Raw genomic sequence first — 55749 nt, 5'->3', positions numbered from 1 at the left:
CCGGCTGCCGGTGGACAACCCGGCCACCCATCTGGAGCTGACGATGGTGCACGAGGCCATGGTTCTGGAGTACGCCGGCCCCAAGTTGGCCCTGGTCGAGTGGGCGAGCGGCATGCGGCTGACGGTGCTGCTGGCGCTGTTGGCGAACCTGTTCTTCCCGTGGGGCATCGCCGGTGCGCACCCGAGCCTGATCGATGTGGTGGTGGGCGCCGGCGCGATCGCGATCAAGGTGGCGCTGCTCGCGGCCGCCTTGGCCGGCGTCGAGGTGTTCATCGCCAAGCTACGACTGTTCCGGGTGCCCGAACTGCTGGCCGGATCATTTCTGCTGGCGTTGCTGGCAGTGACGGCGGCGAACTTCTTCGGCGGAGCCGGCGGATGAGCTACCACAACATGCTGGACCTGGCCGCCGGCGGAGTGCTGTTGGCCGCGGTGCTGGCCGTCTGGCGCCGGGACCTGTCGGTGACCGTGCAGCGACTGCTCGTCGCCCAGGGCGCCGCGCTGGCCGCGATCCCGCTGATTCGCGGGGTGCACGACCATGACCGGGCACTGATCGCGGTGGCGGTCGCGGTGCTGGCGGTGCGCGCCGTCGCGCTGCCGTGGTTGCTGGCTCGCGCGCTCGGCGCCGAACGGCGGGAACGCCGCGAGGCCACTCCCCTGGTCGGCACCGCCGCGTCACTGCTGGTGGTCACCGCCCTGGTGGTCGTGGCGTTCATGATCGCCCAGCCCATCATCGACCTGCAGCGCAGTTCGGCGACCACCGCCGCCGCGGCCGCCATCGCCACCGTGCTGATCGCGCTGTTCATGATGGCGACTCGCCGCCATGCCATCTCGCAGGCGGCCGGACTGTTGATGCTGGACAACGGGATCGCCGCCACCGCGTTCCTGCTGACGGCCGGCGTCCCGCTGATCGTCGAACTCGGCGCGTCCCTGGACGTGCTGTTCGTGTTGATCGTGCTGGGCGTACTGACCGGACGTCTGCGCAACACCTTCGGCGGCGTGGATCTGGACCTGTTACGGGAGCTGCGCGACTGATGACACCGCTGATGCTGCTTCCGCTGCTGACTCCCGTGCTGGCGTCACTGTTCTCGCTCGTCGTGGGCTGGCGCCGGCTCAGCGCCGTGGCGACCCTGGGATCGGCACTGACGATTCTGGGATGTGGTGTGACGCTGGGGTTCCGGGTGGGCGATCGGGCGCACCTGGCACTCGACGGCCTGCTGCGCGCCGACGCACTGTCGGTGACCATGCTGATCGTGATCGGCGTCGTCGGCAGCCTGGCCACCTGGGCGAGCATCGGCTACGTCGACGCCGAGTTGGCCCACGGCGTGACCGATCGGCGTGGGGCACGCATGTACGGCGTCCTCACCCCGGCGTTTCTCGCCGCGATGGTTCTCGCGGTGTCGGCCAACAACATCGGTGTGGTGTGGGTGGCCGTCGAGGCCACCACAGTGGTGACCGCGTTTCTGGTCGGCCATCATCGAAGTCGTGCCGCACTGGAAGCCACCTGGAAATACGTCATGGTGTGTTCGGTGGGGATCACCATCGCGTTCCTGGGCACCGTGCTGCTGCACTTCGCCGCACTGCACGCCGGCGCCGGTGCCGAGAATGCGCTGCACCTCGATGTGCTGCTGGCCCACGCGGCTGCGCTGGACCCGGCGGTCACCCGGCTGGCCGGTGCGCTGCTGCTGATCGGCTACGGCGCCAAAATGGGTCTGGCACCGTTTCACACCTGGCTCGCCGATGCGCACAGCCAGGCACCGGCACCGGTCTCGGCGTTGATGAGCGGGGTGCTGCTCTCGGTCGCGTTCTCGGTGCTGATCCGCATCAAGCCCATCATCGACGCCGCGACGGGTCCCGCCTTCCTGCGGGCCGCGCTGCTGGCCACCGGCCTGGCGACGCTGCTCATCGCCGCGCTGCTGCTGACCGTCACAGGCGATCTCAAACGGCTGCTCGCCTATTCGTCGATGGAGACGATGGGCCTGATGGCCGTCGCCGCGGCCGCCGGCACCCGGCTGGCGATCGCGGCGCTGCTGCTGCACGTGTTGGCGCACGGCGTCGGCAAGACGGTGCTGTTCCTGGCCGGCGGCCAGCTGCAGGCCGCCCACGGCACGACTGCGATCAGCGAGATCACCGGGGTGCTCGGCAGGTCACGACTGGTCGGGGGCGCATTCGCGGTCGGAATGGTGGTGCTGCTGGGCCTGCCACCGTTTGCGATGTTCGCCAGCGAGCTGGCCATCGCGACCTCGCTGGCCGACGCCCGGCTGGCGTGGGCGCTGGCGGTGGCGCTGGTGGCGCTGCTGGTGGCGTTCGCCGCGCTGATGGCGAAGTCCGGCCGCATCCTGCTGGGCACACCGAGCACCGACGGCCCGGCGATCCTGGTGCCGGCCACCGTCGCGGCCGCACTCGTGACCGGGGTGCTGGTGTCCGTCGCACTCGGTGTGACGGCCGGACCGCTGACAAGCCTGTTCAGCACCGCAGCAACCCAACTCGGGGGGCTCTGATGGGCCCGGTCAAGCGCTGTGGGGTCTCCGGTGCCGAGCTGCCCGACGCGGCCGCCGCCCTGCTCGCCGACGGTTTCCGGCTCGCGCTGGTGGCCGCCCACGACGACGACGACACCTTGCGGGTGGTGTATCTGTTCCTGGCGGGCCGGCCGGACCGCCGCACCGAACTGACCCTGACCATTCCGGCGCAGCGGCCGTCGATTCCCTCGCTGGCGCGGTTGTCGTTTCAGGCCGGCCGCTTCGAGCGCGAGATGCAGGACCTGTACGGGATCACCCCGGTGGGTCATCCGCAACCGCGCCGGCTGGTCCGGCACGCGCACTGGCCGCAGGATTGGCACCCGATGCGCAACGACGCCGGGCCGCCACCGGACTTCGTTGCGACGGGCCGTTTTCCGTTCCTCAACGTCGAGGGGGCCGGTGTCTATGAGATTCCGGTCGGACCGGTGCACGCCGGCCTGATCGAGCCGGGCCACTTCCGGTTCTCGGTGGTCGGTGAATCGGTGTTGCGGCTCAAGGCGCGGCTGTGGTTCGTGCACCGTGGAATCGAGCGACTGTTTGCCGGCCGGCCCGCCGGCGGCGCGGTCGAACTGGCCGAGCGGATCAGCGGTGACACCTCCGCCGGCCACGCGTTGGCGCACAGCCTCGCCGTCGAAGAGGCCCTCGGCGTAGAACTGCCCGATCCGGCACACCGGCTGCGCGCCTTGCTGGTCGAGCTCGAACGGCTCTACAACCATGTCGCCGACCTGGGCGCGCTGGCCAACGACGTCAGCTTCGGGCTGGCCAACTCCCACGCTCAGCGCGTCCGTGAACAGCTGTTGCGCATCAATGCGCAAACGACCGGAGATCGACTGCTGCGTAAGGCTATCCGGCCGGGAGGCGTGGTGTTGCAAGCGCTGCCCGACCCGGATCGACTGCAGGCGCTGGCCGACGACGTCGCTGAGATCGCCGAGCTGACGCTGGGCAACTCGGTGATCTATGACCGGTTCGCCGGCACCTCGGTGCTGGACCGCGCGGATGCGGAGGCGATCGGAACCCTGGGGTATGTGGCGCGGGCCAGCGGGCTGGTCACCGATGCCCGCCTTGATCACCCGACCACCGACTTGCCGGTGACGGAGGTGACGGCGACAGCCGGCGACGTGCTGGCCCGTTACACCGTCCGCCGAGACGAGTTCGCCGCCTCGGTGGCGTTGTGCCGCAACCTCATCGACGGCCACCACGGGCCGATCGACGTCCGGGCACAGGTCCGCGGGCCGACGGGCGCCGCCAGCGGGGTCGGGATCGTCGAGGGGTGGCGTGGCAGCATCGTGCACCGGGTGGAGACCGGCGCCGATGGAGCCATCACCCGCGCCAAGATCGTCGACCCGTCCTGGTTCAACTGGCCCGCGCTGCCGCTCGCCATGACCGACACCATCGTCCCGGACTTCCCGCTGACGAACAAGAGCTTCAACCTGTCCTACGCGGGAAACGACTTATAGCGCCTCACCGTAACCACCCCGTATGTCAAGATCTTTGATATGGGTGACGTGAACGACGCTCCGCTGGGTTATCTGCTCTACCGCGTCAGCTCGGCGCTGCGCCCACAGGTGTCCGCGGTGCTCGGACCGTTGGGGCTGACATTGCCCGAATTCGTCTGCATGCGAGTGCTTTCCCAGCACCCGGGATTGTCCAGTGCCGAGTTGGCCCGGTACACCAGCGTCACACCGCAAGCCATGAACACCGTGCTGCACCGGCTGCAGAACCGGGGCGCGGTGAGCCGGCCACAATCGGTGCCGTCCGGGCGGGCGCTGCCGGCGACGCTGACCGACCCCGGCCGGGAGTTGCTGACCCGCGCCGAGGACGCGGTGCGCGTCGCCGACGGCCGGGTGCTGGCCGCGCTGAGCGCGGCCGAACAACAACAGTTCCGGCAGATGCTGGAACGGATCGGTGCGGAGTGAGGCTCAGCGCGGGCCGGTGATGGTCGGCCAGGGCTTCGCCGCCTCCAGCTCGTAGGCCAATTCCAGCAGCCGGGCGTCCTGGCCGAGGTGGGCGCTGAACATCATGCCCACCGGCAGTCCGGCCGCGGATTCGGCCAGCGGCAACGAGATCGCCGGATCACCGGTGACGTTCTGCAATGGGGTGAACGCCACCCAGTCCATCAGCCGTTCGATGACCTGCTCGTAGCCGGCGGTGGGGTCCAGGTGGCCGACCGGTGGCGTGTCATGGGCCAGCGTCGGGGTGAGAGCGACGTCGTAGTCGCGGAACATCCGCTCGGTATGGCGGCGCACGCCCGCCAACCGGGCGATCACCAGCGGCAGCTTGTGCAGCCGCCGGGTGGCGTGGCGATCCAGCCCCAGCGTCAAGCTGTCCAGCCGGCTGCGGTCGAAGCTCGGCCCGAACATCCGCCGCCCGCCCCGTACCAACGCGGTGGCCAACAACGCCCAGTAGAGCAGGAAGTCGTCGGCGAAGCGCGCCGGCACCGGCGGTCGGTCCAGGTAGTCGACGTGATGGCCGAGTTCCTCGAGCAATGCGGCGGTCTTGAGGGTCAGCTCACGCATCTCGGTGGAGATCTCGCGCGCGATCGACTGGGTGACCACCGCGATCCGGAGCCGCTGCGCGCCCGGGCCCCGGACGTCACCGACCGGCGGAAGCTTGCCGTTGCGCCAGATCCGTTCGGCTTCGGCGTAGAACGCCGCGGTGTCGCGCACCGAGCGGGTGACCACCCCGTTGTAGACGATGCGCACCGGCATGGCACGCATATCCTTGTCCAGTGGCAGCCGGCCCCGTGACGGTTTGAGGCCGACCAGCCCGTTGCACGCCGCCGGGATCCGGATGGAGCCGCCGCCGTCGTTGGCGTGCGAGATCGGCACCACCCCGGCCGCGACGAACGCCGCCGAGCCCGACGACGACGCCCCCGCGGTGTGATCGGTATTCCACGGGTTGCGGACCGCGCCCAGCCGCGGGTGCTCGGCGGCCGCGCTGAACCCGAACTCGCTGAGCTGGGTCTTGCCCAGCGCGACGAGCCCGGTGTTCAGGTACAGCCGGGCGAAGTCCCCGTCGGCGGCCGCGGCGCGCGGCTGCCACGCGTCGGTGCCCTGCATGGTCGGCATCCCGGCGACGTCGACGTTGTCCTTGACGAATGTCGGAACGCCACCGAAGTAGCCCGGCCGCGGTGCCGCCGCCTCGGCCCGAGCGCGGTCGAAGGCGCGATAGGCCAGCCCGTTCAGCTGCGGGTTGACCGCCTCGGCGCGCGCGATCGCAGCTTCGACGAGCTCGGCGGGCGACACGTCGCCCGACCGGATCCGCTCGACCAGGCCGACCGCGTCGGAGTCGCCGAGTGCGTCGTCACCGAAGGCGTGCACATATCGCATGTCGGTGACATTAGCCGACGACGGCCGAGCTTCATCCCGGGTAGTCAAGCCCGAACGAGAATCGCCGCCGCTGCCCGTGGGCGCCGCGGCGGCGATTCGCTCGAACGAAGGGATCTAGGCCTGGCCGACCTCGAAGCGCGCGAAGCGGGTCACGGTCACACCGGCCTCGTCGAGCAGCGCCTTGACCGTCTTCTTCGAGTCCGACACCGACGACTGCTCCAGCAGCACGACGTCCTTGAAGAAGCCGGTGACCCGGCCCTCGACGATCTTGGGCAGGGCAGCCTCGGGCTTGCCCTCCTCCTTGGCGGTCTCCTCGGCGATGCGCCGCTCGTTGGCCACCAAGTCGGCGGGCACGTCGTCCCGGGTCAGGTACTTGGCCTTGAGCGCGGCTACCTGCAGCGCCACCGCGTGGGCCGCCGCAGCGCCCTCCGACCCGGTCCCCGGCTCGTACTCGACCAGGACACCCACCGCCGGCGGCAGGTCGGAGGCCCGCTTGTGCAGGTAGGTCTCCACGGTGCCGTCGAAGTAGGCGACCCGGCGCAGCTCCAGCTTCTCGCCGATCTTGGCCGACAGCGCCTCGACGGCCTCCCCGACCGTGCGGTCCCCGATCTTGGCGTTCTTGAGCTCCTCGACGTCGGAGGTCTTGGCCGCCGCGGCGGCGGTGACGACCTCGTCGGCGAGTGCCTTGAACTCGTCGTTCTTGGCGACGAAGTCCGTCTCGGAGTTCAGCTCGATCAACGCACCGCCCTTGGCGGCGACCAGCCCTTCGGCGGTGGCACGCTCGGCGCGCTTGCCGACGTCCTTGGCGCCCTTGATCCGCAGCAACTCGACGGACTTGTCGAAGTCGCCGTCACTCTCGGCCAGCGCGTTCTTGCAGTCCATCATGCCTGCGCCGGTGAGGTCCCGAAGCCGCTTGACGTCGGCAGCGGTGTAGTTCGCCACTGTGGTGTGCCTTTCCTACGATGCGTCGGTGGTGGTGTCGGTAGCGGCCGGCGCCTCGGGGGCCGAGGTGGCGGCCGTAGTCGTCGCCGAGGCCAGCAGCTCCTGCTCCCACTCGGCCAGCGGCTCGACCGCATCGGCTTCCGCCTTGCCCTCGCCGTTGCCCTGGCCGGCGCGGGCCTGCAGGCCCTCGGCCACCGCGGACGCGATCACCTTGGTCAGCAGCGCCGCCGAGCGGATCGCGTCGTCATTGCCCGGGATCGGGTAGTCGACCAGGTCGGGGTCGCAGTTGGTGTCGAGGATCGCGATGACCGGGATGCCCAGCTTGCGCGCCTCGCCGACGGCGATGTGCTCCTTGTTGGTGTCGACGACCCAGACGGCCGACGGCACCTTGGCCATGTCGCGGATACCGCCGAGGCTGCGCTCCAGCTTGTTCTTCTCGCGGGTCAGCATCAAGATTTCCTTCTTGGTGCGTCCCTCGAAGCCGCCGGTCTGCTCCATGGCCTCGAGTTCCTTGAGGCGCTGCAGCCGCTTGTGCACGGTGGAGAAGTTGGTGAGCATCCCGCCCAGCCAGCGCTGGTTGACATACGGCATGCCGACCCGGGTGGCCTCGGCCGCGACCGACTCCTGCGCCTGCTTCTTGGTGCCGACGAACATGATGGACCCGCCGTGGGCGACGGTCTCCTTGACGAACTCGTACGCCTTGTCGATGAACGTCAGCGTCTGCTGCAGGTCGATGATGTAGATGCCGTTGCGGTCGGTGAAGATGAACCGCTTCATCTTGGGGTTCCAGCGACGGGTCTGATGCCCGAAGTGGGTGCCGCTGTCGAGCAGCTGCTTCATGGTTACAACAGCCATGGTTGGCCATATCCTTTTTGTCGGTTGCCGCCCGGCGTCGGGTGAGGCCGGGCCCTGGTGCCTGCTGAGATGCCGAACCCCTCTCGGGGACCGTCGGCATCTGCGTTGTGCTGCAGACACGCGAAGTCAGCCCGCATACGCGAACTGCGCAAATGAGTTTACACGCTCCGAACAGGTGCTTTGTCCACAGCGGTGACTGGCCGGTTTCGGGTCCGCCGGGGTGAACTGGCCGGGTGCGGTTCACGGCGTTGCTCCTGGTCGCAAGCCTGCTGGCGGCCGCCCCGGCGCACGCCGAAGAGTTCCGGCTGGACTGGCCGCTGCGCCCGCGCCCGGCGGTGGTGCGCGGATTCGATGCGCCGCGCCCGGATTGGCAGCGCGGGCATCGGGGGGTGGATCTGGCCGGTGTCGCGGGCCAGCAGGTGTATGCGGCGGGAGTGGCGACGGTGGTGTTCGCCGCGCCGGCCGGCGGCGCGCCGGTGGTCTCGCTGGCCCATCCGGGCGGGTTGCGCACCAGTTATCAGCCGGTGCGGGCCCTGGTGCGCCCGGGTCAGCGGGTGACGGCCGCGACGGTGATCGGTGTCCTGGAGCCCGGGCATCCGGACTGTGGTGCCGCGGCATGCCTGCACTGGGGGGCGATGTGGGGCCCGGCTTCGCGCGCCGATTACGTCGATCCGCTGGGGCTGCTGGCTTCGACGCCGATCCGGCTCAAACCGGTCGGTTAGGCCCGGGGGTGGGCCAGATCGTGCACCGCGCGCAGTCGGGCGACCGTGACGTGGGTGTAGAGCTGCGTGGTGGCCAGGCTGGAGTGGCCGAGCAGTTCCTGCACGATGCGCAGGTCCGCGCCGCCCTCCAACAGATGGGTGGCCGCGGTGTGGCGCAGCCCGTGCGGCCCCATGTCGGGGGCGCCGCCGACCGCGGCGACGGTCTGGTGCACCACGGTGCGGGCCTGCCGCGGGTCCAGCCGACCACCGCGGGCGCCGAGCAGCAGGGCCGGGCCGGATTCCGCCGTCGCGAGCAGTGGGCGGCCCCGGGCCAGCCAGGCCTGCAACGCCTCGGCGGCGGGCTCGCCGAACGGCACCGTCCGCTGTTTGTTGCCCTTGCCGAGCACCCGCAGCAGCCGGCGTGAGACGTCCGCGTCGTCGACGTCGAGCCCACACAGTTCGCTGACCCGCACCGCGGTGGCGTAAAGCATCTCGGCGATCAGCCGGTCCCGCAATGCAATCGGATCATTTTGCTCTGCACCGGATTTCGCGGCGAGCATGATGTCGTGCGCCTGGTCTTCGCGCAGTACCGCGGGCAGTATGCGGTGCGACTTCGGCAGCTGCAGGCGCGCACCGGGATCCGATGCCAGCAGGCCGCGCCGGGCCGCCCAGGCGGTGAAGGTCTTGACCGTCGAGGTGCGCCGTGCCAGCGTGCTGCGCGCCGCACCGGCGCCGGCCTGTTCGGCCAGCCAACTGCGCAACAGCGGCAGGCTCAGACCGCCGATGCCGCTGTGGCCGCGCTCGGCGAGGAACGCGAACAGCGACCGCAGGTCACCCAGATAGGCCCGGCGGGTGTGTTCGGACCGCCCCCGCTCCAGCGCCAGATGCTCGTCGAACTCCTCGAGAATCGCGTCCACACGACTTACGGTCGCAGAGGCCGGTCATCGGCTCAGGTGACGCGCCGCAGCGTATCCGGGGTGAGATCAAGCCGTGATGGATAGCCGTCGACCGCCATGATCAGGTCGGCTTCGGCCAGCAGCGAACGCAGGACGTGCACGATCCCGTCGACGCCGCCCAGCGCCAGCCCGTAGGCGTAGGGCCGGCCGATTCCCACCGCGGTCGCGCCCAACGCCAACGCCTTGATGATGTCGGCGCCGGTACGGACGCCCGAGTCGAACAGCACCGGCAGCCCGTCGGCGGCCGCCACCACATCAGGCAGGCAGTCCAGCGCCGGCAGCCCGCCGTTGGCCTGGCGCCCACCGTGGGTGGAGCAGTAGATGCCGTCGACGCCGCCGTCTTTGGCGCGCCGTGCGTCGTCGGGGTGACAGATCCCCTTGACGATCAGCGGCAGGTCGGTCAACGACCGCAGCCACGGCAGGTCGTCCCAGGTCAGCGGGTTGCCAAAGGTCTGCACCCAGGACAGCACGGCGGCCTGCGGGTTCTCCTCGGGCGGCTGGGCCAGCCCGGCCCGGAACACCGGGTCGGAGAAATAGTTGGACAGGCAGTGCCCGCGCAGCTGGGGGAAGTTCGAGGTCGCCAGGTCGCGGGGACGCCAGCCCGGGACCCAGGTGTCCAGCGTGACGACGATCGCCCGGTAGCCGGCCGCCTCGGCACGGTGCACCAGGCTGGCGGCCAGGTCCCGGTTCTTGGGTGTGTAGAGCTGGAAGAACCCCGGTGTGTCGCCGAATTCGGCGGCGACGTCCTCCAGGGGGTCGGCAGTGAGGGTGGAGACCATCAGCGGGATGCCGGTGGCCGCCGCGGCCCGGGCGCTCGCCAGGTCGCCGTGGCCGTCTTGGGCGCAGATGCCGATGACGCCGATCGGCGCCATGAAGATCGGTGCGGGCAGGCGCAACCCGAACAGTTCGATCGACAAATCGCGTTCGGTGGCGCCGACGAACATCCGTGGAATGAGCCCCCAGCCGTCGAAAGCCGCGACATTGGCCCGCTGGGTGCGCTCGTCGCCGGCCCCGCCGGCCACATAGGACCACACCGACGGGGAAAGCGCGGCAGCGGCTTTGGCCTCCAACTCGGTGTAGGTCATCGGCAGCGCGGGCACCACCCCGGCCAGGCCCTGCAGGTAGATCTCGAACTGGTAGTCGCCGAACGCCATGCCGCTAGTCTGCCGCAGTCTCGGCCGCTTCTTTGCGGGCGAGTTCTTTCTTCCATTGCCGGAAGGTCTCTTCGGTGCGGCCACGCCGCCAGTAGCCCGAGATCGACGCCCACTTGGCCGACACACCGCGCTCTTTCCGGATGTAGGGCCGCAGGTTGTGCATGACGGCCTGGGCCTCGCCGTGGATGAACACCTGAACCTGGCCCGGCAGCCACAGCGTGGTGGTGACCGCCTCGACCAGCGGGGCATTGTCGCCGGCCCGGTCCTGCCCGACCAGATCGGCGCGGCCGCCGCGGTGCAGCCAGTTCAGCTGCACCCCTGACGGCGCGGCGAGTGCCATCTCATCCTCCGGTCCGGCGACCTCGATGAAGGCCTTGCCCACGGCGCCGGCCGGGAGTGCCTCCAGGGCCGCCGAGATCGCCGGCAGCGCGCTCTCGTCACCGGCCAACAGGTGCCAGTCGGCTGAAGGGTCGGGCGCATAGGCGCCGTTGGGCCCCATCAGGTAGACCGGCTGGCCGGGCTGGGCGGCGGTGGCCCACGGACCGACGACGCCGTGGTCGCCATGCACCGAGACATCGATGATGATCTCGCGGGCGACCGGATCGGCGCGCCGCACCGTCAGGGTGCGGATCGCCGGGCGGTCCTGGTCCGGCAGTGCGTCGAAGCTGTCCAGGGTCAACGGCTGCGGTAGTGCCGCGACGTCGAGGTCGTGGCGTACAAAGACGACCTTGACGTAGGAGTCGGTGAATTCGCTCGGGCGGAAGGTGTCATATCCGGCACCGCCCAAGACCACCCGTGTCATGTGCTCAGAGAGCTCTTCGGTGCGGACCACCGCGAAGGTGTGAACCGGTCGTCCTGCCACGTTGCCCTCCCGTCTCGGCTGCCTTGGCCGACTATACGAGCTACCGCTTCGGGCGGACTATCGCCCAGCTGCCGTCACGCCGCTCCACCAGGCCGGCCACCTCCAACATCGCCAACGGCCCGAACACCTGGGCCGGCGCCAGCCCGGAGGCGACCGCGACCTGATCGACGGTGGCGGCCCCGCGGCCCGGTAAGGCCTCGTAGACCTGATGTTCGGCGACGCTGAGCCCGTCCAGCGGGCCGGCCGGTCGTGGCGGGTCGGCCGCCAGCTCCCCGACCCGGCCGGCCAGTTCGATCACCTCGTCGGCGCGGGTGACCACTTCGGCGCCCCCGCGCAGCAACCGGTGACAGCCGGCCGAGGCCGCACTCGTGACCGGCCCCGGGACCGCGGCCACCGGCCGGCCCAGCAGCCGCGCCCATGCCGCGGTGTTCGCCGCGCCGCTGCGCAGTCCCGCCTCCACCACCACCGTCGCCCCGGCCAGGACCGCCACCAGCCGGTTGCGGGTCAGAAACCGGTGGCGGGCCGGTCGCACACCCGGCGGGTATTCGGTGACCAGCAGCCCGTGCCCACCGATGCGGTGCAGCAGCGCGGAATGCCCTGCCGGATAACAGATGTCGATACCACCGGCCAGCACCGCCACCGTGGTGCCCTCGGCGGCGAGGGTGGCGCGGTGAGCAGCGCCGTCGATGCCGTAGGCGCCGCCGGACACCACGGCCACGTCGCGTTCGGCCAGCCCGGCGGCCAGGTCCGCGGCCACCAGCTCGCCGTAGCCGGTCGCCGCCCGCGTCCCGACGATCGCGGTCGCGCGTTCGGCGGTCTCGTCAAGGCGTGCCGGGCCTACCGCCCACAGCGCCAGCGGTGCACGGCAGTCCGGTTTCTTCGCGGCCGCGGCGCCGTCGAAGGCGGCGAACGCGAGCAGCGGCCATTCCTCGTCATCGGGGGTGATCAGCCGCCCGCCGCGGCGATACAGCAACTCCAGGTCCTCGGCCGCGGAGTCGATGTGTCGTCTGGCCTCGGTGTGTTCGGCCAGTTTCGGTTCGACGGCGCCGCGCCGGATCCGCTCCGCCGCCTCCACCGGACCGACCCGCGCGACCAATGCGGCCAGATCCGGGCGCGGCGGTTCGGCGACTCGGGACAGGTAGGCCCAGGCACGCACGGTGGCGTCGGCGGCGTTCATCGGTGCGCTCCGGGCTGCCGAAAGCTCAGTGCCGCCGCGACCTCGTCCCGGCCGGGTGAGCTGCAGCCCGCCAGGTCGCTCAGCGTCCAGGCCACCCGTTGGGTTCGGATCGCCCCGCGGATCGACAACAGGCCGCGGTCCAGTGCGGTGCGCAACGGTGCCATCGCCGCAGCACTGAGTCGGAACTTCCGGCGCAGCAACGCGCCGCTGACCTCGGCGTTGGTGCGAAAGCCGTACGGGCCCCAGCGCTGTGTCGCTGCGGCACGGGCGTCGGCGACCCGGGCGCGCACCGCGGCCGTCGATTCGCCGTCGACGGCCGAGAACGCGCCGGCCCGCACCGGATGCATCTGCACCCGCAGATCCACCCGGTCCAGCAGCGGTCCGGACAGCCGGCCGAGGTAGCGCCGCTTCTCCATCGACTTGCAGGTGCAGTCGCGCGGGTCGGCCGGCGCGCACGGGCAGGGGTTGGCTGCCATCACCAGTTGAAAGCGGGCCGGGTAGCAGGCCACGCCGTCGCGTCGGGCCAACCGGATCTCGCCGTCTTCCAACGGTGTTCGCAACGCTTCCAGGGCGCTGACCCGGATCTCGGCGCACTCGTCGAGGAAGAGCACCCCGCGGTGGGCGCGGCTCACCGCGCCGGGCCGGGCCATTCCGGAGCCGCCCCCGACCAGCGCCGCCACGCTGGAGCTGTGGTGCGGTGCGATGAACGGCGGTCTGGTGATCAACGGTGCGCTGCCCGACAACAGGCCGGCGACCGAGTGGATCGCGGTGACCTCCAGCGACTCACTTTCGGTCAAGGGCGGCAGCAACCCCGGGAGCCGTTGGGCCAGCATGGTTTTTCCGATTCCAGGCGGGCCGGTGAGTAGCAGGTGGTGCGAGCCGGCCGCGGCCACCTCGACAGCGAACCGGGCTTGGGCCTGGCCGACCACCTCGGCCAGGTCCGCAGCCGGGAGGATCTCCGGCGCCGCCGTGGTGACCCGTTCCCGCAGCCGTGCCGAACCGTCCAGCCAGTCGTGCAGCTGTCGCAGCGTCGCCACGCCGTAGACCTCGATGCCGTCCACCAGACTGGCTTCGGCGAGGTTGTCCACCGGCACCACGGCGCACGCCCAGCCGTCGTTCTTGGCGGCCAGCACCGCCGGCAGTACCCCGTGCACCGGCCGCACCCGGCCGTCCAGCGCCAGCTCGCCGAGCAGCACCGTCTTCTCCAGCCGCGGCCAGCGGGTGTCGCGATTGGCCGAGAGCACCGCTGCGGCCAGTGCGATGTCGTACACCGAGCCCATCTTCGGCAGCGTCGCCGGTGACAGCGCCAGCGTCAATCGCGCTGCCGGCCAACGCTGCTCACTGTTGGTGATCGCCGCCCGCACCCGATCCCGCGACTCCTGCACGGCGGCATCGGGAAGGCCCACCAGATGCACTCCGGGCAGGCCCGAGGTGATGTCGGCCTCGATCTCCACGATCAGGCCGTCGAGACCGCGCACCGCGACCGAGAACGCCCGACCCAACGCCATCACCCCACCCCCTGCAGGTGAGTGATCTCCGGGGTGCGGCACCGCCCGATCCGCACACCGATCACGTCCAGGCGGACGTCGTCCCAGTGAGATTGCTGGCCGGCCAGCCACACTCCGGCCAGCCTGCGCAATCTGCGCATCTTCTGGGGCGGGACCGCATAGGCCAGCCCGCCGAAACCGTCACCGGTGCGGGTTTTCACCTCGACGAACACCACGCAGCGCCGGGCCGGGTCCGCGGCGATCACGTCCAGTTCGCCGTAGCGACAGCGCCAGTTGCGGGCCAGGATCGACCACCCCTGCCCCACCAGGTGGTCGACGGCCAGCTGTTCCCCGAGCGCCCCCAATTCGGCGCGCGTCATGGTTGTCATGCCGATCAGGCTGGGTCATCGCACCGACAGCGTCGAGCCGCGGCAGACTGAAACCGGCTGCACCCCAGTCAGTTATGCACAGTGGCGGCTTCATCCACAGCCGCCGGACCACCGGTGGCTAGCCGGAGCGTGCCCCCGGCGCCCGCACCACCAGCGGCACCCCGGGGAAGTAGGCCGCCATCTCGGTACGCGCTCGGCGCAGCGCGGCGGTGCCGTAACCCTTCTTGCGATGTTCGGGCTGGATCCAGATCCGCACGTTCACCTCGCCGCGGCTGAGGTCGCCGAAGACCATCCCGACCTTCTGCGCACCGTCGATCGCGACGAACAACGCGGCGTCCTCGTCATCCACCCGGGACAGCGCGGAGCGGATCTCGTCGTCGAGACCGCCGGCCGGAGCGCCGGATCCGTCACCGCTGGCGCCGACGTCGGTGGTACGCAGCTCGAAGATGTCGCGATCCGGGTCACCGGCGAACGGGCGTAACAGCAGGGCCTCGCCGGAGCTCGCCGGCCGGTCACCGAGCGTGAAGGTCAGCTCGTTGTTCAGGTCCTCGAGTTCGGCGGCGATCCGGCTCCGGGAATCCTTGGTCAGCTGATCCAACGACATCCCGATCACCGCTTCACATCCCGCCGGCGAGGTGCCGAGCAGGTTCGCGATCGCCTGCACCGCAGACGCGCGGTCATCGGATTCGACGATCACGTCGAGCACCTCATGGCGACGTTCCATGGCTTTGAGCAGGGCATCGGTGATCTCCCGACGGGAGACGGCACGGTCGACAGCGGTCATGCCAGTCAGCCTAGACCCAAGTCCACCTCGGCGCTGTGCCGTTATTCGGGCAGCCGCAGCTCGGGTTTCTCGACCTCTTCGATGTTGACGTCTTTGAAGGTGACCACCCGTACCTGCTTGACGAACCGCGCCGGCCGGTACATGTCCCACACCCAGGCGTCGGCCAGCCGCAGCTCGAAATACACCTCGCCGTCGGCGTTGCGCGGCACCATCTCGACACTGTTGGCCAGGTAGAACCGCCGCTCGGTCTCCACGACGTAGCTGAACTGGCCCACGATGTCCTTGTATTCGCGGTACAGCGAGAGTTCCATCTCGGTTTCGTACTTCTCGAGATCTTCCGCACTCATCGGGCACTCATCTGCTCAGTCGTCCTTCTGCTCGGTTCGTCCCCATTGTCCCTGTCACCGCGGCGGCCAGGGCCGCCACGCTGCGCACATTGATGAACGAGTAGCGGTGCTGGCCGCACGGCCCCAGGGCCGCCAGTGCCGCGGTGTGCGCAGCGGTGGAGTACCCCTTGTGGTCGGCGAAGCCGTAGCCGGGATCGTCCAGCGTCGCCATGTACCGGTCGCGGCTGACCTTGGCCAGCACGCTCGCCGCGGCGATGCAGGCCGCGGCGCCGTCACCGCCGATTACCGGCAGCGACGGCATCGGCAGCCCCGGCACCCGGAATCCGTCGGAGAGCACATAACCGGGCCGCAGCGCCAGCCCGGCCACCGCGCGGCGCATCCCCTCGATATTGGCCGCGTGCACACCGCGCAGATCGACGTCGGCCGGCGAGATGAACACCACGTGGTAGGCCAGCGCGTGCCGGCGGATCAGCGGGAACAACTGCTCGCGGGCGTTGGCGGTGAGCTTTTTGGAATCGTCGAGCGCCGCCAGCGCGGCGGGTCTGCCCGGCCCGAGCACACAGGCGGCCACCACCAGTGGTCCGGCGCAGGCGCCGCGGCCCACTTCGTCGACGCCGGCCACCGGCCCCAGCCCGCTGCGGTACAGCGCCGACTCCAGGGTGCGCAGTCCCGGTGAGCGGCGGATCACTGTGCGTGGCGGCCAGGCCGGGGCCATCGCTACGGGCCCTGCTGCGGGTTGATCGCTTTCACCGGCCCCCAACGCGACGGCGGCCAGGCGATGAACCGGGTCTTGCCGATCACGTTGCTCACCGGCACCGTGCCGGCGTCGAGGTCCTCGCCGGTGCACAGGACCCGGCGCCGCAGATCGGGCTGCACCGCCACGGTGTCGCAGTGCGCCCGCGAGTCCGACGAGTGGGTGCGGTTGTCGCCCATCACCCACAACCGGTCCTCCGGCACGGTCACCGGACCGAACTCATTGCCCAGGCACGGGTAGACCATCGGGTCGACCATGAGGGTGGCCGGATTCAGGTAGGGCTCGTCGAGCCTCTTGCCGTCGACGGTCAGGCCGGTGTCGTTGCGGCACTGCACCGTCTGGCCGCCCACCGCGATCACCCGCTTGACCAGATCGTTCTCGTCGGGCGGGACGAATCCGATGAACGACAGCGCGTTCTGCACCCAACGGATCGCGGTGTTGTCGGACCGGATCGACTTGTAACCCACGTTCCACGACGGCGGGCCCTTGAAGACGACGACGTCACCCGGGCTCGGGTCGCTGAACCGGTAGGTGACCTTGTCGACCATGATCCGGTCGCCGACGCAACCGTGGCAGCCGTGCAGCGTCGGCTCCATCGACTCCGACGGGATGAGGTAGGGACGCGCCACGAACGTCAGCATGAGGTAGTACAACACCAGCGCGGTCGCCACCAGCACGACCGACTCACGCAGCGTGGTGCGCTTGCGGTCCTCGGATGCGTCCGTCTGCGACGCGCCGCCGTCGGCCTCGGGCTGGTCGGCCTCGGGAGTGTTCTCGGGTGACGAGCCCGTGGTTTCGGTCACGAGATCAGGGTAGTGACCGCGTCAGCACGGCCGGAGACCGACCGCGGGCTGTCGCCCGACCGCAGGGGCCGGCACGGGCGCGCGAGTCAGCGCTTCTCCTTGATCTTGGCCTTCTTGCCACGCAGTTCACGCAGGTAGTACAGCTTGGCCCGGCGGACGTCACCGCGGACCACGACATCGATGTGGTCGACGTTGGGCGAGTGCACCGGGAAGGTGCGCTCCACGCCGACGCCGTAGCTCTCCTTGCGGACGGTGAACGTCTCGCGGATGCCGCCACCCTGCCGACGGATCACCACGCCCTTGAACACCTGGATGCGCTCCTTGGTGCCTTCGATCACCTTCACGTGCACGTTGACGGTGTCGCCGGGGCCGAAGGCCGGGATGTCGTCGCGCAGCGACGCCTTGTCGACGATGTCCAGCGTGTTCATTGCGGAAACACTTCCTCGCGGGTCGCGGCTGACGGCCGGTCTGCGCGCACGGTGCGCGTGCAGACGGTAGCCGAGCCGATGGGTTCTGGCCTGTTGTCGCATCGTGCGGTGACCGGGACGCCGGGCTCCACTGCAGAATCAACTGCCGGGCGACAACTGCTCAATTGTGCCAGACGCGGCGCAACCAGCGAAATCGCACAAATCGCCGCTGGTAGTTACCGCCGGGGCCGCCGGACGCATGATAAGTCTGATGCAAGGTCGACTGCACAATCCCGTTACGCACGCGGTAATCTATCCGGCGGGCCGATGGCAGCAGTGTGGCGAGCCCGTAGATGTCGGTTACCCGACCGATACCTGTTGAGGAGGCATACCCGCCGTGCGGCCATCGATGCTTCTGCTGACTGTGGTCATGGTGATCTCGACGGTGATATTCGGCTGTGACGAGAAGGTCTACGGCGCCGCCGCGACCCGTCCCCCGCAGAACCGGGCGCCTGAAGTGGCGCCGGTGGCCACCGCGATCGACGCACCCCGGGCCCCGGCGATCCCACCGGTCGCCGTGGTCGACGGCCTGGCGGCACGCATGCAGGACGCCACCGAGGAAGCGGCCAAGGCGGGTGCCAGCATCTCGGTGGCCGTGCTGGACCGGATCTCCCATCAACTGGTCACCAACGGCAACACCCACTCCATCGCGACCGCCTCGGTGGCCAAGCTGTTCATCGCCGACGATCTGCTGCACGACACCGAGGGCGCGTTGTCGGCGGACGACCAGGCCGCCCTGGACGTGATGCTGCGGTCTTCCGACGACGGCGCCGCCGAGACGTTCTGGAACCGGCGCGGCGGTAACGCGATCATCACCCGGGTGGCCGGCCGCTACGGCCTGGCCGGCACCGGACCGCCGTCCAACGGCGCCTGGTGGAACACCATCAGCACCGCACCGGACCTGGCCCGCTACTACGACATGCTGCTCAACGGCGCCGGCGGCCTGCCGGCGGACCAGGCCAACATGATCATCAACGACCTGGCGCAATCCACCCCGACCGGCATCGACGGCTACCCGCAGCGGTTCGGGATCCCCGAGGGCCTGTACAACGAACCGGCGGCGGTCAAGCAGGGCTGGATGTGCTGCATCGGCAACAACTGGATGCACCTGTCGACCGGCGTGGTCGGCGCGGACCGGCGCTACGTGGTGGTGATCGAGTCACTGCAGCCCAGCGACGACGCCACGGCGCGTGACACCATCACCCAGGCCGTCAAGACCATCTTCCCCGGCGGCCGGATCTAGCGGGTTTCGTCGCGGCCGAGAAGGTCCGGCCGGCGTTCCCTGGTGCGCTGCAACGCGGCCTCGTGGCGCCAGGCCTCGATCCGCGCGTGGTCGCCCGAGAGCAGCACCTCGGGCACCTGCAGGCCGCGCCAGTCCGGCGGGCGGGTGTAGCTGGGCCCCTCCAGGAGTCCATCGCGATCCGGCGAATGCGAATCATCTTGCTGCGAAGCCGGATTCCCCAGCACCCCGGGCATCAGCCGCAGCACCGCCTCCAGCATCACCAGCACCGCGGACTCGCCGCCGGCCAGCACGTAGTCGCCGATCGAGACCTCTTCGACCCGCATCCGCCGGGCGGCGTCGTCGACGACCCGCTGGTCGATGCCCTCGTAGCGGCCGCAGGCGAACACCAGATGCTGTTCCCGGCTCCACCGCTGCGCAGTGGCCTGGTCGAACAGTGCCCCGGCCGGCGTCGGGATGACCAGAACCGTCTGCTCCGAACAGATCTCGTCGAGCGCGTCACCCCAGACCGGGGCCTTCATCACCATCCCCGGTCCCCCGCCGTAGGGGGTGTCGTCGACCGAGCGGTGCACATCGTGGGTCCAGCGCCGCAGATCGTGCACGCTCAACTCGACCATCCCGGACTCGATCGCCTTGCCCGGCAACGATTGCCGTATCGGGTCCAGGTAAGCCGGGAAGATCGTGACGACGTCGACCCTCACGACGACAGCTCCAACAGCCCGTCGGGCGGATCGATGCACACCAGCTGCTCGGCCAGCGACACGGAGGTGACGATCGCCGAGACGAACGGCACCAACAGCTCTCCGCCGTCGGTGCGGCGGACCGCCAGCAGCTCACCGGCCCCGGTGTGCAGCACCTCGGTCACCGTGCCGATGTCCTGCCCCGCCTCGGTGCGCACCCGCAGACCTTCGAGCTGATGGTCGTAGTAGGTGTCGTCCTCATCGATCGGGGGCAGATCCGCCGAGTCGATCACCAGCAGACTGCCGCGCAGCGCATCGGCCGCGTCGCGGTCCGACACCCCGGCCAGCCGCACCAGCAGCCGCGAGCCGTGCCGGCGCACCGTGTCGAGCACAACATCGCGCGGCCGCTCACCACGCTTCTTGGCGCACAGCACGGCGCCGGGGGTGAATCGCTCGTCCGGGTCGTCGGTACGGACCTCGACCACGACCTCGCCGGTGATGCCGTGGGCCTTGACCACCCGCCCGACCGTCAGCTCCATGAGCCGGCCGGCTATCGGTCGGTGTCGACCACGTCCACGCGGATGCCGCGTCCACCGATACCGGCGACGAGGGTGCGCAACGCGGTGGCGGTGCGACCGCCGCGACCGATCACCTTGCCCAGGTCGTCGGGGTGGACGTGAACCTCGACGGTTCGGCCACGCCGGTTGGTCACCATGTCCACCCGGACGTCGTCGGGGTTGTCGACGATGCCGCGCACCAAGTGCTCGACGGCATCAGCCACCACTGCACTCATCGTCGCGCTCAGCTCTCGGTGGCCGGCTCGGCGGCGTCAGCAGCGGGCGTCTCGGCAGCGGTGTCCTCCACCGGGGCCTCGGCCTTGGCGTCGTCCTTGGCCTCGCCGCCGTCGTCCTTGGCCTTCTTGCCCTCTGCCGCCTTCGGAGCCTTCTTCTTCTTGGCGGTGGTCGCCTCGGTGGTCGGGCCGCCCTCGGCCTCGGCCAGCGCGGCGTTGAACAGCTCCAACTTGGACGGCTTGGCCGGCTTGACCTTCAACTTGCCCTCGGCGCCGGGCAGCCCCTTGAACTTCTGCCAGTCACCGGTGATCTTCAGCAGCTTGAGCACCGGCTCGGTGGGCTGGGCACCGACCGACAGCCAGTACTGGGCACGCTCCGAGTCGATCTCGATCAGACTCGGCTCTTCCTTGGGGTGGTAGCGGCCGATGACCTCGATGGAACGGCCGTCCCGGCGGGTCCGCGCGTCGGCGACCGAGATGCGGTACTGCGGATTGCGGATCTTGCCGAGCCGGGTGAGCTTGATCTTGACAGCCATGACTTAACTCCTTGGTAGCACGCTGCAATTCAGCGACAGGGGCGGACTTGCCCCCGTCCGGTTTTGCCTCGCGTGTGCGCCGCGTGACCGCACGCCCCTCAACAGGGCACAGTCGCGCGGCGGACAGCCGCCCATTCTGCCAGAACCGGCCCGGTCAGCAGAAATCGCCTCAGGGCAGCTTCTCGAAGCACTTGGTCTCGACCCGGCGGGTCATCCGCCAGCCGTCGGGGCTGCGGACGAACTCGTCGTCGTACCACAGGCCCAGCAGCATGGTCGCCGGTGTCTCGGTGTCTTTGGAGCCGAACACCATCGGGTTGAAGCAGAAGGTGCGCGCGGTGGCCGTGTCGCCGTCGACCCGGATCGACGGCAGGCCCAGCATGTGGGCGTAGCCGGCGAAATTCGGCAGCACCTCCGCCAACCAGGCCTTCACCTGCGGGTAGTTCCCGTCGATCCCGCCCATCGCACGGTAGTCGATGTAGGCGTCGTCGGTGAACACCGCGTCGAGGTCATCGAAGTTGCGGGTGTCGATGGCGGTGGAGTAATCGACCAGCAGCTGCTGGATCTGCCACCGGTCCGACATTTCGGCCTGGCTCAGCATTCCTCGATTCAACACTGCCGTGGTGGCGGGCGGTAAGGTAACCGGCCATGCGGAAAATTCTGGCCTTGTGGGCCGTGGCCGCGACCGTGCTGGGCCTGCTCACCACCACCGCGGTGTCCGCCTCCGCCGATGTCGCCCAGCCGTTGGGCTCCGCACCGATTCCGGCCGGCCCGGCGCCGAACTGGCTGATCGCCGATCTGGACTCCGGGGAGGTGCTCGCCGAGCAGAACGGCTACGCCGTCACCCCGCCGGCCAGCACGATCAAGGTGCTGCTCGCACTGGTGGCACTCGACGAGCTGAACCCCGACGACACCGTGGTCGCCACCCCGGCCGACACCGCGGTGGAGTGCAACTGCCTCGGCATCAAGCCCGGCCGCAGCTACACCGCGCGTCAGCTCATCGAAGGCCTGCTGCTGGTGTCGGGCAACGACGCCGCCAACGCACTCGCGGACATGCTGGGCGGACAGGAAGCGGCGGTGGCGAAGATGAACGCCAAGGCCGCCGCGCTCGGAGCCACCGCCACCCACGCCAGCACGCCATCCGGGCTGGACGGCCCCGGCGGTCCCGGCGCGAGCACTCCGCATGACCTGGCGGTCATCTTCCGGGCGGCGATGGCCGACCCGGTGTTCGCCGGTATCACCGCGCTGCCCTCCGCGATGTTCCCCACCGAGTCCGGCGAGCGCACCATCGTCAACATGAACGAGTTGCTGGCCCGCTATCCCGGCGCGATCGGCGGCAAGACGGGATTCACCGACGCGGCCCGCAAGACCTATGTCGGCGCGGCCGCCCGCGACGGCCGACGGCTGGTGGTGGCGATGATGTACGGGCTGATCCACGAGGGCGGCCCGACCTACTGGGATCAGGCCGGTGCGCTGCTGGATTGGGGCTTCGCGCAGGGCCCGATGTCCGGCATCGGCAGCTTGTAGGCCGCTAGTACACCCGGCCGCGCAGCATCACCAGATCGGGTCTCCGCAACACATCCGGCCCGGTGCGCGGGTCGTCGGCGAAGCACACCAGGTCGGCCGGGGCGCCGTGCTCCAGTAGCGGCGCGTCCAGCCAGCGCCGGGCGTCCCAGCACGCCGAGCCCAGCGCCTCGGTGGCGCTCAGTCCGATCCCGGTCAGGGCATCCACCTCATCGGCGATCCGGCCGTGGGCGACCATGCCGCCGGCGTCGCTGCCCGCGTAGATCGGGATTCCGGCTTCCCGGGCGGCGCTGAGTCGCGTGCGGGACGAGTCGTGCAGCGCGCGCATGTGCGCGGCGTAAGTCGGGTATTTGGCGGCCGAATCGGCGATTCCGGGGAAATTGTCGATGTTGATCAGGGTCGGCACCAGCGCGGTGCCGTGCGCCAGCATCAGCGTGATGATGTCGTCGGTGATGCCGGTGCCGTGCTCGATGCAGTCGATGCCGGCGTTGATCAGGCCGGGCAGCGCGTCCTCACCGAACACGTGGGCGGTGACCCGCGCGCCGTTGGCGTGCGCGGCCGCGATGGCCGCGGTGAGCGCCTCGTCGGACCACAGCGGCGCCAGGTCTCCCACCGATCGGTCGATCCAGTCCCCGATCAGCTTCACCCAGCCGTCGCCGGCGCGGGCCTGCTCGGCCACCGCCTCCGGCAGCTGGGACTCGTCGTCGACGTCGATGGCCAGGCCGGGGATGTAGCGCTTGGACTTCGCCAGGTGCCGGCCGGCGCGGACGACGCGCGGCAGGTCGTCGCGGTCGTCGAGGCTGCGGGTGTCGATCGGCACCCCGGGATCGCGCAGCAGCAGCACCCCGGCGCGGCGTTCGGTCTCGGCGTAGTCGATCGCCTCGTCGAGCCCGACCGGTCCACCGGTTCCGATGCCCAGGTGACAATGCGAATCGACCAGGCCGGGGATGATCCAGCCCGGAAAGCCGGAAGAGCCGAAGACGGTTTCGGCGCCCTCGACAGGTTCGAGGCTGATGCGGCCGTCGGCGATCCAGTACTCGACCGGTTCTTCATCGGGCAGCCCGCGGCCGCGAACGTGGTAGACCAATTACTTCTGACCCGGGAAGTTCAGCTTGGACAGGTCGAAATCGGCCAGTCCGGGAGGCAGCTCGTTGAGTCCTTCGGGCAGCTGTGACAGGTCAGGGAATCCGGCCGGCATGCCCGGACCGAATGGACCGCGCACCTTCGGCGGCGTCGGCCCCCGCTTCTTACCCTTCTTGCCCGCCTTACCCTTGCCGCCCTTGGCTTTCCGGGTGGCACTCTTGCGGCCCATCCCGGGCAGTCCCATGCCGCCCATCATCGACGACATCATCTTGCGGGCCTCGAAGAACCGGTCGACGAGCTGGTTGACCTCCGAGACGGCAACCCCGGAGCCGTTGGCGATGCGCAGCCGCCGGGAGGCGTTGATGATCTTCGGGTCGGCGCGCTCGGCGGGGGTCATACCGCGGATGATGGCCTGCAGCCGGTCCAGGTGGCTGTCGTCGACAGCGGCCAGCGCGTCCTTCATCTGGCCGGCGCCGGGCAGCATGCCCAGCAGGTTGCCGATCGGGCCCATCTTGCGGATGGCCAGCATCTGCTCGAGGAAGTCCTCCAGGGTGAGCTCGCCGGTGCCGATCTTGGCGGCGGCCTCCTCCGCCTTCTGCGCGTCGAAGACCTGCTCGGCCTGCTCGATCAGGCTCAGCACGTCGCCCATGCCCAGGATGCGGCTGGCCATCCGGTCCGGGTGGAAGACCTCGAAGTCCTCCAGCTTCTCCCCGGTGGAGGCGAACAGGATCGGGACGCCGGTGACTTCCCGCACCGACAGCGCCGCACCGCCGCGGGCGTCGCCGTCGAGCTTGGTCAGCACGACACCGGTGAAACCGACGCCTTCGCGGAATGCGTCCGCGGTGGCCACGGCGTCCTGGCCGATCATCGCGTCCAGCACGAACAGCACCTCGTCGGGCTGCACGGCGTCGCGGATGGCGGCGGCCTGGGCCATCATCTCCTCGTCGATGCCGAGCCGGCCCGCGGTGTCGACGACGACGACGTCGAAGTGCCTGGCTTTGGCTTCGGCCAGACCGTCGGCGGCGACGGCGACCGGATCCCCCGGCGCGGCATCGGCGGCACCGGCGGCCGAGGTCCCCGGATGGGGCGCGAACACTGCGACCCCGGCTCGTTCGCCGACGACCTGCAACTGGTTGACGGCGCCCGGTCGCTGCAGGTCGCAAGCCACCAGCAACGGGGTGTGGCCCTGGGCTCGCAGCCAGGTGGCCAGCTTGCCGGCCAGGGTGGTCTTACCGGCGCCCTGCAGGCCGGCCAGCATGATGACCGTCGGCGGGGTCTTGGCGAACGCGAGCGTGCGGGTCTGACCGCCGAGGATGCCGATGAGCTCCTCGTTGACGATCTTGACGACCTGTTGGGCCGGGTTGAGCGCACCGGAGACCTCGGCCCCCTTGGCGCGGTCCTTGATCCGGCCGATGAATTCCCGCACCACCGGCAGCGATACGTCGGCCTCCAACAGCGCCAGCCGGATCTCGCGCGCGGTGGCGTCGATGTCGGCGTCGGTGAGACGTCCCTTGCTGCGCAGCCCTTGCAGCGCACCGGTCAACCGGTCGGAGAGCGATTCGAACACGCAGCCAGCCTAGCCGCGACTCGGCGTCAATTCCGGCGAGGGCTGCTACCGCGCCAACTGGAGGTGACGCAGCGCAAGACGTGCGGCATTGGCTCCGCACATGCCGTGCGCACCCGGGCCCGGCGGGGTGGCCGCCGAGCAGATGTAGGTTCCGGGGATCCCGGTGTCGTAGGGCGAGAGCGTGACGCGCGGACCGAACGTCAACTGGCGGAGGTCTTTTGCTCCGGTCATGATGTCGCCGCCGACGAAGTTGGCGTTGTGGGCCGCCAGGTCGGTGGTGGTGCGCACGGTCTGGCCGACGACGCGGTCGCGGAACCCCGGCGCGAACCGCTCGATCTGGGCGATGATCGCCGCGGTGGCGTCGCCGGTGTAGCCATGGGGCACGTGGGCATAGCTCCACACCGGATGGATGTCGCCGACGGATCGCTGCGGGTCAGCCAGATACTGCTGGCCGACCAGGACGAAGGGCCGCTCGGGCATCCGCCGGGCGTGGACATCGCGTTCGGTGGCGGCCAATTCCCCGGCCGTCCCCGCCAGGTGCACGGTGCCGGCCAGCCGGGCGTCGGCGTTGGTCCAGGGCACCCCGCCCTCGACGGCGAAATCGACCTTGAAGGCACCGGGCCCCCGCCGGAACCGCCGGTAGGCGCGCGCCACCCGCCGCGGCAACCGATCGCCGAGGATGCGCGCCACCGCCTCGGGCGCCAGGTCGAACAGCGTCACGTCCGCGGGCGGCAGTTGGGCTGCGGACTCGACCGGAACCCCGGTTTCGATGACGCCGTCCAGTTCGGTCAGGGCTGCCACCATGGCGTCGGCGATCGCCTGTGACCCGCCGGCGGCGACCGCCCAACCGTGCCGGTGCCCGGCGGTGAGAATCCCCAGTCCGATGGCCGAGGTCATCGGGTAGTGCAGGGGCCGGAACGCGTGGGCGGCGACGCCGATGAACAACGCGCGCGCCTGCGGTGTGTGAAACCAGCGCGCCAATGCCGAGGCGGGCAGCACAGTGGGTGCGCCGAACCGGGCCAGCGCCAACGGATGGTGCGGCAGTCGCAGCAGCGGCCCCATGATGCCGTCGTTGAGCGCATCGAAGCGGGCGACCGGCCCGGCGAACAGGGCTCGCCAGCGGCCGCCGTCGCGGCCCAGGCCGGCGGCGGTCTGCTCGACCGAGCGGTACAGCACCCCGGCACTGCCGTCGTCGAGCGGATGGGCGCAGTCGACCTGCGGCCAGCGCCACTCCAAGCCGTATCGCGCCGGGTCCAGTCCGGACAGGAACGGGGATCCGACCGCCATCGGGTGGATCGCCGAGCAGTGGTCGTGCAGCAGGCCCGGCATGATCGCCTCGCTGCTGCGGGTGCCCCCGCCGATCTCGTCGGCGGCTTCCAGCACGGTGACTGCTACGCCGTGCTGCGCCAGGGTGACGGCGGCGGCCAGTCCGTTGGGCCCGGCGCCCACCACCACCGCGGTGCTCACGCCGACACCGCCGACGTCATCGGGGAACCAACCAGGGTGCGGACATGCTCCCCGGAGCGTACCCATCGTCGTGCGCCGGAGACCAGGAAGACAGCTGAGCGCCTCTACCGAGTCTTCCTCGGTATAGCTAGAGTATTTCTCGTGGTAGCACCTGACGCGCGAAGGAAACTGCTGACGGCGGCACGGCAGCGGTTCGGGGCCACCGGCGCGCTGACCGCGACGCTGGAGCAGGTGCGGCGGGAAGCCGGTGTGAGCGTGGGCGCGCTGTACCACCACTTCCCGGACAAGGCCGCGCTGGCGGCCGCGGTGTACGCCCAGGTGATGGCCGAATACCAGGACGGTTTCGTCACCATGCTTCGGGGGCACGCAACCGCCGAGGGCGGCATTCGCGGGGGCGTCGAACACCACCTGCGCTGGGTGGCGGCGCATCGCGGCGAAGCGGCACTGTTGTTGGGCGATCGACTCGACAGCCCGTCGCTGCGCCAGTCCAATGCGCTGTTCTTCGCCGCGGTTCACGACTGGTGGCGTCCACATCAGGGCTACGGCGCGCTGCGGCCCATCCAGACCCCGATCACGGCCGCGCTGTGGTTCGGGCCGGCGCAGGAGTTCAGCCGGCACTGGCTGGCCGGCGGGTCAGCGCGACTGCCGCGCGGTGCCGTCAGAACCTTCGCCGACGCGGCGTGGGCGGCATTGCGGGCCTAGCAGAGCTGGAAGAAGGAGGCGAGATGACCGAATCCCTGTACGACCGCTTGGTCGCCGAGGGAGACGACCCGGACGCACCCGAGCGGGTCCGCGTCGAGCACCGCGGCGACCGGGCGGTGGTGACGCTGCACGAACCCGACCGGCTCAACGTCTTGTCCGCGCCGCTGGTGCGCCAGCTGCGGCGCGCGCTGACCACCCTCGACGGCGACCCGCAGGTGCGCGCGGTGGTGGTGACCGGCGCGGACCCCGGGTTCAGCGCCGGGGGCGACCTGAAGATGATGGCCACCGTCACCGAACGGCGAGCCGATCCGGCCCCGGAGGGCGTCGCCGACGTCTGGCGGTGGATCCGCCGCGAATTCGGCGGTGTCGCCCGGCTCATCGCCACCTCGGACACGATCTTCATCGCCGCACTCAACGGCGCCGCCGCGGGTGTCGGCCTGGCCTGGGCGCTGACCTGCGATCTGACCATCGCCGGCGACCGGGCGGTGATCGTGCCCGCGTTCGGTCGGCTCGGGCTGCTGCCGGAGGTGGGGACCAGCTGGGCCCTGACCCGCCGGCTCGGATATCAGGGCGCGCTGGCCTATTACCTGCGCGGCGAGCCCATTGACGCCCACACCGCGCACCGGCTGGGTCTGGTGCACGAGGTCGTCGCTCACGATCAGCTGCTGACCGCGGCCGACGACTGGTGCTCACGGGTCGCGGCGCTGCCCTCCCACGCCACAGCGATGACCAAACCACTGCTGCGCGCGGCGGCCGATGCCAGCTGGCAGGAGGCGATGACGCTCGAGGAGTTCGCCGAACCGGTCTGTTTCAGCACCGCCGCGTTCGCCGACAACGTGCACACCATGTTGGCCGGGCACCGGGACCCGCCGCGTCGACCCGGCTAGTTCAGCGTGCCGGGTGCCCCGCCCGCACCGCCGGCGCCACCAGTGCCGCCGTCGTTGGGATCACCGGGGAGTCCCGGGGCGCCGGGGGCGCCGCCGGTGGAGCCGCCGCCGCCGCCGTTGCCGCCGTCACCGCCGGGACCGATCGAACCGTTGCCGCCGGCCCCGCCGGCGCCGCCTCGCCCACCGGAACTGTCCACCTGGTCGGCCGCTGCCCCGCCGCTTCCACCGTTTCCGCCGTCGGCGCCGAATCGCCCGCTGCCGCCGGTTCCGCCGGCTCCGCCGGCGCCGCCGTTCCCGCCGGTCGAGCCGATGCCGCCGGCTCCACCCGCGCCGCCGTTGCCGCCTTGGCCCCCGGTGCCCATCGGGTTGTTCACACCGGCGCCACCCGCACCGCCTGCGCCACCGTCGCCGTCATCACCGGCCTGACCGGCCTGACCGATCCAGGCGTTGCTGGCACCGGCCTGCCCGGCCTGGCCCCCGTCGCCGCCGTTGCCGCCGTGGCCGCCGCTGGGCTGGGATGCGGTCCCGGTGGCGCCTGCCGCACCGGTGCCGCCGGACCCGCCGGCACCGCCGTCGCCGCTGTCGCCCAGGAACCAGCCGGCGCTCCCACCGACTCCGCCGGTGCCGCCGTTGCCGCCGTTCAACGCGGTGATCTCCGTGTTGTTGACCCCGGCCCAGCCGGACCCTCCGACACCGCCGGCCCCGCCGAAGCCCCAGGCGGCCAGCGCGTCGCCGCCCTCACCGCCGTTGCCGCCGTCGTGGGTCACCAATTCGTTGCCGTCGAAGGTGTCGTAGAAGCCGGTGCCGCCCCGGCCGCCGACGCCGCCGTCGCCGAGCCACCAGCCACCGGAGCCACCCTGACCGCCGTCGCCGGCCTCGATGACGGTGCCGTTGACGCCGAGGAAGGCGGCCGCGCCCTCACCTCCCGCGCCGCCGTTGCCGAACATTCCGGCGTCGCCGCCCACGCCGCCCATACCGTCGTTGATACCGGCCACGCCGGCCACACCGGTGCCGCCGTCACCGAACAGGAATCCGCCGTCGCCGAGGTCGCCGAATCCGAGCCAGCCGAACAGCGAGGTGTTGGTGCCGGCGAATCCGTCGATGCCGTCACCGATGAGGTCCCGGCCGAACATCAGCACCCACGGGGTGTTGATCAGATCGATCGTGAGCTGGTTGCCCGCGTCGTGCATCCAGACCTGAATCGCACTGTGCAGCGGCAGGTAGAAGCTCTCGTGGTAGAGCTCGGACCAGTCGCCCGGCGAGAACATGTCGAAGTCGGCCGGGCCGATGTCGATCGGATCGGCAACGGCCATGCCGACATCGACCGGCTCGAACACCGACGGGTCGAACCAGCTGCCGGGGTCCAGGAAGTCGAAATCCGCCTGCGCCGACGGTGCGGTCGCCATCGGGGTCAGCGCAAGGGCCAGGGCCGCTGCGGCGCCGCCCACCGCCCGGCACAACCGTTCGGTTGCGGTGACCCCAAGCTTGCCGATTCCGCGGCGATGACGACGGTTCATTTTCCGGAGACCTTTCTGGGACAAATCCGTGTGGACTAGTGCGTGGTGGCGGGCCGAATCGGCCTCAGGCGGCGGTGATCATGTCCAGGCCGAGGAGGTCGGTGATCCAGGACAGGTCGGGATTGCCGTCCAGCAGCGAACCGAGGGAGTCGGTGACGTCCGACGTGTCCGCCGGGTCGGTGGCCATCGCCGAGCCTCCGAACAGCGAAGTCGGGTCCTGGATGTCGAAGTAGACGCGTTGGGCGGCGTTCCAGACTGTCGAGAAGGGTTCCTCCGCCATGAATCCGCCCAGGAAGTAGGTGTTCGGATCCTGCAGTTCCTTGATCGCATCCTGAACCCCTTCGGTCCAGGCGTTGCTCAGCGCGGCGTTGATGTCCGCCCAGCTGATGTTGCTCGGCAGCAGGTCCCAACTGATGGTGGTCGGCACGTTGGCCGGCCCCTGGTTCCAGCCTTCGGTGAGGCTGCCGTAACCCAGGTTCACCAGCACCCGCATGCTGGGCTCCAACAGGGCCGCCAGCGGGCTGCCCCACACCGGGTTGAGCCGCAACAGATCCAACAGCGGCAGAGTCTCGGACGGGATCATGTAGTAGTTGGTCAGGCTGTCGGGGTCGGTGGTCTCCAACGCGATCGCGTTCGCGATGTCTTCGTCGCTCAACCCGAAATATCCGATATGGGTCAAGAACATGCCGGCGATGGCATTGAGCGTCGACAGCAGGTTCAGCGGGTAGCGGGGAAAGTCGGCGTAGCCGTCGTATTCCATCGTGTAGACGTCGGTGGTGAAGTAGTCCGGCGTCGGATGACCAAGGGTCATTCCGTTCCAAAAGCTGAGGTTGCCGCCCCAGAAGTTGAGCATTTCGACAATGCCGCCGTTGGGGTTCGCGGCGTTTCCGACGAGTACGAAGTGGACGTCCTCAGCCGGCACGCCCTGGTGGTAGAGCTGCTCCATCGTCATCGAGGACATCGCCGCGCTCTGCGAATAGCCGAACACGTACACCGGGTTGTCGGGGCCGGCTTGGCCGGTGGCGATCTGTTCGTTGATCGCTGCGGCAAGGATCTGCGCCCCTTGGACTTCCGAGACGTTGCCCGGAAAGTAGAGCTGGGGGGTGAACAGCGACTCCGCCGTCCCGGTGAAGCCGTGCGGCTGCAAGTACATGATGTCGGCGGCGTTGACGTATCCGTCCGACGGCAACGGAATACCGCTGCCGCCCATCACGAATGCGGTGCCTCCGCTGGCTGCCGCGGCGACATCGTCGGAGGCGGCCAGCTGGACCTCAAGTGCCCCGGTGACGGCTGAGGACGCCGCCGCCGAGGGCGACGTCGCACCGCTGACACCGACCACCACGGCGAGCGCGACGAAGACGCTTATGGCAGCGAGGACTGCACGCAGATGGCGAGGCGACCCTGCGCCCCGCAAGCCCGACATCGCTGTGGTATCAGCCATGGAAACTCCCTGAAAGCCCTCGAACATGTCACCAACACGATGCGGAACTGCAACCGAAATTACATCACGCGCAACAGTTTTAGTCAGGAGAACCGCAGAAAGCCAGCCAAACTGACATAACTTGCGTTATTGAGGCGTGATGATAATTTTGGCCATTTCACCGCGCCCGAAACTTCGGCGGACTATCGTCCGCGTAAAGTGTCCGGCGTGGATATAACTGGAGCAAGCGCGATCGTCACCGGTGGCGCATCAGGAATCGGCGCGGCTACTGCCCGCCAGTTGGCCGACAAGGGTGCCCGGGTCGTCGTCGCCGACCTGCAGGCCGACAAGGGGGAGGCGCTCGCCCACGAGATCGGCGGTGTGTTCGTCACCGTCGACGTGACCAACACCGAGCAGATCATCGACGCGGTCAACACCGCCGCCGACCTGGGTCCGCTGCGGGCGCTGGTGAACTCCGCCGGCATCGGCTGGGCCCAGCGCACCATCGGCAAGGACGGCGAATTCGAGTCGGCGCACAACCTGGACGCCTACCGCAAGGTGCTGGCGATCAACTTGATCGGCACCTTCGACTGCATCCGCATCGCGGCCACCGCGATGAGCCGCAACGAGCTCACCGACACCGGCGAGCGGGGCGCGATCGTCAACATGACCAGCGTGGCGGCCTTCGACGGTCAGATCGGGCAGGCCGCCTACTCGTCGTCCAAGGGCGGCGTGGTCGGGATGACCCTGCCGGTCGCGCGCGACCTGTCGGCCGTCGGGATCCGCGTGAACACCGTCGCCCCCGGTCTGATCGACACCCCGATCTACGGGGAGGGCGAGGCATCGGAGGCCTTCAAGGCCAAGCTCGGCGAGTCGGTGCTGTTCCCGCACCGGCTCGGCAAACCCGATGAGCTGGCGTCGATGGTGGTCGAGCTGCTCACCAACTCCTATATGAACGCCGAGGTCGTCCGGGTGGACGGTGGCATCCGGATGCCCCCCAAGTAGTCGCACCGCTGAGCGAGAAGGCCCCCGTTGCGACGGGGGCCTTCTCCGTCGGTCATCGGTCACCTCAGCCCGCGGCCCCGTTCGTTACCGTGGGACTCGACTGTGACGACATGCGGTCTGCGGCCGCAGTGAATTTTCAAGGGGCACGGTGACGACACCAGCGGCCGGAGGCCAACCGACGGAATCCACCGAGGACACCGGCGCCTTCGCCGATCGGGTCACCGATGCGCTCGATGCCGCCAGCCTGGCATTGCTGCTGAGCCTGGGCCATCAAAGCGGCCTGTTCGACGCCATGGTCGCCCTGCCCGCACCGGCGACCAGCGTGCAGATCGCCGACGCCGCCGGGCTCAGCGAACGCTACGTCCGGGAGTGGCTGGGCGGCATGACCGTCGCCGGTGTCGTCGACTACCACCCCGCGACGGCGACCTATCGCCTGCCCGAGCACCGCGCGGCGGTGCTGACCCGTGCGGCCGGCCCCGCCAACCTGGCGCGCGTCGCGCAGTACATCGCGCTGCTCGGCGAGGTCGAACAGCAGGTGCTGTCGTGTTTCCGCGACGGTGGCGGGCTGGCCTACAGCGAATATCCCCGCTTTCACACCGTGATGGCCGAGCGGAGCGGCGAAGTGTTCGACACCGCACTTGTCGAGGTGGTGTTGCCGCTCGTCGAGGGATTGCCGCAACGCCTGCGAGCCGGCGCGGACGTCGCAGATTTCGGCTGCGGCAGCGGCCATGCCGTCAACGTCATGGCGCAGGAATTCAGCAACAGCCGGTTCACCGGCATCGACTTCTCGGCCGAGGGCATCGCACGGGCGAGCCGGGAAGCCGCCCAGCGGGGCCTGACGAATGCGACATTCGAGAGCAGCGACCTGACCACGTTCGACCGTGCCGGCGCCTACGACCTCGTCACCGCGTTCGACGCCATCCACGATCAGGCGCAGCCGGCGCGGGTGCTGGAGAACATCCACCGGTCGCTGCGCGTCGGCGGCATCCTGCTGATGGCGGACGCCAAGGCGTCGAGCCGGTTGGAGGACAACGTCGGCGTCGCCACGAACACCTACCGGTACACGGTGTCCCTGATGCACTGCATGCCGGTCTCGCTGGCGTTGGACGGCGCCGGCCTGGGCACCATGTGGGGCCGCCAGCTGGCTATGTCGATGCTGGCCGACGCCGGCTTCGCCGATGTGGTGTTCACCGAGATCGCCGAGGACCCGTCGAACTACTACTACATCGCCACCAAGCGGTGATCGGGATGGCGCCCGCGCGCTCCCCCGCCCTCAACCGGCCGAGCTGATCTCCGCCGGTGCCGGGCCCGATCGCCCCGGCCGCCGCGCGGCGCCCCAGAGGCCCACACCGATGCCGAGGATCGCGCCGCCGAGGCCGATGAGTTGCTGGCCGCGTTTGAGGTCGGCGTGCACGCTCATCCCGCCCAGCAGGTCGGCCGCGTCAGCACCACCGGACGCCAGGAACCAGCCGCGGGTGTCTCGGCCACGCAATCCCGAGTACAGCAACAGGCCCCCGATCAGGGCGTCGCGGTAGCCCATCGACCGCAGCAGCAGCCGGGCCGACGGCCCCGGGTCGTCCGGCTCCCCCCAGATGCGGTTCGCCCGAAGCGGATCGACCAGGAATGAGACTCCCGAGGCCAGCCGAATGCTGCCGGCGGCAAGCGCGGCGCGGTCCATCACCATGGACCGCAGCCTAGGGCGGGCCAGGGGTGCCCGCAGCTATTTCCAGGCGAAGACGGGTTGCTCCAGTTCATCGACCGGGTCTCCTCGACCCTCTAGGCACAACCACCGCAATTGCAACAGCACCGCACCCGTCGGCGCGTGAATGAGGTCGTTGCCCAACGGGATCTGCACCACCGGACGCGGGCTCTCCGGGATGGTGATGAAGCGCGGGGAGTCCGCACGCTGCAATTGGTGCAGGCCCACCCGGTAGACCGCCACCACCTCGTCGGGCGCGGGCTGCGGGTCGAGTCGCCCACCGCCCCAGACCACCACCGGGGTGATGACGTATCCCGAGCGGGTCGGGTAGTCGTCGAGGAGACCGAGCACGGCCGAGCCGGGCAGCCCGACACCGACCTCCTCGTCCAGCTCCCGCAGCGCAGCGTCGACCGCGGTTTCGCCGGGATCCAGCCGCCCGCCCGGCAGCGCCCACTGCGCGGCGTGCGAGGTGAGACGGGACGCTCTGCGGCACAACAGGAAAGCAGCTCCGCCCGACACGTCGACCATGCGGCCGTCGAGGCCCGCCTCCGGCATGGGCCGCCCACCGATCCAGTCGTCCACGGGGGCCGGGTCGACCCGGTCTTCGCCGGTCTCGGAGTCCACCAGCACCACCGCGACGGCCGCATGCCGCTTCGACGGGTCCGTCACGACGCGGCGGTCGTGCGCGACCAGGCGGGCCCGGATCCGGTCCCGCAGCGCCTCGTCGTAGCCGATGCTCACGGCGTGATCGGTCAGCCGGCGTTGCGCGCCAGGTTGATGGCGTACTCGCTGACGAAGTGCCCGGCGGCGGGTTCGCCGGCGCCGCAACTGCCGTCGGACTCCCCCACCCGCTTGACCCACAGGTAGGCGTCGGCGTGCGCGCCGGCGGTGTCGGCGGTCGGCGGCGTGCCGAGGGCCCGTCCACTCGGGTTGCACCAGCCGAACGGATCGCCTTCGGCAGGCCCGACGCCGTTGCGGGAGGTGTCGATGACGTAGTGCTTGCCGCCCGTCATGCCGGAGATCTCTTCGCCGTAGCCGATCTGCTCTTCGGTGGTGAAGTAGTTCGTGGAGTTGAGGGCGAAGCCCCGCGCGCGCGCCACCCCGGCCTGGTTGAGCCGGTTGGCCATTTCACCGGCGTTGACCCAGCGCGAGTGCCCGGCGTCGACGTAGACGGCGGTGGCCGGGTTGCGCCCCAGCGTGTCGACGGCGTAGCTGATCAGGTCGAAGCGCTCCTGGCGCTGGTCTCCGGAGAGGCAGTCGGCCATCGCCAGCGCATCGGGTTCCAGGATGATCGCGGCCGGGTTGCCGCCGATCCCGTCGGCGACGCTGTCGATCCAGGCGCGGTAGGACGCACCGGAGGAGAAGCCGCCGGCCGCATAGCTGCCGCAGTCGCGGTGCGGGATGGCGTAGAGCACCAGCACCGGCATGGCGCCGGCCGCAGCGGCCGCGCCGGTGTGGCGGGCCACCGTGGCTCCGACGGAACCGACCCCGAACGCCTGGTCGAGCCAGTACGCCTGCGGCGTGTTGGCGACCCGGGCCAGTTCGGCGCTGTCGGGCTGGGCGTTGGAGGCATGCATCGCCTTCGAGATCGGGTCGACGTAGAACGGCATCCCGGCCAGCGGGTTGTCGCCGTCGGCCAGGGCCGGCCCGGCGCCGGCGAGGGCCATGACGGCCAGGAACGGGAGGAGGCAGCGCGCTACTGCGCCAAATGCTGAGGGGAGCACATGAAAAAATTACCTCACGCGCCGATCGGTGGTAACAGGCCGGTCACGATCGCTGGTGGCGCGCTCAGCCCAGCAGCGCGTCGACGAAGGCCGCCGGCTCGAACGGCGCCAGGTCGTCCGGCCCCTCGCCCAGGCCCACCAGCTTGACCGGCACCCCCAGCTCCTGTTGCACCCGGAAGACGATGCCGCCCTTGGCGGTGCCGTCCAGTTTGGTCAGCACCACCCCGGTGATGTCGACGACGTCGGCGAACACCCGGGCCTGCGCCAGCCCGTTCTGGCCGATGGTGGCGTCGAGCACCAGCAGCACCTCGTCGACGGAGGCACGGCGTTCCACCACCCGTTTGACCTTGCCGAGTTCGTCCATCAGGCCGGTCTTGGTGTGCAGCCGGCCGGCGGTGTCGACGACCACGACGTCGGCACCGGACGAGACGCCCTTGTCGACGGCGTCGAACGCGACCGAGGCCGGGTCGGCGCCCTCGGCACCGCGCACCACCTCGGCACCCACCCGCGCCGCCCAGGTCTGCAGCTGGTCGGCGGCGGCGGCACGGAAGGTGTCGGCCGCGCCCAGCACCACCCGTCGGCCGTCGGCCACCAACACCCGGGCCAGCTTGCCGACGGTGGTGGTCTTGCCGGTGCCGTTGACGCCGACCACCAGCAGCACCGACGGGTGCTCGTCGTGCGGCAGGGCCTTCACCGAGCGGTCCAGCGCGGGCTGCAGCTCGCCGATCAGCACGTCGCGCAGCACGGTGCGGGCGTCGGCTTCGGTGCGCACCTGACCGCCGGCCAGCTTTTCCCGCAGCCGGGTGACCACCGCGTCGGTGATCACCGGCCCCAGGTCGGCCACCAGCAGGGTGTCCTCGACGTCCTGCCAGGAGTCCTCGTCGAGGTCACCACCGCCGAGCAGCCCGAGCATGCTACGTCCCAACGCGTTCTGCGACTTGGCCAACCGGCCGCGCAGCCGCTGCATCCGGCCTTCAACCGGCTCGATGTCCGGCTCGAGCTCCGGCTCGAGGCCGGCTTCGAAGGTGTCATCGACGATCGGCGGGGCCGCGGTCTCGGGAGGCGTCTCGGGCAGTTCGACGTCGGTGATCGTGCGCCGGGGAGCGTCGCGCGGAATGGTCGCGTCGTCCCCGATGACCGGGGCCGGCGGCTCGGGCGACAGCTCGGTTCGGCTGAAGGTGATGCCCGAGGACGCGGCGTAGCCACCCGATCGGTCCAGGCTCTCGCGCTGCGGAGCGGACAGGCTGATGCGCCGGCGGCGGTGACGCACCAGGCCCAGGATCACGGCGGTGAGGAGAACGAGGGCGGCGAGGACGCCGGCGATGATCCACAGACTTTGAGACGACACGCCCGCCATTGTGGCAGTAGCCGCCCCGGCGGTGTTCAGGCCTGGCTGGAGACCAGCTCTTGCCCGCGGATGCGCTGGGAGATCACCGCGGTGATCCCGTCGCCCTGCATGGTGACGCCGTACAGCGCGTCGGCGACCTCCATCGTCGGCTTCTGGTGGGTGATCACGATCAGCTGCGAACGCGCCCGCAGCATCTCGAACAGCGCCAGCAGGCGACGCAGGTTGGTGTCATCCAGGGCGGCCTCGACCTCGTCCATGATGTAGAACGGCGACGGGCGGGCCCGGAAGATCGCGACCAGCATGGCGATCGCGGTCAGCGACTTCTCGCCGCCGGACAGCAGCGACAGCCGCTTGACCTTCTTGCCAGGCGGGCGGGCTTCGACGTCGACGCCGGTGGTCAGCATGTCGGTCGGATCGGTCAGCAGCAGCCGGCCCTCCCCGCCCGGGAACAGCGCCGCGAACACGTCGCGGAATTCGCGCTCGACGTCGGTGTAGGCGTCGGTGAACACCTGCAGGATGCGGGTGTCGACTTGCGCGACCACGTCGAGCAGGTCTTTGCGGGCCGCCTTGACGTCTTCGAGCTGGGTGGACAAGAAGTTGTAGCGCTCTTCGAGTGCCGCGAACTCCTCCAGCGCGAGCGGGTTGACCCGGCCCAGCTCGGCCAGTTCACGCTCCGCGCGCTTGGCCCGGCGCTCCTGGGTGGGCCGGTCGAAGGGCATGGGGGCCGGCGCGGTGACCTGCTCGCCGCGGGCGCGGGCCTGCTCGAACTCAGCCATCTCCAGTTCGGTCGGCGGCAACGGAACATCGGGACCGTACTCGGCGATCAGATCCTGCGAACTCATCCCGAACTGTTCGAGCACCGTCTGCTCGAGTTGCTCGATGCGCAGTGCGGCTTGCGCCTTGGCCACCTCGTCGCGGTGCAGCGACTCGGTGAGTGCGGTGATGCGGGTGCTCAGCGAGTTCACCTCGTCGCGGACGGCGGCCATCGCTGCGGCCCGCTGCTGGCGTTCGCCGGCCAGCCCGTCTCGGATGCCTGACGCCGCTGCCACCACCAGTTGCAGGCGCCGCGCCAACGCAGTCCCGGCGTCGGCCACCGCGGCCGCCGTGGTCGCGGCGAGCGCCCGGGCCGCGCGGGCCCGTTCGGCGCGCACCCGCGCCTCGCGTTCGGCGGCGGCGGCCCGGCGCAGCGAATCCGCCTTGCCCCGAACGGCGTTGGCGCGTTCCTCGGCGGTGCGCACCGCCAGCCGCGCCTCCACCTCGACGCTGCGGGCCGCCTCGGCGGCGGCCGCGATCTGCTGCCGGTCCACCGGCTCGGCAGCGGCGGTCGGCTGGTCCTGCTCGGCGTTGCGCAGCCGAGTCTCCAACTCCCCCAGTTCGGTGACCGTCTGCGCCCGGCCGGCCTCCAGCTCTTCGCGTTCCCGCAGCCGGCGGCGCCACTCGGCCTCGGCGGCGCGGGCGTCCTGGCCCAGCCGGCCCAGCCGCTCGTGGGTTGCGGCGATCGCGGCGTCGGATTCGTTGAGCGCGGCCAGCGCCTGCTCGGTGGCGTCCTGGCGGGCGGCCTGCTCGGTCAGGGCGCCGGACAGGGCGGCACTGAGCTGCCCGACCTGCGTTTCGGCGCCGGCCAGATCGGTGCGGGCCTTGTCGATCTCGCTGGTGATCTCCAGGGTGGACGGCTTGCGGTCCGAGCCGCCGCTCACCCAGCCCGCGCCGACCAGATCGCCGTCGAGAGTCACCGCCCGCACCCCCGGACGGGTGGTCACCAACTCCAGCGCCGCGGGCAGGTCGGCGACCACCGCCACCGACGACAACATCGCCGTCATCGCGCCGCGCAGCCGGTCGGGGGCCTCGACCAGGTCCAGCGCCCACTGCGCGCCGTCGGGCAGGGCGGCGCGCTGTTCGGGAGCCGGCGGCAGCGGCCAGTCCCCGAGCACGATCGCGGCCCGCCCGCCGTCGGCGCTCTTCAGCGCGTGCAGCGCCGCGCGGGCCGCACCGGCGTTCTCCGCGGCCAGCGCGTCGGCGGCCGACCCGAGCACCGCGGCCAGCGCCGCCTCATACCCTGAGCACACCTTGACCAGCTTGGCGACCGACCCGAAAAGCCCCGAACCACCGTGGTTCTGGGCCAGCCAGGCCGCGCCGTCGCGGCGTTCCAGCCCCATGGACAAGGCGTCGATGCGAGCACGCAGCGAGGCCACCTGTCGTTCGGCGCCACGTTCGGCGGCCTGCAGTTCGGAGACCCGCTCGTCGGCCAGCCGCAGCGCGGCGACCGTCCGCTCGTGTTGCTCGTCGAGGCTGACCTCGCCCTGGTCGAGCTGACCGACCCGGCCCTGCACGGTTTCGAACTCCGCCTGGGCGGCTTGGGCACGCGCGGCGGCCTCCTCGATGCGCCCCGACAACTGCGCCACGTGGGCGTCGATCGACTCGACGCGCGCCCGGACGGTCTCCACCTGCCCGGTCAGCCGGGCCAGGCCCTCGCGACGGTCGGCTTCGGCACGGACCGCGGCCAGATGCGCCTTCTCGGCCTCCGCGCTGCGGCGTTCGCGTTCGGCCAACTCGGCGCGGGCAGCTTCCAGCCGGGTGCCGGCGTCGGCCAGTTCGGCCAGCAGCTGCTGCTCGGCGGCGGCCACCTGCTCGGCCTCGGCATCCAGCGCGTCGGGGTCGACGCCGCCGCTGGTGATCGGCTCCTCGTCGAGGTGTTGCGCGCGTTCGCTGGCGATGCGCACGGTGGCGCTGACCCGTTCGGCCAGCGCCGACAGCGAGAACCAGGTCTGCTGGGCGGCCTCGGCGCGTTGCGTCAAGGTGGCGACCGCGGACTCGTGGGCGGTCAACTCGTCGGCGGCCGCCGTCAGCCGCTCGGTGATCTGGTCGTGTTCGCGGCGCAACGTCGCCTCGGCGTCGCCTGCGCCGGCGAACTCGGTCTGCCGCGTGACCAGGTCGTCGGCGACCAGCCGCAGCCGGGCGTCGCGCAGGTCGGCCTGGATGGTGGCGGCTCGGCGCGCCATCTCGGCCTGGCGCCCCAGCGGTTTGAGCTGGCGGCGCAGTTCGGTGGTCAGGTCGGTCAGCCGGGCCAGGTTGGCCGACATCGCGTCGAGTTTGCGGACCGCCTTTTCCTTGCGTTTGCGGTGTTTGAGGACACCGGCGGCCTCTTCGATGAACGCCCGGCGGTCTTCGGGCCGCGACTCGAGGATCTGTGCCAGCCGGCCCTGGCCGACGATGACGTGCATCTCGCGCCCGATCCCGGAGTCGCTGAGCAGCTCCTGGATGTCCATCAGCCGGCAACTCGAACCGTTGATCTCGTATTCGCTGGCGCCGTCGCGGAACATCCGCCGGGTGATGGACACCTCGGCGTACTCGATCGGCAGCGCGTTGTCGGAGTTGTCGATGGTGACGGTGACCTCGGCGCGCCCGAGCGGGGCGCGGGAGGACGTGCCGGCGAAGATGACGTCTTCCATCTTGCCGCCGCGCAGCGTCTTGGCGCCCTGCTCGCCCATCACCCAGGCCAGCGCGTCGACCACGTTGGATTTGCCCGAGCCGTTGGGCCCGACCACGGCGGTGATGCCCGGCTCGAAGCGCAGAGTCGTCGGCGAGGCGAAGGACTTGAAGCCCTTCAGCGTCAAACTCTTGAGGTGCACGGGGTGTGAGACTACCGGTCTAGCGTTCGCTGAATCCGTCGATCGGCGCCCCGGCGGCGCCCCAATCGGTGACGACGGTGTCCACCCGGCCCGGAGTCGCCCCGCTCTGCAGCAGGTCGAGCAGCCGCTGACAGTCCGGCCGGGATCCCTGGGCGACGACCTGTACCCGGCCGTCGGGGCGGTTGGCCGCATACCCGGTCAGGCCCAACTCCAGCGCCCGCGACCGGGTCCACCACCGAAAGCCCACCCCCTGGACGTGCCCGTGCACCCAGGCGGTGAGCCGCACCGTCGAGGTCACGAGCCGTCCTCGTCCTTGATCTCGAAGCGCACCTCGGTGCCGGCCTGCAGGGTGCGACCGACCGTGCAGACCTGGTCGACGGCGCGGCGCACCACGGTCAGCAACCGCTGCTTGTCGCTGTCGGGCAGGACCGACAGCTCCAACTCCAGGGTTTCCTCCAGCAGCGGATAGCGTTCCTGCTCGCGATCGGCCGGACCGCTGACCGAGATGGTGGCCCGGTAGTCGTCGCCGAGCCGACGGGCCAGCGGGGCATCGCTGGACATCCCGCTGCAGGCCGCCAGCGCGATCTTCAGCAGTTCGCCGGGGGTGAAAACCTCATCGACGTCTTCGCTGCCGATCAGCACCTGCGCACCGCGCGAACTGCGGCCGGTGTAGCGCCGGATCCCGGTTCGTTCCACCCACAGTTTGCTCATGGGCACATTCTTACCGCCGACCCGGCGCATCGCCACGCCGGCGGGGCGATCAGCCCGTGGCGGCGACCGGCTTCCTGCCGTATTGGCGTTCCATCATCGCGGTGTCCCCGTACACCTGGACCTGCACGGTCTTGCCGTTGCGGATAGTGTAAACCTCGGCGCTGTGGCCTGTTTCGCCACCGATGGACGCCTCGCTGAGCACGATGACCGTCTCGCCGTCGGCCAGGAAACGGCGCGGCGAGATCTTCGGCGCCTTCGCCGCCAATGCCACGAGGAACTCACCGAGTTCCGCCTTGCCCCGGTAGGTTCCGCTTACCGCGCTCTCCCCCGGCTGCACCCATTCGATGTCCTCGTCGAAGAGCGCCATCAACGATTGAGTGTCGCCGTTGGCGAAGGACTGATAGCCGCCCCGGACCAGCTCGATGTTCTGCTGAGACATTGTTCGCCTTCCTTTCGTGGGTGTTCTGTTGTCCCCGACCGTATTTCGCTATCACAGCCGGTACATCTCACGCATCATCCGCGCGTTCTCGAAGTAGGCCGGCTCGAGGTGCGGGAAAAGCTCCCGGTGTTCGAGCAGCCTGGCGCGGATGCGGCTGAGCGCGTTGCTCGACGCCGCGACAAGCATGTGGCCCTGTTGGCGCAGGTGACGAGCGACGGTATCGAACGGCATCGCGATCCCTGGGTGAACGACCAACTGCGACATGAGCTGCCTCCTTCCGACAGCGGTGATCTCCCGACCGAAACCACCTGCGAGCGCATCACCAAGGCAAGCATTTCGAGCAATCGATTACCTCATCTGTTCGGATGAGATCCGAGTACGCTTTTCCCGCATGAAGACAGCGGTATCCCCAGCACCTCACAACCGGTGAACATGCCCGGATGTACACGCCTGTAGGTGATTTCGAGGGCAGCGATGAGCCGGATCGATGATTTCTCACAACTGATCTCCGGTATTTATTCCGCGGCGCTGGCACCGGAGCAATGGGATGACGCGGTGGCCGCAATCGCGCGTGCCTTCGATGCACATACCGCCTCGCTGGTGTTCTCCGCGAACGGCTCGCACACGCTCGCGCACGCACAGATGCCGCCGGCAGCGGCACAGACCTACACGGAGCACTACGGACGGCTGGATCACGTACTCTGCGCCGTCGACGCCGGACCGTTGGGAGCGGTTCGTACCGGCGCCGAGCTCATGTGGCCGTATCAGAATTGTGAGTTCCAAGTCGACTGGGCACGCCCGAACGGGCTGCACGACGGACTCTTCGTCCGTCTCACCTCCGGATCGCCAGTGGCAAGCCTGGCCGTCGCCAATGTGAAGCGACCGGAGCGATTCGACAGCCCCGAGCACGTCGAGATGGCCCACCTGCTCATCCCCCACCTGCAGCAGGCGCTGCGGATACAAGGCCGACTCGACGATCTCGATCACCGAAGCGATGACCTCGCCCAGGCCAGTGAGAGCGTCAGCCACGGCATCGTCATCGTCGAACGGCGCAGGTCGGTCTACACCAATGCCGCCGCCGACCGGATGCTGTGCTCAGCTGATGGGTTGCGGATCGAGAACGGCTGCATCAGGGCCGACGCGCCGCCTGCCGACGCCCAGTTGCAGCGCAGTATCGCCCGGGCGTCCGAACTGGCCGACAGCGACACCTGGGGCGGATCATTTCTGTGTCCGCGGCGCTCCGGTCGGCGTCCCTACGTCGTGCATGTCCTGCCGGTCCACCCGAATTGCGTTGCGGCGCCGGTGAGCGGACGTTCGATGGTCATCATCGTCGATCCCGAGCGAGAAGCCGCACCGCCGGCGATGCTGCTGCGGCGGCTGTACGGTCTGACCAGAAGCGAGGCGCAGGTGGCCCTGCTGGTGATGGGAGGCGAAGGCCTGAACCCGATCGCCGAAAGGCTGTCCGTCTCTGGCGACCGTGAAGACCCACCTCCGGCATGTCTTCGAAAAGACCGGCATTCATCGGCAGGCGGAACTCGTTCGGCTCCTGGTCACGCTCGATCCGGCGGCACCGGTGCGGTGACGGCGCCGACGGATTCAGCTCAGGCGGTCTATCATCGGTGGCTGTCGCAACACTATTCGCTGGACAGCCGAGAGGACACCCGGTGCAGGTCGCGATTCCACTGTTCGCCCGATTCACCGCGCTGGATGCGGTCGGCCCCTACGAGGTGCTGCAGCGGGTTCCCGAAGTCGAAATCGTCTTCGTCGGTCACCGGCACGGCGAAGTCCGCAGCGACAACGGGATGCTCGGGGTCACCTGTGACGCCCGGTTCGACGAGGTGCTTCGTCCGGATGTCGTCGTCGTGCCCGGCGGTGTCGGAACCCGAGTGCTGCTCGACGACGCCGAACTGCTCGATTGGCTGCGCAGAGTCCACCCGCACACCAGGTTCACCACCTCGGTATGCACCGGCTCGCTGCTGCTGGCTGCGGCCGGGCTGTTGGACGGCCTGACCGCCACCACGCACTGGGGCGCGGTGGAGCTGCTGGAGCATCTGGGCGCTCGCTATGTGGAGCAGCGCGTGGTCGAGCACCTGCCGCAACGGATTCTCACCTCGGCGGGGGTCTCCAGCGGTATCGACATGGCGCTGCGGCTGGTCGAGCTGCTGGTGGACACCGAGACGGCCCAGGCGGCACAGCTGATGATCGAGTACGACCCGCAGCCGCCGTTCGACTGCGGCTCGCTGCCCAAGGCCGACGAGGCGGTGCGCAACCGCGCGGCGCAGCTGCGGCGCTGAGGGAATAACCGACCTGTCATGGCCACGGTCGTCGCATTCCACGCCCACCCCGACGACGAGGCGATCCTGACCGGGGGCACGCTGGCGCGGGCGGCCGCCGAGGGCCACCGGGTGGTTCTGGTGGTGGCTACGGACGGGCGCGTCAGCGACGACGACGTCGAGCGTCTCGGCGAACTACGCGCCAGTGCGCAGATTCTCGGCGTTCATCGGGTGGAGTGCCTCGGTTACGCCGACAGCGGTTTCGGACCGCAGTTCCACCCCGACCCGCCGGGCCGGGTCAGGTTCGGGCGCGCCGACACCGAGCGGGCGGCCCAGCAACTGGCCGCGATCCTTCGCGACGAAGGCGCGGATCTGCTGTTGAGCTACCAGGCCAACGGCGGCTACGGCCATCGTGATCACGTCCAGGTCCATCACGTCGGCAAACGAGCCGCCGAGCTCGCGGCGACCCCGCGCGTGCTGGAGGCCACGATGTCCCGAGAGTCGCTGCTGCGGGTCGCGCGCACCGCTCGGCTGTTGCGGCTGCCGGCACCCTACCCGCTCGAGGTGGCCCGCACCGCGTACGCCCCGCGGTCGGCGATCACGCACCGTATCAAGGTGTTTCGGTTCGCGCGACAGAAGCGCGATGCGTTCGCCGCGCATCGTTCGCAGATCAGCGGCAATGCGGCGGCGGCGCGACTGTTCGCGGTGTTGCTGCGGCTTCCCCCGCAGGTGGCCGGGCTGATGTTCGGCCGGGAATGGTTCATCGACCCGACCCTGCCGCCGGGGCGGATCTACCGCGACATCTTCGAGTGACACAGCTCAGCGCTGGCACTTCGGGCAGTAGTACGACGAGCGGTTGGTGAATTTCTGCCGCCGGATGCGCGTCCCGCAGCGCCGGCAGGGCTCGTCCTCGCGACCGTAGGCGTCCAGCGACCGGCTGAAGTAGCCGGACTCGCCGTTGACGTTGACGTAGAGCGAGTCGAACGAGGTGCCGCCGGCGGCCAGTGCGTCGCGCATCACCGCCCCCGCGGCCTCCAGCAGCGCTCGCAACCGGGGCCGGGACAGCGCGTCGGCCATCCGGGTGCCGCGAATCCCGGCACGCCACAGCGCCTCATCGGCGTAGATGTTGCCGATCCCGGACACCACGGTCTGATCCAGCAGCTGGCGTTTGATCTCGGAGTGCTTGCGCCGCAGCATCTGCACCACCGATTCGGCGTCGAAGCGCGGATCCAGCGGGTCACGCGCCAGATGCGCCACCGGCAGCGGCACCACGCTGCCGTCGACCTCGGCCAAGTCGGTGAGCTGCCAGCCGCCGAAGGTCCGTTGATCGACGAAGCTGACCTTGGTGCCGTCGTCGAGCACCGCGGCGATTCGCAGGTGTTTGGTGTCGGGCAAGTCGCCCAGCAGCATCTGCCCGCTCATCCCCAGGTGCACCACCAGCGCCTCATCCGTGCTCAACAGCAGCCACAGATACTTGCCGCGCCGGTCGGTGCCGACGATCCGGGCATCGAGCAGTCGGCCGGTCAGGTCGGCCGGCCCGGCCTCGTGCCGGCGCACCGCACGCGGGTGGTGGACCCGGACCCCGGCGATGGTGCGGCCCACCAGGTGGGCGTGCAGGCCGCGGCGCACCACCTCGACCTCGGGAAGCTCCGGCATCTACCCGGCGTCCAGCGCCGTCCAGGCCGCCGCCGCCGCTTTCTGCTCGGCTTCCTTCTTGGACCGGCCCACACCGGATCCGTATTCGGTGTCGGACACGACCACGATCGCGGTGAACTCGCGGTCGTGGTCCGGCCCGGTCGAGCTGACTTGGTAGCACGGCACGCCGATGCCGCGGGCAGCGGTCAGTTCCTGCAGGCTGGTCTTCCAGTCCAGGCCGGCGCCCAGGGTCGCGGCGGTGTCGAGCAACGGGCCGAACAAGCGCAGGATCACCTCACGCGCGGTGTCGATGCCGTGCTGCAGGTAGACCGCACCCAGCAGTGACTCCATACCGTCGGCCAGGATGCTGGACTTGTCGGCCCCGCCGGTGTTGATCTCCCCGCGGCCGAGCAGCAGATGGGCGCCCAGGCCGTCGTCGGTCAGCCCGCGCGCCACATCGGCCAGCGCGGCGGTGTTGACCACGCTGGAGCGCAGTTTGGCCAGGTCGCCCTCGGGCCGGTCGGGGTGCCGGTGGAACAGTTCGTCGGTGATGGTCAGCCCGAGCACGGCGTCGCCGAGGAACTCCAGGCGCTCATTGGTGGGCAGTCCGCCGTTCTCGTAGGCGTAGCTGCGGTGGGTGACGGCCAGCGTGAGCAGGTCGTCGGGCAGGTCCACGCCGAGCGCGTCGAGCACTGCTTGCCGGGGACGGCTCACCGCTCACCGTCATCGCTCGACTGAGCCCCCTGGGACCGCTGCTGGCCCACCATCTCGGCGAGTTTGGCCCAGCGCGGGTCGATCTTTTCGTGGTGATGGCCCGGTTCGGCCCCCTCTACGCTGGCCAGGGCCACCCCGCAGTCCGGGCACAGTCCCGGGCAGTCGGGCGCACACAGCGGAGACAGCGGCAGCGTCAGCCCGACCGCGTCGACGATCGCCTGCTCGAGGTCCACGGCGTCATCGACCACCCGGCCGATCTCGTCGTCGTCGGTGGTCGCGTCGGTGGTGCTGTCCGGGTAGGCGAACAGCTCGGTCAGCTCGACCTCGATGTCGCCGGTCAGCGGCTGCAGGCACCGCGCGCACTCACCGGTGGTCACCCCGGAGACCACGCCGCTGACCAGCACCCCCTCGGAGACCGACTCCACCCGCAGATCCAGGTGGACCGCGGAGTCCGGCGGAATCGCCACCAGGTCCAGACCGATGCGGACCGGGCTGGACCGCTGCTCCTGCAGCGACATCATCGTGCCGGGGCGCCGGCCCAGCCGGGCGACGTTGACCACGAAAGGTGCCGGCAGGGTCGCCTTTGTGCGTGCGTCGCGGTGCCTGGTCATGCCGCGATTCTACGCAGCGATCGGCCCGGGCTCGGCGGGTCAGCGAGTTGCGTAGTCGTGAGTTCCCGCGGCGGTGCGGAGTTGGTGACGGCCGCGGTTGATCGAGCGCAGGGTGCCATTGAGGAAGTCCTCGAATTCGGCCAGCTTGGCATCGACGTAGATGTCGCATTCACCGCGCATCCGGTCGGCCTCGGCGTGTGCCGAGTCGATCAGCCGGGTGGCCTCGGCCCGCGCGGAGGTCACCACCTCGTTCTGCGAGACCAGCCGCTGCTGCTCCTTGATGCCCTCCTGCACCGCCTTCTCGTAGGCGGCGTTGCCGTTCTCGACCAACCGGTCGCATTCGGCCTGGGCACGGCTGGTGGCGGTCTCGAACTCGCGCTTGGCGGTCGCGGTCAGCCGGGCGGCCTCCTCGCGGGCTTCGCCGAGCATCCGTTCACTGTGGGCGCGCGCCTCGGCCACCATCCGGTCGGCCTGCCCCTTGCCGTCGGCCAGCAACCGGTCCGCCTCGGCCCGGGCGTGGCTGACCAGCGAGTCCGATTCGGCTGTGGCGGAGCTGACCATCGACTCCGCGTGTTCTTTGGCCTCGTTGAGCACCGAGTCGCGGGCGTCGAGCACATCCTGGGCGTCATCCAGCTCGCCGGGTATCGCGTCGCGGATGTCGTCGATCAGTTCCAGGACGTCGCCGCGGGGCACCACGCAGCCGGCCGTCATCGGCACGCCACGCGCTTCTTCGACAATGGAGCCCAGTTCGTCAAGGGCTTCGAACACTCGGTACACGGCAGCACCCTCCAGGCATAGTTGTTGTTACTAGTGTGCCCTCTGTTATGCGTGTGACTGCGTTATCCGCCCGGTGTGTCGGATTCTCTTCCACTTCAGCGGTAGCCTGACCCGTTGAAATCCAGATCGGCGAAGGGCGGTCATGACTCAGGCCTATCCACCGCGTCCACCGCGAACCGACGGCCAGCCGCCCGCGGACATCGGACGGTTGCTGCTGCGCTGCCCCGACAGCCACGGCATCATCGCCTCGGTCAGTGCCTTTCTGGCCGAGGCCGGCGCCAACATCATCTCGCTGGATCAGCACTCGACCGCCCCCGAAGACGGCACGTTCGTGCAACGGGCGATCTTTCACCTGCCGGGCCTGCCCGCCGCCATCGACGACCTGCAACAGCGGTTCGGCGCCACGGTCGCCGAACGGTTCGCGATGGACTACCGCTTCGCCGAGGCGGCCAAGCCCAAACGGGTGGCGATCATGGCGTCCAAGGCCGACCACTGCCTGCTGGACCTGCTGTGGCGCAACCGTCGCGGCGAACTGGAGATGACCGTGGCGATGGTGATCTCCAATCACCCGGAGTTGGCCGAGCAGGTGCGTCCGTTCGGGGTGCCGTTCTTCCACATCCCGGCCACCCGCGACATCCGCGCCGAGGCCGAACAGCGCCAACTGCAGCTGTTGTGCGGCAACGTCGATCTGGTGGTGCTGGCGCGCTACATGCAGATCATCACCGGAGACTTCATCGACGCGGTGGGCTGCCCGCTGATCAACATCCACCACTCCTTCCTGCCGGCGTTCATCGGTGCGGCGCCCTATCAGCGGGCGCGCGAGCGCGGCGTGAAGCTGATCGGCGCCACCGCGCACTACGTCACCGAGGTGCTCGACGAGGGGCCGATCATCGAACAGGACGTGGTGCGCGTCGACCACACCCACAGCGTGACCGACCTGGTGCGGCTGGGCGCCGACGTGGAGCGGGCGGTGTTGTCGCGGGCGGTGCAGTGGCACTGCCAGGACCGGGTGATCCGGGTGGCCAACGAAACGGTGGTGCTCTGACCGCAGGGCCCCCACCGTTGACAGCTGTCAAGTACGGTGGTTCCCATGCTGGTGCAGGACTTGTTCTCGACGGTGCCGACGACCACCGCCGCGGCCATTGAGGTCTTTGACGCCGCGGCGGCAGTCGACCCCGACTTCATGCTCGGCACCTGGCGGGGCGCCGAGCTGCCGACCGGCCACCCACTCGACGGGCTGTTGGCCGCCACCGGCTGGTGGGGCAAGCAGTTCGTCGACGCCGAGACCGTCCATCCGCTGTTGTTCCCCACCCGGGACGGCTCCGCGCTGTGGGCGTTCAACCCGGTGCTGGCGTTCAGTGCCCTCGGGCCCGCGACGAAGCTGCCCGGGTTGAAGAAGCGCTCGTTCGCCGGCCCGATCACCCGGTTGCAGCCGCTGCTGCGGACGCGTTCACCCAAGGCCCGGTTGCGCACCACCCGCTTTCGGGAAGTCGACAGCGCGACAATGGTCTACGACCAGGCCCCGATCAACGACGTCTTCCGCCGGCTCTCCGGTGAAGCGGTGATCGGCGCGATGGATCTGCGCGGTTCGTCCCGGCCGTACTTCTTCGTGCTGCACCGCGATGAATCACTGAAACTGATTTAGCTGCAATCGATTTCACCCGCGGCACGCCAGGCGCTGCGTTCGGCGGCGAAGGCCACCGTCTGTCGGCGGCGGAATTCGGCGATGGATTCGGCGTTGTCGGCGAGGAACCGCTGGTGGTCGGCCAGCGAGAACTCGCCGTCGGTGATGGCGATCCGGCCGCGTCCGGCCGCGGTGTCGGCGCGCAGCTCCAACAGTTCGTCCGGGCCGACCGGATAAAAGCTGATCCGGTCGAAGTAGCGCAACAGCCACGGGGTCTCGGGATCGAACAGGCCAGCGGTGGCGTGGCGGTGATTCCACACCTGGGTGGTGCGGCCGACGAACTGGTAGCCGCCGGGCCCCTCGATGCCGTAGATGCACAGGTAGGCACCGCCGATGCCGACCGCGTTCTCCGGCGTCCAGGTGCGAGCCGGGTTGTACTTCGTCGTAACCAACCGGTGCCTGGGGTCCAGCGGGGTCGCCACCGGCGCGCCGAGATAGATGTCACCCAGGCCCAGCACCAGGTACTGCGCGCCGAACACGACGTCGTAGACCGCCGCGGTGTCATCGAGTCCGTTGATGCGCCTGATGAATTCGATGTTCGACGGGCACCACGGCGCGTCGGGGCGCACACCGTAGGTGTAGCGGCGGATCGCCTCGTGGGTGGCCGGGTCGTCCCAGCTCAACGGCAGGCGCACCGAGCGACTCGGCACCACGAGCTCGTCGCAGGGCGGCTGCGCCTCGTCGACGGCGGTCAGCTGTTCGATCACCTCGGCGCAGGAGATCTGCTCGGTGTCGAACTGGACCTGCAGGGACCGCACCCCCGGTGTCAGTTCCACCAGCCCGGGCAACCCCTGCCGGCGCAGGGTGTCGTAAGCCACCTGTACCCGCGCCCGTAACGCCAGATCCAGTGTCATGGGCCCGTATTCGAGCAACACCCCACCGTCGCCGGCGCGCCGCATGGTGACGGCCGTCCCGTCGCGACCGGTGTAGCGCCGCAGCACCCCGTCGTCACCGTCCCCGGAGCGGGACAACACCACCGGTGACGCCGCTCGCCGCCGCACCCCCAACGAGGTCGGCGGCGGGGCGTGATCGGCGCGCACCGGCACCAAGCGCACGGTGTCGCCGGGGCGGAGCTGACCGAGCTTCCAGCGGTCGCCGCGCGCCACCGTCACCGGACAGACGAAACCGCCGAGGCTGGGCCCGTCGGGCCCCAGCAGGATCGGGGTGTCGCCGGTGAAGTCCAGTGCGCCAACACAGTAGGCGGTGTCATGGATGTTCGACGGGTGCAGCCCGGCGTCTCCCCCGTCGGGGCGCGCCCATCTGGGCTTCGGCCCGATCAGCCGGACCCCGGTGCGGTCGGAATTGAAGTGCACGGTGTAATCGGTGGTGGTCAAAGTGGTCATGTCGGTGCGGGACAAAAACTCCGGCGCACCGTGCGGGCCTTCGGTCACCGCCAGCTCCCAGCGCGAGCCGATGCTGGGCTGACTCTCACCGGCGGCGCGGTCCAGCGCCGGCGCGGCGCCGCCCCGGCCCGAAGCGGTGAGCCGATCTCCGGCGCGCAGTTGCCGGCCACGATGGCCACCGAATCCGCCGTGGGTGAAAGTCGCCACGCTGCCCAGGAATTCCGGTTCGGACAGGCCGCCTTCGATGAGCAGGTAGCAGCGCAACCCGGGGCCGGCGGCGGTGCCGATCTCGAGTAGGGCCCCGGCGGGTATCCGCACCGCCTGCCACTGTGGCGTCGCGACGCCCGCCACGGTGACCGGTGCCGGCGCCCCGGTGACGCAGATCCAGGCCGGGTCGGCGAACCGCAGGGCCGGCCCATCCCGGGTGACTTCCAGGCCGGCCGCACCCTGCGGATTCCCCAGCACCCGGTTGCCGATCCGGAACGACAGGTCGTCCATCGGCCCCGACGGTGGCACCCCGACATGCCAATAGCCGATGCGCCCGGGCCAGTCCTGCACGGTGGTGAACATGCCCGGCCGAACCACGTCGATGCCGATCATTCGCGGGTGATCACCATGCGCACCGGGGTCGGGTCGAAACCGTTGCAGGGGTTGTTGATCTGCGGGCAGTTCGACACCAGCACCAGGGTGTCGGTCTCGGCCCGCAACGTCAGGCTCTTGCCCGGCGCCGAGATCCCGTCGACGATGCCCAGCGTGCCGTCGGCTTCGACCGGGACGTTCATGAACCAGTTGATGTTGGAGACCAGGTCGCGCTTGCCCAGGCCGTGTTTGGCGCCCTCGGTGAGGAAGTTCTCCGCGCAGGCGTGCTGGTGGCCGGTGTGGTGGCCGTAGCGCAGTGTGTTGGACTCCTGCGAGCAGGCTCCGGCGATGGTGTCGTGGTTGCCGACGTCGTCGGCGACGACGGTCATCAGCGCGGACCCGTCGGCGGTGCGCAGCACCGAACCGGTGCCCACGAAGATGTTGCGCTGGGCTGCCACGGTGGCCTGGGCGCTGTAGCGCCAGGTGTGATCGGTTGCGTCGTAGAGCAGGCAGTCCACCGCCTGGTTGCCATGCAGGTCGATGATCTGCAGCCGCTCGCCGGCGCGCACCACCTTCGACCAGGGCGCCCGGGCCGGCACCACCTCGTCGCTGACGGTCACCATGCCCGCACCACCGCGTCGGTGTTCTCCCGCGCGCGCAGGTATTCCGGATCGTCATTGAGCGGTTCGGTCAGCTGGTCGTCGGCTTTGAAGGCGAGCACGTCGAGTGCGGTCACGTTCGGTTCGGGATCCAGTGGGTGTGCGGTGTTGGCCAGCGACAGCACCACCGGAAGGTGGATCAGTAGGTCGACGGACGCTCCCCGACCGGCAGAACCGGTGAATTCCAGTGCGCCGCTGACCGGATCGACCCGGACACCGCGGAACAGGCCCACCGAGGGCGCGACGTCGCGGATATCCATGCCGTGCTTGAGCGCGGCCAGCAGTAGCAGCCGCCGGCCGGCGGCGTCGGGGCCGCACAACAGGTCGTGGTGGCCGGATGAGTCGGCGACGACGGTGGCCAGCAACCGGCCCTGATCAGACAGCAGCGGATGCCCGGCGCCTAGATAGGCCTGCCAGGGCACCTTCATGGTGTCGGCGACATTGAGCCGTTCCCAGGGCGCGTCGGCGCGATAGGCCAGCAGGTGCGCGCACGCCCCGCCGTCGACGTCGATCAGCCGGACCCGGCTGCCGCGGGCCAGCACCTTGGTGGCGTAGCCGTGCGGTGGGATCGACTCGGCCCAGATCAGCGTCGACGAGTCGACGTCCTGCGGCGTCGCCGGTATCCGCATCTCGGCGCGCTGCGCCTGGGCCCGGGCATGTGAGCGGGCTCCGCTGGTCGAGTCGGTGCTCATGACCGGACCCTAACATGTTTCCTATCAATCGATAGAAAATGGTCGCGCACGGGTTGCCGCGTGATAGGTGTAGTGCATGAACACCGATCGACGAGGCCGCCCCCGTTTGACGGCATCTCGTCGCCCGGGCCGCAGCGCACGCGACGAAATCCTCGATGCGGCAGCGGAGTTGTTCACCACCATCGGCTACTCCGGCACGTCGACGCGGCGCATCGCCGAGGCTGTCGGGATGCGGCAGGCCTCGCTGTATCACCACTTCACCGCCAAGGAGGACATCCTCGACGCGCTGCTGGCCGGAACCGTCGACGCCTCACTGCAACTGGCCGCCGAGCTGCGCGCCGAGGACGGCCCGGCGGCTCCCCGGCTGCACACCCTCGTGGTCGCCGACACCGCCCAGCTGTGCGGTGGGGTGTGGAATCTGGGCAGCCTATATCTGCTCCCGGAGCTGCGCGTGGAGCGTTTCGCCGCGTTCCGCCGGCGCCGGGAGGCGTTGCGGGGCCACTACCGCGAGCTCTCAGCCACGGTGATCACCCAGCACGGCGGACCTGCAGCCGCCGAGGACCTGCCGTTCCGGTTGGTGGAGTCGGTCATCAACCGCCGCAGCGACGACGGTGCCTGCCCGGTCGATCACCCCTGGACCACCGCTGAGGCCGCGCTGCGGGTGCTGGGCTGCGGTGGTGATTTTGCGCGGATTCGCGATGTGACCGCGCAACGGTTGGGACTGCCCGAACCAAATAATCGTGTCGGAGACGGTCGATAAGCTCGCTGCGGCATCAGATGACCACCGAACCCCGGGAGCTTGACCTGTGGCCCTGAAGAAATCCGACCTCTACAGCTCACTGTGGCGCTCCTGTGATGAGCTGCGCGGCGGCATGGACGCCAGCCAGTACAAGGACTACATCCTGACGCTGCTGTTCATGAAGTACGTCTCGGACAAGGCCAAAGACCCCCGCAGCCTCATCGAGGTACCCAAGGGCGGCTCGTTCGACGACATGCTGGCAGCCAAGGGCGACAAGGAGATCGGCGACCGGTTCAACAAGATCATCGCCAAGCTGGCCGAGGCCAACGGGCTGCAGAAGGTCATCGACCTGGCCGACTTCAACGACGAGGAGAAGCTCGGCAAGGGCAAGGCCATGCAGGACCGGCTCTCGGCGCTGGTCACCATCTTCGACGGCCTGGATTTCCGTGGTTCGCGCGCCGAGGGCGACGACCTGCTCGGCGACGCCTACGAGTATTTGATGCGGCATTTCGCCACCGAGTCCGGCAAGTCCAAGGGCCAGTTCTACACCCCCGCGGAGGTGTCGCGGGTGATGGCCAAGGTGGTCGGGATCGGTGCGACGACGACGCGCGACACCACCGTCTATGACCCGGCGTGCGGTTCGGGCTCACTGCTGCTCAAGGCCGCCGCCGAGGCGCCGCACGGCATGAGCATCTACGGCCAGGAGAAGGACAACGCCACCTGGGCGCTGTGCAAGATGAACATGATCCTGCACGGCAACGCCACCGCCGGAATCCGCAAGGGTGATTCGCTGGCCGATCCGCAGTTCACCGACCAAGACCGGTTGAAGACATTCGACTACGCGGTGATGAACCCGCCTTTTTCCGACAAGGCCTGGACCAACGGGCTGGACAACGAGTACGGCCGCTTCGACGGGTTCGGGCGGCCCCCGCAGAAGAACGGCGACTACGCCTACCTGCTGCACGTGCTCAAATCGCTGACCAGCACCGGCAAGGCGGCGATCATCCTGCCGCACGGGGTGCTGTTCCGCGGCCACGCCGAGGCCACCATCCGCACCGAACTGCTCAAGCGCGGCTACCTCAAGGGCATCATCGGGTTGCCAGCGAACCTGTTCTACGGCACCGGGATTCCGGCGTGCATCGTGGTGATCGACAAGGCCGGTGCCGCCGGGCGCACCGGGGTGTTCATGATCGACGCGTCGGCGGGCTTCATCAAGGACGGGCCGAAGAACCGGCTGCGCAGCCAGGACATCCGCAAGATCGTCGACGTGTTCACCAAACGCTTGGAGGTGGACCGGTATTCGCGGATGGTGCCGTTGACCGAGATCGCCGATCCGAAAAATGACTACAACCTCAACATCCCCCGCTACATCGACACCTCCGAACCCGAAGACCTGCAAGACCTCTACGCGCATCTGCACGGCGGCATCCCCAACCACGACCTCGATGCGCTGAGCGCCTACTGGGACGCGTTCCCCGATCTGCGCGGTGCGCTGTTCAAGCACAAACGCAAGGGCTACAGCGAGCTGCGGGTGGACATCACCGAGGTGCAGCAGACCATCCTGGACTCCGATGATTTCGCGGCGTTCACCAAGAAAGCCGCCCGCAAGGTCGGCACCTGGTTCGCCAAACACCGCCCCCTGTTGCAGGCCATCGACGCCGACACCGTGCCCAACGAGCTGATTGCCACCCTCGGTGATGATCTGCTGTCCCGATTCAAGGGTGTGGCACTGCTCGATGAGTACGACGTCTATGAGCAGTTGATGACCTACTGGCACACCGTCATGCACGACGACGTGTTCCTGATCATGAACGTCGGCTGGATGGAGGCGGCCAAGCCCCGCAAGACCATCGAGGACAAGGGCCGCGGGCTGTCCGAGACGGCCGATCTGGTCAGCGGATCTGGGCGGGGTGCCGCAAAGTACAAGATGGATCTCATTCCGCCGGCGCTGGTGGTGGCTCGGTATTTCACCGCCGAGCAGGCCGAGATCGACGAGCTGAATGCCGCGGCCGAGGAGTGCGCCCGTGCCGTGGAGGAGTACGTCGAGGAAAACGGCGGTGACGACGGCCTACTCGCCGAGGCGATGGACGACGACAAGATCACCAAGGCGCTCGCCGCTGCGCGGCTCAAGGAGGCGCGGCGGGAGAAGGCCGACACCGACGAGATCGATGCCCTGACGCATCTGATCGGGCTGTATGACGCCGAGGCCGCCGCCAAGAAGAAGGCCAAGGAGGCGCAGGCGGCACTCCATACGGCGACGTTGACCAAGTACGGGGAGCTGACGCTGCCGGAGGTCAAGGAGTTGGTGCTGGACGACAAGTGGCATGTGACGGTCGCCGGTCAGGTCGCCCAGGAGGTCAACTCGCTAACACGCGCGCTCGTGGCCCGCATCCGAGAACTCGGCGAACGATACGCCGAGACGGTCGGCACTTTGAGCACAGAACTCGAGACGAGTGAAGCGAAGCTCCTCCAACATCTGGTTGACATGGGGGTCGAATGAACGAGCTTCCGCCAGGTTGGATCAGCACTTCGATTGGGCAGTCTGCGAGCTCCAT

Annotated in this window: 58 protein-coding genes (1 of these 58 running past the window's edge); 18 read left to right on the top strand and 40 right to left on the bottom strand. The window is 69.6% G+C overall.

The features are described from left to right. The 5 genes in view from AWC24_RS15690 to AWC24_RS15670 are tightly spaced (at most 39 nt apart) and all read left to right on the top strand, a layout consistent with a single transcriptional unit that may run on beyond the window. A protein-coding gene (locus AWC24_RS15690) for a respiratory chain complex I subunit 1 family protein (RefSeq protein WP_109560533.1) crosses the window boundary here: on the top strand, positions 1–379 show its final stretch. It extends 575 nt beyond the left edge of the window; only the last 379 of its 954 coding nucleotides appear in the window; its start codon lies beyond the left edge, outside the window; its stop codon occupies positions 377–379. Beyond that, entirely contained in the window at positions 376–1032 is a 657-nt protein-coding gene (locus tag AWC24_RS15685) for a hypothetical protein (protein ID WP_085086444.1), read from the top strand. Before AWC24_RS15690 ends, AWC24_RS15685 begins: the two co-directional genes overlap by 4 nt. After that, positions 1032–2498 carry a proton-conducting transporter transmembrane domain-containing protein gene (locus AWC24_RS15680; protein ID WP_085086442.1) on the top strand — a complete coding sequence of 489 codons (1467 nt, stop codon included), beginning with the start codon at positions 1032–1034 and terminating at the stop codon, positions 2496–2498. Before AWC24_RS15685 ends, AWC24_RS15680 begins: the two co-directional genes overlap by 1 nt. Then, positions 2498–3973 (top strand): hydrogenase large subunit, encoded by a 1476-nt coding sequence (locus tag AWC24_RS15675; protein WP_085086440.1) that lies wholly within the window; start codon positions 2498–2500, stop codon positions 3971–3973. The genes AWC24_RS15680 and AWC24_RS15675 overlap by 1 nt, the downstream gene beginning before the upstream one ends. 39 nt (positions 3974–4012) lie before the next feature. Next, positions 4013–4432: a MarR family winged helix-turn-helix transcriptional regulator gene (locus tag AWC24_RS15670; RefSeq protein WP_085086438.1), complete on the top strand. Its 420-nt coding sequence runs from the start codon at positions 4013–4015 to the stop codon at positions 4430–4432. Between the two features lie 3 nt (positions 4433–4435). Here AWC24_RS15670 and AWC24_RS15665 read toward each other — a convergent pair whose 3' ends face one another. The 3 genes from AWC24_RS15665 to rpsB form a co-directional block, all read right to left on the bottom strand. Continuing rightward, the gene (locus tag AWC24_RS15665) at positions 4436–5845 is read right to left on the bottom strand and encodes an amidase (protein WP_085086436.1); all 1410 of its coding nucleotides are present in this window, start codon (positions 5843–5845) and stop codon (positions 4436–4438) included. A 114-nt stretch (positions 5846–5959) separates the two neighbouring features. Further along, positions 5960–6787 (bottom strand): translation elongation factor Ts, encoded by an 828-nt coding sequence (gene tsf / locus AWC24_RS15660; RefSeq protein WP_085086434.1) that lies wholly within the window; start codon positions 6785–6787, stop codon positions 5960–5962. Positions 6788–6802: 15 nt separating this feature from the next. Then, complete coding sequence (gene rpsB / locus AWC24_RS15655; RefSeq protein WP_085086432.1) at positions 6803–7642, bottom strand: 30S ribosomal protein S2; 840 nt, start codon at positions 7640–7642, stop codon at positions 6803–6805. A 233-nt stretch (positions 7643–7875) separates the two neighbouring features. Here rpsB and AWC24_RS15650 point away from each other — a divergent pair, with 233 nt between their 5' ends. Continuing rightward, on the top strand, positions 7876–8364 hold the full coding sequence (locus AWC24_RS15650) for a M23 family metallopeptidase (RefSeq protein ID WP_085086430.1): 489 nt from the start codon (positions 7876–7878) through the stop codon (positions 8362–8364). Here AWC24_RS15650 and AWC24_RS15645 read toward each other — a convergent pair. The 11 genes from AWC24_RS15645 to rplS form a co-directional block, all read right to left on the bottom strand. Continuing rightward, positions 8361–9260 carry a tyrosine recombinase XerC gene (locus AWC24_RS15645; RefSeq protein WP_085086428.1) on the bottom strand — a complete coding sequence of 300 codons (900 nt, stop codon included), beginning with the start codon at positions 9258–9260 and terminating at the stop codon, positions 8361–8363. The two genes, AWC24_RS15650 and AWC24_RS15645, sit on opposite strands and share 4 nt — an antisense overlap. Before the next feature lie 32 nt (positions 9261–9292). After that, the gene (locus tag AWC24_RS15640; protein ID WP_085086426.1) at positions 9293–10453 is read right to left on the bottom strand and encodes an alpha-hydroxy-acid oxidizing protein; all 1161 of its coding nucleotides are present in this window, start codon (positions 10451–10453) and stop codon (positions 9293–9295) included. A 4-nt stretch (positions 10454–10457) separates the two neighbouring features. Then, positions 10458–11315 (bottom strand): siderophore-interacting protein, encoded by an 858-nt coding sequence (locus AWC24_RS15635; protein ID WP_085086424.1) that lies wholly within the window; start codon positions 11313–11315, stop codon positions 10458–10460. 40 nt (positions 11316–11355) lie between these two features. Then, the gene (gene dprA, locus AWC24_RS15630) at positions 11356–12492 is read right to left on the bottom strand and encodes a DNA-processing protein DprA (RefSeq protein WP_085086422.1); all 1137 of its coding nucleotides are present in this window, start codon (positions 12490–12492) and stop codon (positions 11356–11358) included. Continuing rightward, positions 12489–14000 carry a YifB family Mg chelatase-like AAA ATPase gene (locus tag AWC24_RS15625; RefSeq protein WP_085086420.1) on the bottom strand — a complete coding sequence of 504 codons (1512 nt, stop codon included), beginning with the start codon at positions 13998–14000 and terminating at the stop codon, positions 12489–12491. Before AWC24_RS15625 ends, dprA begins: the two co-directional genes overlap by 4 nt. Next, positions 14000–14368, bottom strand: coding sequence for a YraN family protein (locus AWC24_RS15620; protein ID WP_085086418.1), 369 nt, complete (start codon positions 14366–14368; stop codon positions 14000–14002). Before AWC24_RS15620 ends, AWC24_RS15625 begins: the two co-directional genes overlap by 1 nt. Positions 14369–14486: 118 nt before the next feature. Next, positions 14487–15152 (bottom strand): GNAT family N-acetyltransferase, encoded by a 666-nt coding sequence (locus AWC24_RS15615; RefSeq protein ID WP_085086416.1) that lies wholly within the window; start codon positions 15150–15152, stop codon positions 14487–14489. 41 nt (positions 15153–15193) lie between these two features. Next, the gene (locus AWC24_RS15610; RefSeq protein WP_012393608.1) at positions 15194–15499 is read right to left on the bottom strand and encodes a DUF2469 domain-containing protein; all 306 of its coding nucleotides are present in this window, start codon (positions 15497–15499) and stop codon (positions 15194–15196) included. 7 nt (positions 15500–15506) lie between these two features. Next, the gene (locus AWC24_RS15605; protein ID WP_085086414.1) at positions 15507–16214 is read right to left on the bottom strand and encodes a ribonuclease HII; all 708 of its coding nucleotides are present in this window, start codon (positions 16212–16214) and stop codon (positions 15507–15509) included. 2 nt (positions 16215–16216) lie between these two features. Beyond that, positions 16217–17056: a signal peptidase I gene (lepB, locus tag AWC24_RS15600; RefSeq protein ID WP_085086412.1), complete on the bottom strand. Its 840-nt coding sequence runs from the start codon at positions 17054–17056 to the stop codon at positions 16217–16219. A gap of 86 nt (positions 17057–17142) precedes the next feature. Beyond that, positions 17143–17484: a 50S ribosomal protein L19 gene (gene rplS / locus AWC24_RS15595; RefSeq protein WP_085086410.1), complete on the bottom strand. Its 342-nt coding sequence runs from the start codon at positions 17482–17484 to the stop codon at positions 17143–17145. A gap of 388 nt (positions 17485–17872) precedes the next feature. Between rplS and AWC24_RS15590 the strand changes: the two genes are divergently transcribed. After that, positions 17873–18766, top strand: coding sequence for a hypothetical protein (locus AWC24_RS15590; protein WP_085087107.1), 894 nt, complete (start codon positions 17873–17875; stop codon positions 18764–18766). On the opposite strand, the gene trmD is transcribed toward AWC24_RS15590, so the two are convergent. The 5 genes from trmD to AWC24_RS15565 form a co-directional block, all read right to left on the bottom strand. Further along, on the bottom strand, positions 18763–19464 hold the full coding sequence (gene trmD, locus AWC24_RS15585) for a tRNA (guanosine(37)-N1)-methyltransferase TrmD (RefSeq protein ID WP_085086408.1): 702 nt from the start codon (positions 19462–19464) through the stop codon (positions 18763–18765). The two genes, AWC24_RS15590 and trmD, sit on opposite strands and share 4 nt — an antisense overlap. Continuing rightward, positions 19461–19982 (bottom strand): ribosome maturation factor RimM, encoded by a 522-nt coding sequence (gene rimM, locus AWC24_RS15580; protein ID WP_085086406.1) that lies wholly within the window; start codon positions 19980–19982, stop codon positions 19461–19463. The genes trmD and rimM overlap by 4 nt, the downstream gene beginning before the upstream one ends. Before the next feature lie 11 nt (positions 19983–19993). Continuing rightward, entirely contained in the window at positions 19994–20236 is a 243-nt protein-coding gene (locus AWC24_RS15575) for an RNA-binding protein (RefSeq protein WP_019736217.1), read from the bottom strand. Between the two features lie 8 nt (positions 20237–20244). Then, positions 20245–20769 carry a 30S ribosomal protein S16 gene (rpsP, locus tag AWC24_RS15570; protein ID WP_085086404.1) on the bottom strand — a complete coding sequence of 175 codons (525 nt, stop codon included), beginning with the start codon at positions 20767–20769 and terminating at the stop codon, positions 20245–20247. Between the two features lie 169 nt (positions 20770–20938). Further along, complete coding sequence (locus tag AWC24_RS15565; protein WP_085086402.1) at positions 20939–21367, bottom strand: nuclear transport factor 2 family protein; 429 nt, start codon at positions 21365–21367, stop codon at positions 20939–20941. A gap of 47 nt (positions 21368–21414) precedes the next feature. Between AWC24_RS15565 and AWC24_RS15560 the strand changes: the two genes are divergently transcribed. Beyond that, entirely contained in the window at positions 21415–22293 is an 879-nt protein-coding gene (locus tag AWC24_RS15560; protein ID WP_085086400.1) for a D-alanyl-D-alanine carboxypeptidase family protein, read from the top strand. Positions 22294–22297: 4 nt separating this feature from the next. Here AWC24_RS15560 and AWC24_RS15555 read toward each other — a convergent pair whose 3' ends face one another. Genes AWC24_RS15555 through AWC24_RS15545 form a run of 3 tightly spaced genes read right to left on the bottom strand, consistent with a single transcriptional unit; the run spans position 22298 to position 26407 of the window. Continuing rightward, the gene (locus tag AWC24_RS15555; protein WP_085086398.1) at positions 22298–23377 is read right to left on the bottom strand and encodes an amidohydrolase family protein; all 1080 of its coding nucleotides are present in this window, start codon (positions 23375–23377) and stop codon (positions 22298–22300) included. After that, on the bottom strand, positions 23378–24940 hold the full coding sequence (gene ffh, locus AWC24_RS15550) for a signal recognition particle protein (protein WP_085086396.1): 1563 nt from the start codon (positions 24938–24940) through the stop codon (positions 23378–23380). A 45-nt stretch (positions 24941–24985) separates the two neighbouring features. After that, complete coding sequence (locus AWC24_RS15545) at positions 24986–26407, bottom strand: phytoene desaturase family protein (protein ID WP_085086394.1); 1422 nt, start codon at positions 26405–26407, stop codon at positions 24986–24988. 141 nt (positions 26408–26548) lie between these two features. Here AWC24_RS15545 and AWC24_RS15540 point away from each other — a divergent pair, with 141 nt between their 5' ends. Together AWC24_RS15540 and AWC24_RS15535 are read left to right on the top strand one after the other, a co-directional pair. Then, positions 26549–27109 carry a TetR/AcrR family transcriptional regulator gene (locus tag AWC24_RS15540; protein WP_085086392.1) on the top strand — a complete coding sequence of 187 codons (561 nt, stop codon included), beginning with the start codon at positions 26549–26551 and terminating at the stop codon, positions 27107–27109. 23 nt (positions 27110–27132) lie between these two features. Further along, on the top strand, positions 27133–27996 hold the full coding sequence (locus AWC24_RS15535; RefSeq protein ID WP_085087105.1) for an enoyl-CoA hydratase/isomerase family protein: 864 nt from the start codon (positions 27133–27135) through the stop codon (positions 27994–27996). Here the strand turns inward: AWC24_RS15535 and AWC24_RS23110 are convergent. Together AWC24_RS23110 and AWC24_RS15520 are read right to left on the bottom strand one after the other, a co-directional pair. Continuing rightward, entirely contained in the window at positions 27993–29513 is a 1521-nt protein-coding gene (locus AWC24_RS23110; RefSeq protein ID WP_133055732.1) for a hypothetical protein, read from the bottom strand. The genes AWC24_RS15535 and AWC24_RS23110 overlap by 4 nt on opposite strands. A 64-nt stretch (positions 29514–29577) precedes the next feature. Continuing rightward, a complete protein-coding gene (locus AWC24_RS15520; protein WP_234807392.1) occupies positions 29578–30954 on the bottom strand; it encodes a PE-PPE domain-containing protein in 1377 nt (458 codons plus the stop codon). Between the two features lie 207 nt (positions 30955–31161). On the opposite strand from AWC24_RS15520, the gene AWC24_RS15515 reads away from it, so the two are divergent. Further along, positions 31162–31938, top strand: coding sequence for an SDR family NAD(P)-dependent oxidoreductase (locus tag AWC24_RS15515; RefSeq protein WP_085086390.1), 777 nt, complete (start codon positions 31162–31164; stop codon positions 31936–31938). Between the two features lie 148 nt (positions 31939–32086). After that, a complete protein-coding gene (locus tag AWC24_RS15510) occupies positions 32087–33181 on the top strand; it encodes a class I SAM-dependent methyltransferase (RefSeq protein ID WP_085086388.1) in 1095 nt (364 codons plus the stop codon). 30 nt (positions 33182–33211) lie between these two features. Here AWC24_RS15510 and AWC24_RS15505 read toward each other — a convergent pair whose 3' ends face one another. The 9 genes from AWC24_RS15505 to AWC24_RS15465 all read right to left on the bottom strand — a co-directional run bounded on the left by AWC24_RS15505 (position 33212) and on the right by AWC24_RS15465 (position 41752). Continuing rightward, positions 33212–33622 carry a DUF4267 domain-containing protein gene (locus AWC24_RS15505; RefSeq protein WP_085086386.1) on the bottom strand — a complete coding sequence of 137 codons (411 nt, stop codon included), beginning with the start codon at positions 33620–33622 and terminating at the stop codon, positions 33212–33214. Between the two features lie 36 nt (positions 33623–33658). Further along, entirely contained in the window at positions 33659–34378 is a 720-nt protein-coding gene (locus AWC24_RS15500; RefSeq protein WP_085086384.1) for an NUDIX hydrolase, read from the bottom strand. Positions 34379–34389: 11 nt separating this feature from the next. Continuing rightward, positions 34390–35304: a glycoside hydrolase family 6 protein gene (locus AWC24_RS15495; RefSeq protein ID WP_109560498.1), complete on the bottom strand. Its 915-nt coding sequence runs from the start codon at positions 35302–35304 to the stop codon at positions 34390–34392. Between the two features lie 121 nt (positions 35305–35425). Beyond that, positions 35426–36709: a signal recognition particle-docking protein FtsY gene (ftsY, locus tag AWC24_RS15490; protein WP_234807391.1), complete on the bottom strand. Its 1284-nt coding sequence runs from the start codon at positions 36707–36709 to the stop codon at positions 35426–35428. 35 nt (positions 36710–36744) lie between these two features. Continuing rightward, positions 36745–40338 (bottom strand): chromosome segregation protein SMC, encoded by a 3594-nt coding sequence (smc, locus tag AWC24_RS15485; RefSeq protein ID WP_085086378.1) that lies wholly within the window; start codon positions 40336–40338, stop codon positions 36745–36747. A gap of 19 nt (positions 40339–40357) precedes the next feature. Continuing rightward, on the bottom strand, positions 40358–40636 hold the full coding sequence (locus tag AWC24_RS15480) for an acylphosphatase (RefSeq protein ID WP_085086377.1): 279 nt from the start codon (positions 40634–40636) through the stop codon (positions 40358–40360). Then, a complete protein-coding gene (locus AWC24_RS15475) occupies positions 40633–41049 on the bottom strand; it encodes an OsmC family protein (protein ID WP_085087099.1) in 417 nt (138 codons plus the stop codon). Before AWC24_RS15475 ends, AWC24_RS15480 begins: the two co-directional genes overlap by 4 nt. 49 nt (positions 41050–41098) lie before the next feature. Beyond that, positions 41099–41488 (bottom strand): nuclear transport factor 2 family protein, encoded by a 390-nt coding sequence (locus tag AWC24_RS15470; protein ID WP_085086375.1) that lies wholly within the window; start codon positions 41486–41488, stop codon positions 41099–41101. A 51-nt stretch (positions 41489–41539) separates the two neighbouring features. Further along, the gene (locus AWC24_RS15465) at positions 41540–41752 is read right to left on the bottom strand and encodes a hypothetical protein (protein ID WP_085086373.1); all 213 of its coding nucleotides are present in this window, start codon (positions 41750–41752) and stop codon (positions 41540–41542) included. 1400 nt (positions 41753–43152) lie between these two features. Here AWC24_RS15465 and AWC24_RS15455 point away from each other — a divergent pair. Beyond that, the gene (locus tag AWC24_RS15455) at positions 43153–43782 is read left to right on the top strand and encodes a DJ-1/PfpI family protein (RefSeq protein ID WP_085086371.1); all 630 of its coding nucleotides are present in this window, start codon (positions 43153–43155) and stop codon (positions 43780–43782) included. An 18-nt stretch (positions 43783–43800) separates the two neighbouring features. Continuing rightward, the gene (locus AWC24_RS15450) at positions 43801–44574 is read left to right on the top strand and encodes a PIG-L deacetylase family protein (RefSeq protein WP_085086369.1); all 774 of its coding nucleotides are present in this window, start codon (positions 43801–43803) and stop codon (positions 44572–44574) included. A 6-nt stretch (positions 44575–44580) separates the two neighbouring features. On the opposite strand, the gene mutM is transcribed toward AWC24_RS15450, so the two are convergent. Genes mutM through sepIVA form a run of 4 tightly spaced genes read right to left on the bottom strand, consistent with a single transcriptional unit; the run spans position 44581 to position 47498 of the window. Continuing rightward, positions 44581–45417 carry a bifunctional DNA-formamidopyrimidine glycosylase/DNA-(apurinic or apyrimidinic site) lyase gene (gene mutM, locus AWC24_RS15445; RefSeq protein ID WP_085086367.1) on the bottom strand — a complete coding sequence of 279 codons (837 nt, stop codon included), beginning with the start codon at positions 45415–45417 and terminating at the stop codon, positions 44581–44583. After that, the gene (rnc, locus tag AWC24_RS15440) at positions 45418–46110 is read right to left on the bottom strand and encodes a ribonuclease III (protein WP_085086365.1); all 693 of its coding nucleotides are present in this window, start codon (positions 46108–46110) and stop codon (positions 45418–45420) included. Then, positions 46107–46721 (bottom strand): YceD family protein, encoded by a 615-nt coding sequence (locus AWC24_RS15435; RefSeq protein WP_085086363.1) that lies wholly within the window; start codon positions 46719–46721, stop codon positions 46107–46109. The genes rnc and AWC24_RS15435 overlap by 4 nt, the downstream gene beginning before the upstream one ends. 39 nt (positions 46722–46760) lie before the next feature. Then, positions 46761–47498 (bottom strand): cell division protein SepIVA, encoded by a 738-nt coding sequence (sepIVA, locus tag AWC24_RS15430; RefSeq protein WP_085086361.1) that lies wholly within the window; start codon positions 47496–47498, stop codon positions 46761–46763. Positions 47499–47640: 142 nt separating this feature from the next. On the opposite strand from sepIVA, the gene purU reads away from it, so the two are divergent. Continuing rightward, entirely contained in the window at positions 47641–48543 is a 903-nt protein-coding gene (gene purU / locus AWC24_RS15425) for a formyltetrahydrofolate deformylase (RefSeq protein WP_085086359.1), read from the top strand. Between the two features lie 45 nt (positions 48544–48588). Then, positions 48589–49143, top strand: a complete 555-nt coding sequence (locus AWC24_RS15420; protein ID WP_085086357.1) for a DUF4334 domain-containing protein — start codon at positions 48589–48591, stop codon at positions 49141–49143. Here the strand turns inward: AWC24_RS15420 and AWC24_RS15415 are convergent. The 3 genes from AWC24_RS15415 to AWC24_RS15405 are packed head-to-tail and all read right to left on the bottom strand — an operon-like array spanning position 49140 to position 52455. After that, complete coding sequence (locus tag AWC24_RS15415) at positions 49140–51125, bottom strand: 5-oxoprolinase/urea amidolyase family protein (RefSeq protein WP_085086355.1); 1986 nt, start codon at positions 51123–51125, stop codon at positions 49140–49142. The genes AWC24_RS15420 and AWC24_RS15415 overlap by 4 nt on opposite strands. Next, on the bottom strand, positions 51122–51727 hold the full coding sequence (locus tag AWC24_RS15410; protein WP_085086353.1) for an urea amidolyase associated protein UAAP2: 606 nt from the start codon (positions 51725–51727) through the stop codon (positions 51122–51124). Before AWC24_RS15410 ends, AWC24_RS15415 begins: the two co-directional genes overlap by 4 nt. Further along, the gene (locus AWC24_RS15405) at positions 51721–52455 is read right to left on the bottom strand and encodes a DUF1989 domain-containing protein (protein ID WP_085086351.1); all 735 of its coding nucleotides are present in this window, start codon (positions 52453–52455) and stop codon (positions 51721–51723) included. Before AWC24_RS15405 ends, AWC24_RS15410 begins: the two co-directional genes overlap by 7 nt. Before the next feature lie 76 nt (positions 52456–52531). Here AWC24_RS15405 and AWC24_RS15400 point away from each other — a divergent pair, with 76 nt between their 5' ends. Next, positions 52532–53215 (top strand): TetR/AcrR family transcriptional regulator, encoded by a 684-nt coding sequence (locus AWC24_RS15400; RefSeq protein WP_085086349.1) that lies wholly within the window; start codon positions 52532–52534, stop codon positions 53213–53215. A gap of 46 nt (positions 53216–53261) precedes the next feature. Further along, the gene (locus tag AWC24_RS15395; RefSeq protein ID WP_085086347.1) at positions 53262–55694 is read left to right on the top strand and encodes a type I restriction-modification system subunit M; all 2433 of its coding nucleotides are present in this window, start codon (positions 53262–53264) and stop codon (positions 55692–55694) included. The last annotated feature ends 55 nt before the right edge of the window (positions 55695–55749 follow it).

It is taken from the genome of Mycolicibacter senuensis, from assembly GCF_002101885.1.
Lineage (GTDB): Bacteria > Actinomycetota > Actinomycetes > Mycobacteriales > Mycobacteriaceae > Mycobacterium > Mycobacterium senuense.
Note: the sequence above shows the minus strand (reverse complement) of the source record. Positions and strands in the feature narration are given on the sequence as shown.

Bases quoted from the DNA above. Each gene is read 5' to 3' on its own strand.
- AWC24_RS15685 (WP_085086444.1), top strand. From the start codon at position 376: ATGAGCTACCACAACATGCTGGACCTGGCCGCCGGCGGAGTGCTGTTG.
- AWC24_RS15680 (WP_085086442.1), top strand. From the start codon at position 1,032: ATGACACCGCTGATGCTGCTTCCGCTGCTGACTCCCGTGCTGGCGTCA.
- AWC24_RS15675 (WP_085086440.1), top strand. From the start codon at position 2,498: ATGGGCCCGGTCAAGCGCTGTGGGGTCTCCGGTGCCGAGCTGCCCGAC.
- AWC24_RS15670 (WP_085086438.1), top strand. From the start codon at position 4,013: ATGGGTGACGTGAACGACGCTCCGCTGGGTTATCTGCTCTACCGCGTC.
- AWC24_RS15665 (WP_085086436.1), bottom strand. From the start codon at position 5,845: ATGCGATATGTGCACGCCTTCGGTGACGACGCACTCGGCGACTCCGAC.
- rpsB (WP_085086432.1), bottom strand. From the start codon at position 7,642: ATGGCTGTTGTAACCATGAAGCAGCTGCTCGACAGCGGCACCCACTTC.
- AWC24_RS15640 (WP_085086426.1), bottom strand. From the start codon at position 10,453: ATGGCGTTCGGCGACTACCAGTTCGAGATCTACCTGCAGGGCCTGGCC.
- dprA (WP_085086422.1), bottom strand. From the start codon at position 12,492: ATGAACGCCGCCGACGCCACCGTGCGTGCCTGGGCCTACCTGTCCCGA.
- AWC24_RS15625 (WP_085086420.1), bottom strand. From the start codon at position 14,000: ATGGCGTTGGGTCGGGCGTTCTCGGTCGCGGTGCGCGGTCTCGACGGC.
- AWC24_RS15620 (WP_085086418.1), bottom strand. From the start codon at position 14,368: ATGACAACCATGACGCGCGCCGAATTGGGGGCGCTCGGGGAACAGCTG.
- AWC24_RS15615 (WP_085086416.1), bottom strand. From the start codon at position 15,152: ATGACCGCTGTCGACCGTGCCGTCTCCCGTCGGGAGATCACCGATGCC.
- AWC24_RS15610 (WP_012393608.1), bottom strand. From the start codon at position 15,499: ATGAGTGCGGAAGATCTCGAGAAGTACGAAACCGAGATGGAACTCTCG.
- AWC24_RS15605 (WP_085086414.1), bottom strand. From the start codon at position 16,214: ATGGCCCCGGCCTGGCCGCCACGCACAGTGATCCGCCGCTCACCGGGA.
- rplS (WP_085086410.1), bottom strand. From the start codon at position 17,484: ATGAACACGCTGGACATCGTCGACAAGGCGTCGCTGCGCGACGACATC.
- AWC24_RS15590 (WP_085087107.1), top strand. From the start codon at position 17,873: ATGCTTCTGCTGACTGTGGTCATGGTGATCTCGACGGTGATATTCGGC.
- rimM (WP_085086406.1), bottom strand. From the start codon at position 19,982: ATGGAGCTGACGGTCGGGCGGGTGGTCAAGGCCCACGGCATCACCGGC.
- AWC24_RS15575 (WP_019736217.1), bottom strand. From the start codon at position 20,236: ATGAGTGCAGTGGTGGCTGATGCCGTCGAGCACTTGGTGCGCGGCATC.
- rpsP (WP_085086404.1), bottom strand. From the start codon at position 20,769: ATGGCTGTCAAGATCAAGCTCACCCGGCTCGGCAAGATCCGCAATCCG.
- AWC24_RS15565 (WP_085086402.1), bottom strand. From the start codon at position 21,367: ATGCTGAGCCAGGCCGAAATGTCGGACCGGTGGCAGATCCAGCAGCTG.
- AWC24_RS15560 (WP_085086400.1), top strand. From the start codon at position 21,415: ATGCGGAAAATTCTGGCCTTGTGGGCCGTGGCCGCGACCGTGCTGGGC.
- AWC24_RS15535 (WP_085087105.1), top strand. From the start codon at position 27,133: ATGACCGAATCCCTGTACGACCGCTTGGTCGCCGAGGGAGACGACCCG.
- AWC24_RS23110 (WP_133055732.1), bottom strand. From the start codon at position 29,513: ATGAACCGTCGTCATCGCCGCGGAATCGGCAAGCTTGGGGTCACCGCA.
- AWC24_RS15520 (WP_234807392.1), bottom strand. From the start codon at position 30,954: ATGGCTGATACCACAGCGATGTCGGGCTTGCGGGGCGCAGGGTCGCCT.
- AWC24_RS15505 (WP_085086386.1), bottom strand. From the start codon at position 33,622: ATGGTGATGGACCGCGCCGCGCTTGCCGCCGGCAGCATTCGGCTGGCC.
- AWC24_RS15495 (WP_109560498.1), bottom strand. From the start codon at position 35,304: ATGGCCCTCGCCGGCGCCGGGCCGGCCCTGGCCGACGGCGACAACCCG.
- AWC24_RS15475 (WP_085087099.1), bottom strand. From the start codon at position 41,049: ATGAGCAAACTGTGGGTGGAACGAACCGGGATCCGGCGCTACACCGGC.
- AWC24_RS15470 (WP_085086375.1), bottom strand. From the start codon at position 41,488: ATGTCTCAGCAGAACATCGAGCTGGTCCGGGGCGGCTATCAGTCCTTC.
- AWC24_RS15465 (WP_085086373.1), bottom strand. From the start codon at position 41,752: ATGTCGCAGTTGGTCGTTCACCCAGGGATCGCGATGCCGTTCGATACC.
- AWC24_RS15450 (WP_085086369.1), top strand. From the start codon at position 43,801: ATGGCCACGGTCGTCGCATTCCACGCCCACCCCGACGACGAGGCGATC.
- mutM (WP_085086367.1), bottom strand. From the start codon at position 45,417: ATGCCGGAGCTTCCCGAGGTCGAGGTGGTGCGCCGCGGCCTGCACGCC.
- AWC24_RS15435 (WP_085086363.1), bottom strand. From the start codon at position 46,721: ATGACCAGGCACCGCGACGCACGCACAAAGGCGACCCTGCCGGCACCT.
- purU (WP_085086359.1), top strand. From the start codon at position 47,641: ATGACTCAGGCCTATCCACCGCGTCCACCGCGAACCGACGGCCAGCCG.
- AWC24_RS15420 (WP_085086357.1), top strand. From the start codon at position 48,589: ATGCTGGTGCAGGACTTGTTCTCGACGGTGCCGACGACCACCGCCGCG.
- AWC24_RS15415 (WP_085086355.1), bottom strand. From the start codon at position 51,125: ATGATCGGCATCGACGTGGTTCGGCCGGGCATGTTCACCACCGTGCAG.
- AWC24_RS15410 (WP_085086353.1), bottom strand. From the start codon at position 51,727: ATGGTGACCGTCAGCGACGAGGTGGTGCCGGCCCGGGCGCCCTGGTCG.
- AWC24_RS15405 (WP_085086351.1), bottom strand. From the start codon at position 52,455: ATGAGCACCGACTCGACCAGCGGAGCCCGCTCACATGCCCGGGCCCAG.
- AWC24_RS15400 (WP_085086349.1), top strand. From the start codon at position 52,532: ATGAACACCGATCGACGAGGCCGCCCCCGTTTGACGGCATCTCGTCGC.